42 protein-coding genes (1 of these 42 cut by a window edge) are annotated in these 46119 nt (G+C 72.8%); 36 read left to right on the top strand and 6 right to left on the bottom strand.

Annotation, left to right across the window (positions count from 1 at the left end; all coding sequences use genetic code 11):
- Positions 1 to 142: 142 nt before the first annotated feature.
- Positions 143 to 1372, bottom strand: coding sequence for an IS701 family transposase (locus ACIQZO_RS34525; RefSeq protein WP_403634152.1), 1230 nt, complete (start codon positions 1370 to 1372; stop codon positions 143 to 145).
- 336 nt (positions 1373 to 1708) lie between these two features.
- Here ACIQZO_RS34525 and ACIQZO_RS34520 point away from each other — a divergent pair, with 336 nt between their 5' ends.
- From ACIQZO_RS34520 to ACIQZO_RS34470, 11 genes are all read left to right on the top strand, one after another.
- A complete protein-coding gene (locus ACIQZO_RS34520) occupies positions 1709 to 2266 on the top strand; it encodes a TetR family transcriptional regulator (RefSeq protein ID WP_403634150.1) in 558 nt (185 codons plus the stop codon).
- 57 nt (positions 2267 to 2323) lie between these two features.
- The gene (gene galU / locus ACIQZO_RS34515) at positions 2324 to 3229 is read left to right on the top strand and encodes a UTP--glucose-1-phosphate uridylyltransferase GalU (protein WP_403634148.1); all 906 of its coding nucleotides are present in this window, start codon (positions 2324 to 2326) and stop codon (positions 3227 to 3229) included.
- A 193-nt stretch (positions 3230 to 3422) separates the two neighbouring features.
- Positions 3423 to 4403, top strand: coding sequence for a ParB N-terminal domain-containing protein (locus ACIQZO_RS34510; RefSeq protein ID WP_403634145.1), 981 nt, complete (start codon positions 3423 to 3425; stop codon positions 4401 to 4403).
- A 71-nt stretch (positions 4404 to 4474) separates the two neighbouring features.
- Complete coding sequence (locus ACIQZO_RS34505; protein WP_403634142.1) at positions 4475 to 5920, top strand: MFS transporter; 1446 nt, start codon at positions 4475 to 4477, stop codon at positions 5918 to 5920.
- A gap of 125 nt (positions 5921 to 6045) precedes the next feature.
- Entirely contained in the window at positions 6046 to 6240 is a 195-nt protein-coding gene (locus tag ACIQZO_RS34500; RefSeq protein WP_403634139.1) for a hypothetical protein, read from the top strand.
- 8 nt (positions 6241 to 6248) lie between these two features.
- Complete coding sequence (locus tag ACIQZO_RS34495; protein ID WP_403634137.1) at positions 6249 to 7517, top strand: MFS transporter; 1269 nt, start codon at positions 6249 to 6251, stop codon at positions 7515 to 7517.
- A gap of 6 nt (positions 7518 to 7523) precedes the next feature.
- Entirely contained in the window at positions 7524 to 9218 is a 1695-nt protein-coding gene (locus ACIQZO_RS34490) for an FAD-dependent oxidoreductase (protein ID WP_403634135.1), read from the top strand.
- A gap of 320 nt (positions 9219 to 9538) precedes the next feature.
- Positions 9539 to 10735, top strand: coding sequence for a non-hydrolyzing UDP-N-acetylglucosamine 2-epimerase (wecB, locus tag ACIQZO_RS34485; protein ID WP_403634133.1), 1197 nt, complete (start codon positions 9539 to 9541; stop codon positions 10733 to 10735).
- Between the two features lie 21 nt (positions 10736 to 10756).
- Positions 10757 to 11539, top strand: a complete 783-nt coding sequence (locus ACIQZO_RS34480) for a hypothetical protein (protein WP_403634132.1) — start codon at positions 10757 to 10759, stop codon at positions 11537 to 11539.
- Positions 11536 to 12789: an FG-GAP repeat domain-containing protein gene (locus ACIQZO_RS34475; RefSeq protein WP_403634129.1), complete on the top strand. Its 1254-nt coding sequence runs from the start codon at positions 11536 to 11538 to the stop codon at positions 12787 to 12789. The genes ACIQZO_RS34480 and ACIQZO_RS34475 overlap by 4 nt, the downstream gene beginning before the upstream one ends.
- A 125-nt stretch (positions 12790 to 12914) precedes the next feature.
- The gene (locus ACIQZO_RS34470; protein WP_403634127.1) at positions 12915 to 14147 is read left to right on the top strand and encodes an acyltransferase family protein; all 1233 of its coding nucleotides are present in this window, start codon (positions 12915 to 12917) and stop codon (positions 14145 to 14147) included.
- A 22-nt stretch (positions 14148 to 14169) separates the two neighbouring features.
- Here ACIQZO_RS34470 and ACIQZO_RS34465 read toward each other — a convergent pair whose 3' ends face one another.
- Positions 14170 to 15090, bottom strand: a complete 921-nt coding sequence (locus ACIQZO_RS34465; RefSeq protein ID WP_403634125.1) for a helix-turn-helix domain-containing protein — start codon at positions 15088 to 15090, stop codon at positions 14170 to 14172.
- A gap of 168 nt (positions 15091 to 15258) precedes the next feature.
- Here ACIQZO_RS34465 and ACIQZO_RS34460 point away from each other — a divergent pair, with 168 nt between their 5' ends.
- From ACIQZO_RS34460 to ACIQZO_RS34420, 9 genes are all read left to right on the top strand, one after another.
- Positions 15259 to 16668 (top strand): MFS transporter, encoded by a 1410-nt coding sequence (locus tag ACIQZO_RS34460; RefSeq protein ID WP_403634158.1) that lies wholly within the window; start codon positions 15259 to 15261, stop codon positions 16666 to 16668.
- A 112-nt stretch (positions 16669 to 16780) separates the two neighbouring features.
- Positions 16781 to 17626 (top strand): alpha/beta hydrolase, encoded by an 846-nt coding sequence (locus tag ACIQZO_RS34455; RefSeq protein ID WP_403634122.1) that lies wholly within the window; start codon positions 16781 to 16783, stop codon positions 17624 to 17626.
- Positions 17623 to 18144: a hypothetical protein gene (locus ACIQZO_RS34450; protein ID WP_403634119.1), complete on the top strand. Its 522-nt coding sequence runs from the start codon at positions 17623 to 17625 to the stop codon at positions 18142 to 18144. Before ACIQZO_RS34455 ends, ACIQZO_RS34450 begins: the two co-directional genes overlap by 4 nt.
- A 13-nt stretch (positions 18145 to 18157) precedes the next feature.
- Positions 18158 to 19123 (top strand): LLM class flavin-dependent oxidoreductase, encoded by a 966-nt coding sequence (locus tag ACIQZO_RS34445; RefSeq protein ID WP_403634116.1) that lies wholly within the window; start codon positions 18158 to 18160, stop codon positions 19121 to 19123.
- 71 nt (positions 19124 to 19194) lie between these two features.
- The gene (locus ACIQZO_RS34440) at positions 19195 to 19947 is read left to right on the top strand and encodes a tyrosine-protein phosphatase (protein WP_403634113.1); all 753 of its coding nucleotides are present in this window, start codon (positions 19195 to 19197) and stop codon (positions 19945 to 19947) included.
- Positions 19948 to 20016: 69 nt separating this feature from the next.
- Positions 20017 to 20406, top strand: a complete 390-nt coding sequence (locus ACIQZO_RS34435) for a hypothetical protein (RefSeq protein ID WP_403634111.1) — start codon at positions 20017 to 20019, stop codon at positions 20404 to 20406.
- Positions 20403 to 20960, top strand: a complete 558-nt coding sequence (locus ACIQZO_RS34430; protein WP_403634109.1) for a hypothetical protein — start codon at positions 20403 to 20405, stop codon at positions 20958 to 20960. The genes ACIQZO_RS34435 and ACIQZO_RS34430 overlap by 4 nt, the downstream gene beginning before the upstream one ends.
- Positions 20961 to 21310: 350 nt before the next feature.
- On the top strand, positions 21311 to 22789 hold the full coding sequence (locus ACIQZO_RS34425) for a pentapeptide repeat-containing protein (RefSeq protein WP_403634107.1): 1479 nt from the start codon (positions 21311 to 21313) through the stop codon (positions 22787 to 22789).
- Entirely contained in the window at positions 22750 to 23892 is a 1143-nt protein-coding gene (locus ACIQZO_RS34420; protein ID WP_403634104.1) for a GlxA family transcriptional regulator, read from the top strand. The genes ACIQZO_RS34425 and ACIQZO_RS34420 overlap by 40 nt, the downstream gene beginning before the upstream one ends.
- Here the strand turns inward: ACIQZO_RS34420 and ACIQZO_RS34415 are convergent.
- Positions 23781 to 24536, bottom strand: coding sequence for an anti-sigma factor domain-containing protein (locus ACIQZO_RS34415; protein WP_403634102.1), 756 nt, complete (start codon positions 24534 to 24536; stop codon positions 23781 to 23783). The genes ACIQZO_RS34420 and ACIQZO_RS34415 overlap by 112 nt on opposite strands.
- Positions 24533 to 25117, bottom strand: coding sequence for a sigma-70 family RNA polymerase sigma factor (locus tag ACIQZO_RS34410; protein ID WP_403634099.1), 585 nt, complete (start codon positions 25115 to 25117; stop codon positions 24533 to 24535). The genes ACIQZO_RS34415 and ACIQZO_RS34410 overlap by 4 nt, the downstream gene beginning before the upstream one ends.
- 222 nt (positions 25118 to 25339) lie before the next feature.
- Here ACIQZO_RS34410 and ACIQZO_RS34405 point away from each other — a divergent pair, with 222 nt between their 5' ends.
- The 4 genes from ACIQZO_RS34405 (at position 25340) to ACIQZO_RS34390 (ending at position 30081) form a co-directional block, all read left to right on the top strand.
- Positions 25340 to 25978 carry a fasciclin domain-containing protein gene (locus ACIQZO_RS34405; RefSeq protein ID WP_403634096.1) on the top strand — a complete coding sequence of 213 codons (639 nt, stop codon included), beginning with the start codon at positions 25340 to 25342 and terminating at the stop codon, positions 25976 to 25978.
- Between the two features lie 109 nt (positions 25979 to 26087).
- Entirely contained in the window at positions 26088 to 27644 is a 1557-nt protein-coding gene (locus tag ACIQZO_RS34400) for an SDR family oxidoreductase (RefSeq protein ID WP_403634094.1), read from the top strand.
- 73 nt (positions 27645 to 27717) lie between these two features.
- Positions 27718 to 29097 (top strand): cryptochrome/photolyase family protein, encoded by a 1380-nt coding sequence (locus tag ACIQZO_RS34395; protein ID WP_403634091.1) that lies wholly within the window; start codon positions 27718 to 27720, stop codon positions 29095 to 29097.
- A 45-nt stretch (positions 29098 to 29142) separates the two neighbouring features.
- Complete coding sequence (locus tag ACIQZO_RS34390) at positions 29143 to 30081, top strand: alpha/beta fold hydrolase (RefSeq protein ID WP_403634088.1); 939 nt, start codon at positions 29143 to 29145, stop codon at positions 30079 to 30081.
- Between the two features lie 11 nt (positions 30082 to 30092).
- On the opposite strand, the gene ACIQZO_RS34385 is transcribed toward ACIQZO_RS34390, so the two are convergent.
- Positions 30093 to 31148, bottom strand: a complete 1056-nt coding sequence (locus ACIQZO_RS34385; protein ID WP_403634085.1) for a MerR family transcriptional regulator — start codon at positions 31146 to 31148, stop codon at positions 30093 to 30095.
- A 98-nt stretch (positions 31149 to 31246) separates the two neighbouring features.
- Here ACIQZO_RS34385 and ACIQZO_RS34380 point away from each other — a divergent pair, with 98 nt between their 5' ends.
- The 9 genes from ACIQZO_RS34380 to ACIQZO_RS34340 all read left to right on the top strand — a co-directional run bounded on the left by ACIQZO_RS34380 (position 31247) and on the right by ACIQZO_RS34340 (position 41910).
- Entirely contained in the window at positions 31247 to 31996 is a 750-nt protein-coding gene (locus ACIQZO_RS34380) for a sigma-70 family RNA polymerase sigma factor (protein ID WP_403634082.1), read from the top strand.
- Positions 31997 to 32001: 5 nt separating this feature from the next.
- Complete coding sequence (locus ACIQZO_RS34375) at positions 32002 to 33261, top strand: NAD(P)/FAD-dependent oxidoreductase (protein ID WP_403634080.1); 1260 nt, start codon at positions 32002 to 32004, stop codon at positions 33259 to 33261.
- A complete protein-coding gene (locus ACIQZO_RS34370) occupies positions 33258 to 34019 on the top strand; it encodes a DUF1365 domain-containing protein (RefSeq protein ID WP_403634078.1) in 762 nt (253 codons plus the stop codon). The genes ACIQZO_RS34375 and ACIQZO_RS34370 overlap by 4 nt, the downstream gene beginning before the upstream one ends.
- Positions 34016 to 35317 carry a class I SAM-dependent methyltransferase gene (locus ACIQZO_RS34365; RefSeq protein WP_403634075.1) on the top strand — a complete coding sequence of 434 codons (1302 nt, stop codon included), beginning with the start codon at positions 34016 to 34018 and terminating at the stop codon, positions 35315 to 35317. The genes ACIQZO_RS34370 and ACIQZO_RS34365 overlap by 4 nt, the downstream gene beginning before the upstream one ends.
- Positions 35314 to 36129 carry a DUF1295 domain-containing protein gene (locus ACIQZO_RS34360; RefSeq protein ID WP_403634073.1) on the top strand — a complete coding sequence of 272 codons (816 nt, stop codon included), beginning with the start codon at positions 35314 to 35316 and terminating at the stop codon, positions 36127 to 36129. The genes ACIQZO_RS34365 and ACIQZO_RS34360 overlap by 4 nt, the downstream gene beginning before the upstream one ends.
- Positions 36126 to 36785: an alpha/beta fold hydrolase gene (locus ACIQZO_RS34355; RefSeq protein WP_403634071.1), complete on the top strand. Its 660-nt coding sequence runs from the start codon at positions 36126 to 36128 to the stop codon at positions 36783 to 36785. Before ACIQZO_RS34360 ends, ACIQZO_RS34355 begins: the two co-directional genes overlap by 4 nt.
- A 246-nt stretch (positions 36786 to 37031) precedes the next feature.
- Positions 37032 to 38186: a sensor histidine kinase gene (locus ACIQZO_RS34350; RefSeq protein WP_403634069.1), complete on the top strand. Its 1155-nt coding sequence runs from the start codon at positions 37032 to 37034 to the stop codon at positions 38184 to 38186.
- The gene (locus ACIQZO_RS34345) at positions 38174 to 38848 is read left to right on the top strand and encodes a response regulator (protein ID WP_403634066.1); all 675 of its coding nucleotides are present in this window, start codon (positions 38174 to 38176) and stop codon (positions 38846 to 38848) included. The genes ACIQZO_RS34350 and ACIQZO_RS34345 overlap by 13 nt, the downstream gene beginning before the upstream one ends.
- Positions 38849 to 38955: 107 nt before the next feature.
- Positions 38956 to 41910 carry an AAA family ATPase gene (locus ACIQZO_RS34340; protein ID WP_403634064.1) on the top strand — a complete coding sequence of 985 codons (2955 nt, stop codon included), beginning with the start codon at positions 38956 to 38958 and terminating at the stop codon, positions 41908 to 41910.
- A gap of 147 nt (positions 41911 to 42057) precedes the next feature.
- Here ACIQZO_RS34340 and ACIQZO_RS34335 read toward each other — a convergent pair whose 3' ends face one another.
- Positions 42058 to 42183 (bottom strand): hypothetical protein, encoded by a 126-nt coding sequence (locus ACIQZO_RS34335; RefSeq protein WP_403634061.1) that lies wholly within the window; start codon positions 42181 to 42183, stop codon positions 42058 to 42060.
- 256 nt (positions 42184 to 42439) lie between these two features.
- Between ACIQZO_RS34335 and ACIQZO_RS34330 the strand changes: the two genes are divergently transcribed.
- The 3 genes from ACIQZO_RS34330 to ACIQZO_RS34320 form a co-directional block, all read left to right on the top strand.
- Positions 42440 to 44629: a WD40 repeat domain-containing protein gene (locus ACIQZO_RS34330; protein WP_403634058.1), complete on the top strand. Its 2190-nt coding sequence runs from the start codon at positions 42440 to 42442 to the stop codon at positions 44627 to 44629.
- A 143-nt stretch (positions 44630 to 44772) separates the two neighbouring features.
- Positions 44773 to 45447, top strand: coding sequence for a hypothetical protein (locus tag ACIQZO_RS34325; RefSeq protein ID WP_403634056.1), 675 nt, complete (start codon positions 44773 to 44775; stop codon positions 45445 to 45447).
- Positions 45448 to 45814: 367 nt separating this feature from the next.
- Positions 45815 to 46119 carry the 5' portion of a hypothetical protein gene (locus ACIQZO_RS34320; protein WP_403634053.1) on the top strand. 70 nt of this gene lie beyond the right edge of the window, so the window shows 305 of its 375 coding nt (coding positions 1-305); it begins with the start codon at positions 45815 to 45817; its stop codon lies off the right edge, out of view.

The raw sequence follows: 46119 nt of genomic DNA, 5'->3' as shown, positions 1-46119 counted from the left end.
AGGTCCTGTCCCTGATCCGCGGCTGACCCGCTCCGGCTCCGCCTGTTCCCGCCTCGCCGGCGTTCGAGGCGTGGGTCCGGGCGGAGCCCGGTGCCCGGCGGAGCCGGGATCCCCCGCCCCCGCACCCCACCGAGGCACCCGCTCAGGCGGACCGCCGCCCATCCATCCGCCGCCCCCGCAACGCATACGCGTACGCGGCCGACATCAGCGTCATGTGATGGTGCCAGCCCGGAAAGGACCGCCCCTCGAAGTCGAGCAGCCCGAAGTCGTCCGCCAACGCCCCGAGCACCGCAGTGGACCGACCTGCCCCCCGTACCAGGACCAGCAGGTCGTCCATCCGGTGCCGGTTCATGTTGGTGAGCCAGACCGGCCCGCCCCGCCCGCCCGCCCCCGGCCGGCGTTCGCCGAACAGCCGGTAGATCTGCTGCACGCCCTGCACGCCCTGCACGCCCTGCACGCCCCGCACCCCCCGCGCCGTCGCCTCCCCCTCCGGCACCCGGACCAGCGCCGAGTGGATCCGCTGCCCCTGCGGACCTGCACCGGGGCCGGTGCGCGCCGTGGTGTACGGGTGGCTGGTGTTGCCCAGGCGGGCGAAGTCGCCCGCGGTGGTCCCCCGCCCGGGCGGCCGGGCGCCGTCGCCGCCCGGCGCCAGGCCGGCCGCGCGGACCGGGAGGGTGGGCGGTACGGACACCAGGAAGTCGTGGCCGCGGCGGCCCAGCATGCCGATCAGCGCGGCGGCCCCGCCGAGTCGGCTGAGATCGGAGACCACCGGGGGATGCGCCGAAGAGGTACGGGCCGCGATCGAGTCGGCGAGGTCCAGCACCAGGGCTTCCGGACTCTGGTGGACGGCCTCGGGTGCGATCCGCGCCCGGCGGCGCAGGACGGGATCCGTCACCCACGCCTCGGGGAGGGCCAGCCGCCAGTCCACCGGCACGCTCATGCCGTCCAGGGACAGGAACAGGCAGAAACCCAACTGGCAGTTGACGATGCGTCCGGCGACGGGGTCGAAGCGGCGGTGCACGCCGACCGAGTGCTCGCCGCGTTTGGGGAAGCACACCTGCCCGATCGACCAGGCCCGCACCGGGTGCTGTTCCTCCACCCAGCGGAGCAGCTCCGTACGGGCCGGATTCCAGTCCCAGGGGCTCGCGTTGATGAACTGCTGCAGGGACTGGGAGGCGGTCGGCGACCCGGTGACGGACGCCGCGAGCCTGCGTACGGACTTCTTCCCCGGGGTGGTGAGCAGTCCTTGCAGGTAGACCCGGGCCCAGCGTCGCTGGTCGGCTCTCGGTAAGTGCCCGAAGAGGCGCTCCGCGAACTCCTTCAGCTCGGTGTCACCGGCAGCCAGGGCTCTGGTCCTTGTCCGTGCCGTCATCTGTCTCCCCCTCCACTGCGGACGTCGGCAGGCGCCGTCACTCTCGTAGAATACAGAACGTTCGTTTTTTTTCTAGCGAACGTCTGGCATCCTCCCCGCGACTTCGGCACGTTGGAGGTGGAGGGTGTCGGCGCCGGTGACGGGGTCGGCGCGGAGCGGCGGGGCAGGGGCGCTTCTTCGTCAAGTCGGCGTTGTGGGCGGCCCGCCCCCGGGTGACGCTGGAGGTCGCCATCTCCGGGTGGGGCGGGGTGGCGAGTGAGGAACGACCTGGATGGCAGTGATAGCGCAGTGGTAAAGCAAGAGCGCGGCGTACGCACCCGTAATCATTTGATCTCGGTGGCCGCCGCTGAATTCGACCGCAATGGGTACGACGGGACCTCGCTCTCGCGGCTGAGCCGTTCCGCCGGGATTTCGATCGGGGCCCTCACCTTTCACTTCGCGGCGAAAGGGGAGTTGGCCTCCGCCGTCGAGGATTCGGGGCGGGCCGCCACCCGCAGGGTGGTCGAGGGAGTGACCGCCCGGGGCGGCCCGGCCCTGGACACCGTTTCCGCGCTCGTCCTGGCCCTGGGCCGGCTGATCGAGACGGATGCGGCCGTGCGCGCCGCGGCCCGGCTGACCCAGGAGCGCGTCGGCGCCGGACCCGACTGGTGCGGCTGCTGGCTCCCGGAGGTCAAGGAGCTGATGGTGCAGGCCGCCGAGGAGGGGCAGCTCGACCCCGAGGTCGACCCGTGCCCCGCCACCCTGCTGACGGCGCATCTGGTCGGGGGTGTCGTCACCAGGGCGCGCCGCGGCCGGGGCGAGCGCCCCGGCGCGGTCGCCGGGGAGCTGAGGGACCTGTGGCGGCTCATCCGGCGTGGCATCGCGGCGCCGGCGGAAACGGAATTGCCCAAGTAGCAAGAGAAACACGGCAATTCCCGTCGACAGGGCGAGGAGCGCTCTAGCGTCGGCGGCATGAATTCCACACCTCGCCGGATAACCAAGGCAGTGATCCCCGCCGCGGGACTCGGTACACGATTCCTCCCGCTGACCAAGGCCACCCCGAAGGAAATGCTCCCGGTGGTCGACAAGCCGGCCATTCAGTACGTGGTGGAGGAGGCCGTCGCGGCGGGGATGTCCGACATCCTCATGGTCACCGGACGCAACAAGCGGCCGCTGGAGGACCACTTCGACCGCAACTACGAGCTGGAGGAGGCCCTGAAGCGCCGGGGTGATCAGGACAAACTCAGGAGCGTCTGCGCCTCCACCGAACTCGCCGACATCCACTACGTGCGCCAGCGCGACCCCAAGGGCCTGGGGCACGCCGTCCTGTGCGCCGCGCCCCACGTCGGCCAGGAGCCCTTCGCGGTCCTCCTGGCCGACGACCTGATCGACCCCCGCGACCCCCTGCTCGCCCGCATGGCCGAGGTGCGGGAACGCTTCGGCGGCAGCGTCGTGGCCCTCATGGAGGTGGAGCCGCAGGCCATCCACCTGTACGGATGCGCCGCGGTGGACCGGTCGGCGGGCGGTGACGGCGTACGCATCACCGAGCTGGTGGAGAAGCCGGAGCCCGGCACCGCGCCCAGCAACCTGGCCGTCATCGGCAGGTACCTCCTCGACCCCGAGATCTTCGAGGTGCTGCGGAACACCGCACCCGGACGCGGTGGCGAGATCCAGCTCACGGACGCGCTGCGCGCCCTGGTCCGGGCCGGCCGCCCCGTGCACGGCGTCGTCTTCTCCGGCCGCCGCTACGACACCGGGGACCGCGCCGAGTACCTGCGCGCGACGGTCAGGCTCGCCTGCGAGCGCGAGGACCTGGGCCCCGAATTCCTGGCCTGGCTCAGGGAGTTCGTGCGGGCGGAAGAGCTCGTCGGGGTCTGAGCGGCCGCCGGTGGGCGACCGCGGAACCTCCGCGGTCGCCCACCCCACCTGCCCCTTCGCAGCCAACTTGCCGAAATCTCAACGGGGTTCGGTCTCCATGGTGGTTACCGAACGGTAGTTACGTAATTTCTTCTCCGGGGCCGCCGAACGGAGCGGCGCCCGAGATTCCGAGTGCTGAGAAGGAGGTGAACTCATGGACGGCCCGAACACACGACAGGTGGCGCGGACCAGGCAGAACCCCGACGTCGCGGTCGAGGTGGCGATCCGTACCCTGCTCGCGGCGGATTCCCCCCGCAGCGTGCAGGTGGACGAGAGCCACGCACAGGCCCTCGCCCACTCCGGCCGGACGCTGCCGCCACTGCTCGTGCACCGCCCCACCATGCGGATCATCGACGGAACGCACCGGCTGCGGGCCGCCGTACTGCGCGGGCAGGACACGGTCGCAGTGACGTACTTCGACGGCAGCGCCGAGGACGCGTTCGTGCTCTCGGTCGAGGCCAACATCAGTCACGGACTCCCGCTGACCCAGGCGGAGCGGACCACGGCGGCGTTACGGATCCTGCGGTCCCACCCGGACTGGTCCGACCGCGGTATCGCGCGGCGGACCGGGCTGGCGGCCAGGACCGTCGGGACGCTGCGACGCCGTGAGCCACCGGGGCCCGCGCCGCCGGCCCGCGTCGGCCAGGACGGCCGCGTCCGGCCGGCCGATCCGGTCCGGGGCCGGGAGGCCGCGGCCCGGCTGCTGGCCGGCCGGCCCACCGCGTCCCTGCGGCAGATCGCACGGGAGGCGGGCATCGCGCCCTCCACCGTGCGAGACGTGCGGCGCCGGATCGGAGAGGGCGCCGATCCCGTACCGGCCGCCCAGCGGCGCTCCGCCGAGACCTCGGCCCCCGCCCCGCCCCCGGTACCCCCGCGGGGCCGGGGGCAGCCACTGCCCGCACTGGTCACCGGCCTGTGCAAGGACCCCCTGCTCAGGCTGAGCGAGGCGGGCAGGCTCCTGCTGCGCATGCTCGACCTCCAGGTGAGCGGACTGCGGCAGTGGGAGCGGATCGTCGCAGCAATACCCCCGTACCGCGTAGAGACGGCCGCTGCCGCGGCCGCCCAGTGCGCACGGGACTGGCAGGAGCTGTCCGACGAACTCCGGCGCCGCGCCTCGGCGCACACCCCTGCCTGAGCCGGTTTGCCCGGCGAGTACCGGCCTTCGACGTGGAAGGCCCCCAGTTGTGATCGAAAGGACGTATGGCGATGTCGGTTGTCGAGGGAGCGCGTGTTGACGCGGGTTCAGGGGAGGGGGGAGGAGTCGGGGGGCCTGTTCGTCTGGATGGGCGTCTGAGGTTGGTTCTGGTGGTGCTGCTGGTGGCGCAGTTCATGCTGGCGGTTGATTTCTCGATTTTGAATGTGGCGTTGCCGGTGATCGGTGACGGGCTTGGTTTCTCGTTGTCGAATCTGCAGTGGATCGCGACGTCGTTCGCGTTGTGTGCTGCGGGTTTCACGTTGTTGTTCGGGCGGGTTGCTGATCTGTTCGGCCGGCGTCGGTTGTTCCTGGTGGGTCTGGGGGTGCTGGGTCTGTCGTCGTTGGCGGGTGGTCTGGCGACGAGTCCGGAGATGTTGTTGGTCGCTCGTGTCTTTCAGGGGCTTGCGACGGCTGCGGTGACTCCGGCGGGTCTGTCTCTGTTGACGACGTCGTTTCCGGAGGGTCCGCTGCGTCAGAAGGCGCTGGGTCTGAATGGTGCGTTGATGTCGGCGGGTTTCACGACGGGCGCCATTTTGGGTGGTGTTCTGACGGATCTGCTGTCGTGGCGGTGGGCGTTCTTCATCAATGTGCCGGTGGCGCTTGCGGTGTTGTTCGTTGCTCCTGCGGTGATCAAGGAGTCGCGTCCGTCGGTGCGTCCGAAGTTGGATCTGCCGGGTGCGACGGCGGTGACGTTGGGTCTTCTCGCTCTGATGTACGGGTGGCCGCAGGCGTGTGAGCTCGGTTGGGGTTCGCGTGGTGCGTTGGGTTGGCTGGCGGCGGGTGTGGTGCTGCTGGTGGCGTTCTATGTGATCGAGTCGAAGAGTGCGTCGCCGTTGGTTCCGGTGTCGGTGTTGAAGAAGAAGACCGTGGCGTGGGGCAATATCGCGGGTCTGGTCGCGTTTTTGACGGAGACGAGTCTGGTCTTCCTGATGACGCTTTATCTTCAGGAGGTTCTGGATTTTTCGCCGCTGACGGCGGGTCTGTCGTTCGGTGTGCTGGGTGTCGGCACGGTGATCGGTGGTTCGATTGCTCCGAGGGTGATCGCGGCGACGAGTACGCGCACGACTTTGATCGTGGGTGGTGTCCTTCAGGCGGTCGCGACGTTGGGTCTGATCGGGCTGGGTGAGACCTCGTCGAGTATGTGGCTGCTGCTGGTCGCGACGTTCGCGGGTGGTGTGGGGAACATGTTGGTGATCGTCGGTTTCATGGTGACGGCGACGACGGGTCTGCCGGATCACGAGCAGGGTATGGCGACGGGTCTGGCGACGATGACGCAGCAGATCGGTATCACGATGGGCACGCCGATCATGTCGGCGATCGCGGCGGCCAACACCGATATCCATGCCGGGATCACGACCGCGGTCATCGTGAACACCGCGATCGTCGTCATCGGCACCCTCACCACCGCCCTCTTCCTTCGGAACAGGGCCGCGAAGGACCTCACCCCCACCGGCTGAGTCCCCCGCCCCCCTGCCCCACCTCCCCCCTGAGGCTGCCCGGCACGGTCCGCATCCGCCCCACCGGACCCGCGGACCGTGCCGGGTCGCCCCTTTCCCAAGGTCTCCTCTCCTCAAGGAACGTGATGGACCTCCGAATCGAAGACCGCGTGTACCTCGTCACCGGCGCGTCGTCCGGAATCGGCGAGGCGACCGTCCGCCTCCTGTCCACGGAAGGCGCCACCGTCGTCGGCGTCATCGCGCACCTGCTCCCGCCCCTCGCGGGGCAGGTCACCGGCGCCGAGTGGAGCGTCGACGGCGGCGCCCTGCGACAGGTCTGACCGGGCCGATGCGCGCTTCCCTCCTCGCCCTCGCCATAGGTGCCTTCGGCATCGGGACGACCGAGTTCGTCATCGTCGGTCTCCTCCCGGAAGTGGCCGACGACCTGTCCGTCTCCATCCCCTCCGCCGGCATGCTGGTCACCGGCTACGCCCTCGGCGTGGTCGTCGGCGCACCGCTGATGACCGCGGCCGGCGCCCGGCTGCCGCGCAAGACCATGCTCGTCGTCCTCATGGCCGTCTTCATCGCGGGCAACCTGCTCTGTGCCCTGGCCGACGACTACACCGCCCTGATGGGCGGCCGCCTGATCGCCGCGCTCACGCACGGCGCGTTCTTCGGGATCGGGTCCGTCGTGGCCGCCGACCTGGTGGCCCCCGACCGGCGGGCCAGCGCCATCGCCCTGATGTTCACCGGCCTCACCCTGGCCAATGTGCTCGGGGTACCCCTGGGCACGTTCCTGGGCCAGGAGTTCGGCTGGCGCTCGACCTTCTGGGCGGTCACCGGCATCGGGGTCGTCGGGCTGCTCGGCCTGATCGCCCTGGTCCCGGCGCAGCCGGCACCCGAACGCGGAGCTCTGCGCGGCGAACTCGCCGTCTTCCGCAAGCCCCAGGTGTGGCTGGCGCTGACCACGACGGTCCTCGGCTTCGGCGGCGTCTTCGCCTCCTTCACCTACCTCGCCCCGATGATGACGGAACGCGCCGGCTTCTCCGACGGCGCGGTCGCCTGGCTCCTCGTCCTCTTCGGTGTCGGGCTGTGCGTGGGCAACGTACTCGGCGGCCGGGCCGCCGACCGAGCCCTGATGCCCAGCCTGTACCTCATCCTGGGCGGCCTCAGCCTGGTGCTGGTGATCTTCACCTTCACCTCGCGGGCCGCCGTGCCCGCCGCGATCACCCTGGCCGCCTTCGGGGCGATCGGCTTCGCCACGGTGCCCCCGCTGCAGGCACGCGTCATGCAGCAGGCCGCCGGCGCGCCGGCCCTCGCCTCCGCGGCGAACATCGCGGCCTTCAACCTCGGCAACGCCCTCGGGGCCTGGCTCGGTGGACTCGCCGTCGCCCACGGCCTGGGGTGGACCTCGCCGACCTGGATCGGTGCCGGGCTGGCCGCCGCCGGTCTGGGCACCGCGGTGCTCTCCGGTCGGCTCGACCGGGCGGGCCGCGCGAGTGGCACAGGCCGTCGGCCGGACCCGCGGCCGGACGCAGCGCCCTCCAGCACACCCCTCACGACCGCACCGGGTGCCGGGTACGGCACCCACTCCATCGTCGAACAGAAGTCGAGGTAGACGCACATGAACGGTGTCGATCGCCGGACCATGCTCACCCGCAGCGCGGCCGTCGTCGCAGGCGCGGCGGTGGCCGGCGCCCTGTCCGGCCCCACGGCGGCCGCCGCCCCCGGCCCCGCGGGCGACGCGGCCGCGGCCAGGGCCTCGGCCGCCGGGACCGGGTCCGTCGTCAGGCCGGGTGATCCGCGCTACGACATGCTGACCACCGGCAACAACCAGCGTTTCGTCGCCCGCCCGGAGTACATCAGGATGGTCCGCTCGACCGCGGACGCCGAACGGGCCCTGAGAGACGCGGTACGGGCGGGCAAGCGGGTCTCCGTCCGCAGCGGCGGCCACTGCTTCGCCGACTTCGCCGCCCACTCCGGAACCCAGGTCATCATCGACTTCTCCGAGATGACGTACGTCGGCTACGACCCGAAGTTCCGCGCGTTCGTCGTCGAGGCGGGCGCCCGCCTGATCAACGTGTACGAGGCCCTGTACAAGGGCTGGGGCGTCACCATCCCCGGCGGTATCTGCTACAGCGTCGGAGCCGGCGGGCACATAGCCGGCGGCGGCTACGGCCTGCTCTCCCGGGCCCACGGCCTGGTCGTCGATCACCTCTACGCGGTGGAGGTGGTGGTGACCGACGGGAAGGGCGGTGTACGGACGGTCGTGGCCACCCGGGAGAAGAACGACCCGAACCGGGAGCTGTGGTGGGCGCACACCGGCGGGGGCGGCGGCAACTTCGGCCTGGTGACCCGCTATTGGTTCCGCTCACCGGGTGCGAAGGGATCCGAGCCCTCCGAACAGCTGATATCCCCGCCGTCGAAGGTGCTGGTGAGTGCCGTCGACTTCCCCTGGGAGCAGCTGACGGAGGCGAAGTTCACCCGGCTGCTGAAGAATTTCGGCGCCTGGCACGCCGCCAACAGCGCTCCGGACTCCCCGTACCGCAACCTCTCCAGCCTGTTCAACGTCAGTTCCAAGGCGCACGGCAGCCTCGGCATGTTCACCCAGGTCGACGCCACCGTGCCGAACGCGAGAAAGCTGCTCGACGACTATCTGGCGGCCATCACGGCGGGTACGGGAGTCACCCCCGAGGCGCTCACCCGCCCGACCGGCGAACTGCCGGCGATGCCGCAGCTGGCGCAGCCCAGGACACTGCCCTGGCTCCAGGCGACCAGACTGGTCGGCACCAACAACCCGGTCATCACCGACCCGACCTCACGCGGCGCGCACAAGTCCGCCTACATGCGGAGGAATTTCACCGACCACCAGATCTCCGCGCTCTACCGGTACATGAGCCGGCCGGACTTCAAGAATCCGGACACCATGCTCGTGCTCTTCTCCTTCGGCGGTCAGGTCAACGCCGCCGCCCCCGACGCGACGGCCAATGCGCAGCGCTCGTCCATCTTCAAGATGTGCTTCCAGACCTTCTGGCAGGACGAGGGCGAGGACGCGTACTACCTGGGCTGGCTGCGCGACCTGTACGAGGACTTCTTCTCGGCGACCGGCGGCGTGCCACTGGTCGACGACAGCACCGACGGCTGCTACATCAACTACCCCGACCGCGACATCACCGACCCCCGGCGCAACCGGTCCGGTGTGCCGTGGCAGACCCTCTACTACAAGGACAACTACCCCCGCCTGCAGCAGGCGAAGAGGAAGTACGACCCGTCGGACTTCTTCCGGCACTCCATGTCGATCAAGCCTGCCCGAGGCTGACCCCGGCCCACCCGTAAGCCCAGGTCACACGCCCCGCACTCCGGTCTCCGGAGTGCGGGGCTTCTGTCGTTCCAGCTCAATTGTTCGAGTGGCCGCGGGTGTTCGTTGACTCCCCGGCCGGCTCCGGGAAAGCTGTGTCTTGGCCGGAAGAGGGCAGCTGAAAAGCCCCTCGCAGCGAGATCCGATCCCCTGGCCACCCCCTTCGAAAGGCCCGCGGCACACCGCCGTGCCGCGCACCCGCACGCCCCGCCACGGCTCGATTCCCAGTACGTCACCACACGCCACGACGCTTCACGACACGTCAGAAAGCAGAGGAAGCCATGCGTTCCGTCGCCGTAGTCCTCGGCACCCGGCCGGAGGCCATCAAGTTCGCCCCGGTCATCCGCGCCCTCCAGGAAGACCCGCGCTTCGAGCCCGTCGTGATCTCCACCGGGCAGCACCGCCAGATGCTCGACGAGACCCTCGACGCCTTCGGCCTCACCGCCGACGTGGACCTGAAGGTCATGGCCCCCAAGCAGACCCTCTCCCAGGTCACCTACCGCTCCCTGCGCGGCCTGGAGGACTACTTCGCCTCCGCCCCCGCCGACGCCGTCCTGGTCCATGGCGACACCGCCACCACCCTGACCGGGGCGCTGGCCGGATTCCACCAGCGGATCCCCGTCGTCCACGTCGAGGCCGGACTGCGCAGCGGCCGGCTCGGTTCACCCTTCCCCGAGGAGGGCAACAGACGGCTCGTCGCCCAGGTCGCCGCCCTCCACCTGGCCCCCACCCCCGGCAATCTGGCCAACCTGCTGCGCGAGGGCATCGCCGCCGACACGATCACCGTCACGGGCAACACCGTCATCGACGCCCTGCGCTGGGCCAGCGGCCGCGCCGAGAGCTACGGCGACCCGGCCCTGGCCGACCTCGACCGCGACCCGCGGCGGGTCGTGCTGGCCTCCGCGCACCGCCGTGAGGCCTGGCCGCACCTGCCGCAGATCGGCCAGGCCCTGGCCCGCATCGCCGACGAGCCCGGCGTTCGCGTCGTCGTCCCGCTGCACCGCAACCCCGTGGTCCGCGAGGCGCTGCTCCCGTACATCGGCGGCCACCCGAGCATCACCGTCGTCGACCCGCTGCCGTACCTCAGCTTCTGCAAGCTCATGGGCCGTGCCGACGTCATCGTCTCGGACAGCAGCGGCAGCCAGGAGGAAGGACCCGCGCTCGGCAAGCCCACCCTGGTCCTCGGCGAAGTCACCGAACGGTCCGAAGCCATCGTCGCCGGCACCGCCTGCCTCGTCGGCACGGCCACCGAGGGCATCGTCACCCGCACCCTGGCCCTGCTGCGCGACCGGGTCGAGTACGAGCGGATGGCGACCGCCGCCAACCCGTACGGCGACGGACGGGCCACCGACCGCACGGTCGCCGCCCTCGCCCACTTCTTCGGTCTGGGACCCGCGCCCGAGCCCTTCGTCCCCGACAGCGCCGTCGACGAGCTCAGCGTCGAGCTCGCCCGCACGGCCGACTTCGCCCGCACCTGAGCCCGGAGAGGAAACCGCCGTATGAGCGCCACCCCGTCCGCCGTCGAACGCCCGCTGAACTTCAGCACCCCGTACCTGAGGGCCGCGCTCGTCCGCGACGCCGTGGACTACACCGTGGAAGGCCGCACCATCGTCGTCAACCCCGGTGTGACACCCGTGACCATCGCGGAGGAACCGCGCAAGACCATCCCCCCGCTCTCCTCGACCGTCCTCGCCGACACCCGCATCGAGAAGGCCGACGCGCTCCTCCTCCTGCGCACCGCCCCCGACGGCACCGACATCACCGGCATCTCCGCGGAACCCGGCTGGTCCCACCTCGCCGACCTCCTCGCCCCCGGCGAGTTCCCCCGCGATACCGCCCTTCACCGCAGCCCCCAGGACGACATCAACACCGTCCTGTTCGACCCGGTCCACGTACTCGGCGAGCGCGGGAGCGCCATGGACCTGCGCGAGTTCAACGTCCGCGCCAACCTCTGGTTCTCACCCGCCGGAACCGACTGCGCCGTCCACAACCAGCACGACTTCATCGAGGTCCACACCCAGGTCCACGGCCTGGGCCGGATGCAGCGCTTCCGGGACAGCGACCACGCCTCGCTCTACCAGGACGTCCTGATGAGCCCCGGTTACACCACCCCGGACCCGTTCTGCGCCACCGGCCCCCAGTGCACCTACCACTACCCCTGGCACCAGTACCGGGCCGACACCGACTGCATCTGGCTCGCCATCGAGTACCACCCCGTACCCCGCGCGCTGCGCACCCTCCACCCCGCGACCGCCCTCACCTCCCCGGAGAACCACTCATGACCGCCACCGGCAAGAACCAGAACCCCGAGACCGTGCTGCGCGCCCCGAAGTTCACCGCGGAGGTCGTCGCCGACCAGCTCCGCGACGGCTACTGGCTGGAGGCGCCGGACATCGACGGCGACGGCAAGCCTGACCTGTTCGGCTACGGTCTGCGGCTCGGCGAGATCTACTGGTACGCCAACGACGGCGACTGGACCCGCCGGCTGATAGCCGACCGGATCACGATGCCGGTCGGCGCCGACTTCGCCGACGTCAGCGGCAACGGCCACCCCGACGTCATCGTCTGCTACGACCTGTACGGCCCGATCGGCACGATCCACGACGCCAACACCGAAGGCGGCAAGATCGACTGGCTGGAGAACCCGGGCACCCCCGACAAGGACGAGTCGCGCTGGAAGCGGCACTACGTCGGCCGCGCCACCGGCATGCACCGCCTGCGCGCCGGGCACTTCACCCGCACCGACCGGCTCCAGATCATCGGCCTGCCGATCGTCGCCAAGGAGGACGTCCACGCTGTACTGCCCGTCGTCCTGTTCACCCAGCCCGACGACGTGCACACGGCGCAGGAGTGGCCGATGACCGTCATCGACGACAGCCACTTCCGGATGATCCACGGCGCCGAGAAGAAGCAGGGCCTCGTGCCCGGCTCCGACCTCGAATCCCTGCTGCTGGCCTCCGACGAGGGCGTCACCTGGCTCTGGTTCGACGAGGCCCGCCAGGAATGGGTACGCGAGCTGATCGGCACGGGCGAACTCACCCAGTTCGAGCAGACCGGTTTCCGCGGCAGCGGCGACCTCAACGCCGGCCGGCTCGGCGACGATCCGATGGCGTACGTCGCCGCCATCGAGCCCTTCCACGGCAACACCGTGGCCGTCTACACGAAGGCCGAGGGCGGCCAGGGCTGGAACCGAGTCCTGCTCGACGTGTACGGCGACCCCAACGAGAACGGCGAGGGCCCCGGCCACCAGATCGTCTGCGCCGACTTCGACGGCGACGGCGAGGAGGAGTTCCTCGTGGCCCTGCGCGGACCGTGGCCGTGGCAGGGCGTCATGTACTACAAGGCCATCGACGCGGCCAACGGCGTCTGGGCCAAGTGGCGGGTCTCCGAGGAGTCCGTCGCCCGCATCGCCACGGCCGACTTCAACGGGGACGGCCGCCTCGACTTCGCCACCATCGCGTACTCCGTCCAGAACTACTACGTGGCCAAGGACGCCAAGCTCATGGTCTACCGCAACGAGATCGACCAGTAGGCCCCTTCCGCCCCACCGGGCAGTCCCGTACGCCCCTTCGCGCCACCGGGACCGCGCACCGCACGGCGGAGCACGGTCCCGGCGGCTGTCCCCGACGAACCCCACTTCCGAAAGAGCGATTCCCTGTGGCCTCCACGACGCCCTCCGAAGCCGCGAAGCGGGCCAAGCTGCCCTCCCTCACCGGCCTGCGGTTCTTCGCCGCACTCCTCGTCTTCTTCTTCCACTCGTCCCTGACCGACTCCCCGATACCGCCGAACGCCCCGATCAACCCCTTCGCCGACGCCTCGATCGCCGACGGCTTCTCGACGGCCTTCAGCAAGGCCGGCTACCTCGGCGTCTCCTTCTTCTTCGTGCTCTCCGGCTTCGTCCTCGCCTGGGCCTCACGGCCCGGTGAACGCGTCACCGCCTTCCTCCGCCGAAGACTCCTGAAGATCTTCCCGAACCACATCGTCGTTTTCGCCGCCGCGATGCTCCTCTTCGCGGGCGCCGCCGTCACCAGCGCGGCCGACTGGCTGCCGAACCTGCTCCTCGTCCACACCTGGTTCCCGCAGGCGAGCGTCAACCTCAGCGTGAACCCGCCGAGCTGGTCCCTCGGCAGCGAGCTGCTCTTCTACGTGCTCTTCCCGCTGCTCATCGTCCCGATCCGCAAGATCCGGGGCGCGGCCCTGTGGGTGTGGAGCGCCCTGATGGTCGTCGGCATGGTCGCCGTCCAGCTGATCTCGACCTACGTCGTTCCCGACACCCCGAAGTCGGCCATCACGCCCGTCTCCGACCTGCAGTTCTGGTTCGGCTACCTGCTGCCGCTGGGCCGCGTCCTCGAGTTCGCCCTCGGCATCCTGCTCGCCCGCGTCGTCCTGGCCGGACTCTGGCCGCGGCGCGTCGGCTTCGGCGCCGCCCTGGTCCTGACCGTCCTCGGCTACGCCGCCGCACTGGTCGCGCCCTTCCAGTACGGCTTCGTCGTCGCCACGATCATTCCGGTCGCCGCGCTCATCGGCGCCACCGCCCAGGCCGACGTGGACGACCGCGCGACCTTCCTGCGCAGCCGGCCCATGGTCTGGCTCGGCGAGGTGTCCTTCGGGTTCTACCTCGTCCAGGGCGTCACGATCTTCTACCTCCGCTCGCTGCTGGGCGAGAACACCTACAGCGTCCCGGTGGCCCTGCTGGTGATCGCAGGCTTCTTCGCGGCGTCGCTGCTGGGCGGCTGGCTCCTGTTCCGCTTCGTCGAGATGCCCGCCATGCGCCGCTTCGGCCGCGCCAGGCCCCGTCAGCAGCCCGCCCCGGCCCCGGCCCCGTCCCCCGCCCCGGCCCATGGGCCGTCCGGCGACCGGACCCCGGTCACCGCGGCCGCCCGCGACTGACCCGCGACCCCACCCTCCGCCCCTACTGCTCCCCGCCCGCGTCGGCATCCGCCGACGCGGGCTTCGGGCTGTCGTGCCCTGGTGCCGCCGCCGGACCGGCGGTCAGGCTCGAGAGCATGCGCAGCGCCGCGTCGGAGGGCGAGGACGCGGGGGCGCTGTAGAGCAGCATCCGGTGGTTGGTGCCGTCGGTGAGGTGCAGGTTCTCGAAATCGAGGGTGAGCGGGCCCACCACCGGGTGGTGCAGGTTCTTGGTGCCGACGGTGCAGTCCCGTACGGGGTGCTTGGACCACAGCGAGGCGAAGTCCGGGCTCTGCAGCATCAGCGAGCCGATCAGCTCGGCGAGTGCCCGGTCCTGCGGATTGCGTCCGGCGACCAGGCGCAGGGCCGCGAGGGCGACCCGGGCCTCGCTCTTCCAGTCCGTGTAGAGCTCTCGGGTGTGCGGGTCGAGGAACAGCATCCGCGTGAGGTTCGGGCGTACGGCCGGATCGTCCGGGCTCTCGAGGTCCACATGCCCGGCGAGCAGGGCGTGGCCCAGCGGGTTCCAGGCCAGTACGTTGTTGCGGCCGTCCAGGACGACGGCCGGGACCTGCGGCATCGCGGCGATCAGCCGGCGCGTGGTGGCGCGGGCGTACTCGGGACGCGGCGACGCGGCCCGCTTGGCGCGCGGCGGCCGGGCGAGGTTCAGCAGGTGCGCGTGCTCGTCCGGGGTCAGGCGCAGGGCGCGGGCCAGGGCGTCCAGGACGCTGTCCGAGGCGTTCGTGCTCTGCCCCTGCTCCAGGTGCGTGTAGTACGTGATGCTCACGCCCGCCAGCAGGGCGAGCTCCTCACGCCGCAGCCCGGGCACGCGCCGGCGGGTGCCGTGGGTGGGGAGCCCGACGTCCTCGGGCTGGAGCTGGGCGCGACGAGTGCGAAGGAACTCGCCCAGGGCAGTCGGTGTGTCCATGCGTTCCAGTGTGCCGGGGGAGGGAGCCGAACGGTGCCCGTGAAGGTGGCCCTGGGAGTGCTAGCTTGCCCGGCGCCAGCACAACCAGGGGGCTGGGTAACCCCCGCCGACCGGTCCAGAGTCGATGACGCAACAGCTCGTTGCGTGATCGAGAGGATGTGGGTCGCGATGTCGGTTGTCGAGGATGCGCGGGTCGATACGGGGACCGGGGGGCCTGTTCGTCTGGATGGGCGTCTGAGGTTGGTTCTGGTGGTGCTGCTGGTGGCGCAGTTCATGCTGGCGGTTGATTTCTCGATTTTGAATGTGGCGTTGCCGGTGATCGGTGACGGGCTTGGTTTCTCGTTGTCGAATCTGCAGTGGATCGCGACGTCGTTCGCGTTGTGTGCTGCGGGTTTCACGTTGTTGTTCGGGCGGGTTGCTGATCTGTTCGGCCGGCGTCGGTTGTTCCTGGTGGGTCTGGGGGTGCTGGGTCTGTCGTCGTTGGCGGGTGGTCTGGCGACGAGTCCGGAGATGTTGTTGGTCGCTCGTGTCTTTCAGGGGCTTGCGACGGCTGCGGTGACTCCGGCGGGTCTGTCTCTGTTGACGACGTCGTTTCCGGAGGGTCCGCTGCGTCAGAAGGCGCTGGGTCTGAATGGTGCGTTGATGTCGGCGGGTTTCACGACGGGCGCCATTTTGGGTGGTGTTCTGACGGATCTGCTGTCGTGGCGGTGGGCGTTCTTCATCAATGTGCCGGTGGCGCTTGCGGTGTTGTTCGTTGCTCCTGCGGTGATCAAGGAGTCGCGTCCGTCGGTGCGTCCGAAGTTGGATCTGCCGGGTGCGACGGCGGTGACGTTGGGTCTGCTCGCTCTGATTTACGGTTTGACGCAGGCGGGTGAGCACGGTTGGGGTTCGGGTGGTGCGTTGGGTTGGCTGGCGGCGGGTGTGGTGCTGCTGGTGGCGTTCTATGTGATCGAGTCGAAGAGTGCGTCGCCGTTGGTTCCGGTGTCGGTGTTGAAGAAGAAGACCGTGGCGTGGGGCAATATCGCGGGTCTGGTCGCGTTTTTGACGGAGACGAGTCTGGTCTTCCTGATGACGCTTTATCTTCAGGAGGTTCTGGATTTTTCGCCGCTGACGGCGGGTCTGTCGTTCGGTGTGCTGGGTGTCGGCACGGTGATCGGTGGTTCGATTGCTCCGAGGGTGATCGCGGCGACGAGTACGCGCACGACTTTGATCGTGGGTGGTGTCCTTCAGGCGGTCGCGACGTTGGGTCTGATCGGGCTGGGTGAGACCTCGTCGAGTATGTGGCTGCTGCTGGTCGCGACGTTCGCGGGTGGTGTGGGGAACATGTTGGTGATCGTCGGTTTCATGGTGACGGCGACGACGGGTCTGCCGGATCACGAGCAGGGTATGGCGACGGGTCTGGCGACGATGACGCAGCAGATCGGTATCACGATGGGCACGCCGATCATGTCGGCGATCGCGGCGGCCAACACCGATATCCATGCCGGGATCACGACCGCGGTCATCGTGAACACCGCGATCGTCGTCATCGGCACCCTCACCACCGCCCTCTTCCTGCGCACCAAGCGGTCCCGCTGACGAAGTGCGCGCCTCCACTAAGGCAACTCCGCCTTGTGACAGTCCTGTCCCGGCCGCGAACGTTGGCCCCGGGCCCGGCGCGAGCGCCGGCTACCGATGGAAAGGAACCCCGATGGCCACACCCACCGTCGTCAGCTGGGAGCAGGTGTCCGTACCCACCGCGGCCGGGCCACTCGCCGCCCGGGCGTACCGGCCGGGCACCGGGTCACCGCAGGGCTGGCTGGTGTGGGCCCACGGGGGCAGCTGGCGCGCCGGATCCGCCCAGGACTGGCACGGCGCCACCGCCGAACTCGCCCAGTACTCCGGCTTCGGTGTGCTGAGCGTGGACTACCGGCTCGCCCCCGACGTACGGCACCCGGCCATGGTCGAGGACGTCCTGTCCGCCCTGACCTGGGCCGCGGAGCAGGACCGGCCCGCCGCAGCCCCGCCCGTCCTGGCCGTCGGCGGGGACAGCGCCGGCGGCACCCTCGCCGCCTGCGCCGCCCTGGTCTGCCGCGACCGCGGGGTGCCGCTGGCCGCGCAGGTCCTGGCGTACCCGCCGCTGGACCCCGAGTGCGCGGCAGCCTCGTACCGCCGCTTCCCCGACCTGTTCCCCACCGCCTCCTACCTGCGGGCGGCCTGGCAGGACTACCGGCTTGCGGGCCGGCCGGTCGCCTCGGACGGTACGCGGCTCCACAGCACCCCCTTCGAAGCCGCCGACCTGCGTGGACTCGCACCGGCCGTCCTGGCCACCGGCGACCTCGATCCCGTCGGCGACGACGTGCACCGCTACGGGCACCTGCTGCGGGAGGCCGGAGTGGAGGTCACCCTGCGCGAGTTCCGGCAGACCGGTCACGGGGCCTTCCTGCAGGCCGGCCGCGGCCCGGGCGGCGGGCAGCCGGCCGCGTCGATGCGCGGCTGGCTGGGCCGGGCCCTGCACTCCCTACTCCCTCGTTCACCCTTCAAGGAGCTGACATGACCACCGCCGACGTCCCCAACCTCGACGCCCTGCTACGTCACTTCGCCGATCTGCGCGACGGCATCCACGGCGGCGCCGCCTCCCGGCCCGACAAGGAGGAGCACTTCCGTACGGCCGCCCGCCTGCTGGACCCGTACGCCCGCCAGGCCCTCGGCGAGCTCAACGACGAACTCCTCCTCGGACAGGGCGTGATCGACGCCAGCGAGGTGCAACGCGCCGACGACGGCAGTCTCTTCCACGCATGGACCCTGTGGTGGGACGAGCAGTCGGCAGCCGACATCCCGCCCGTGACGCTGTACGCGCACTACGGAGCCTCCTTCCACCACCCCCACCTGCGCGGGGCGACCGTCTCCGAATGGCCGCTGAACGTCTTCGACGAGGCGCAGGCCGCCGCCGAACTGCCCACACTGCGCGCGATCGCCGCCGCCGACCTCCACAACCTGGTCTTCGAACGCGACTTCAGGATCGTGCCCGCGACGATGGCGGGCGCCACCGGCCTCCCCGCCCACCAGCACTGAAAGGCACCCCGCCATGACGAAGCTGCGACTGTCCGTACTGGACCAGACCCCGGTCGGCGAGGACCACACCCCGGACCAGGCGCTGCGCGCTTCCGTGGACCTCGCCCGAGCCGCGGAGGACCTCGGCTACACCCGCTACTGGGTCGCCGAACACCACGACTCGCCGGGCTTCGCGAGCAGCGCGCCGGAGATCCTCGCGGGCGCGCTGCTCGCCCGCACCTCGCGCATGCGGATCGGGACCGGCGGTGTGCTGCTGCCGCGCTACGAACCGGCCAAGGTGGCCGAGGTGTTCGGCGTACTGGCCTCCCTCCACCCGGGGCGCGTCGACCTCGGGATCGGCCGGGCCGGCGGCCCCGCCCGCGACTTCCCGCAGCGGCTCGCGGAACTGCGCGAGCTCCTGGGCGAGGGCGGGGTCGTGCCGCGGGCACCGGTCCCGCCGCGGATGTGGCTCCTGGGAGCGGGCCGCGAGTCGGCGCGGCTGGCCGGGCTGCTGGGAACGGAGTTCGCGTTCGGGCACTTCTTCTCCCCGGTCGGCGGTCAGCAGGCGTTCGAGGACTACCGCGCCCGGTTCCGCGCCTCCACCGGCGACCGGCCGGGCGGCGCCCTCGCGGTCCGCGTGGTGACGGCGGACAGCGCCGGCCGGGCGGAGGAACTGGCCCAGAGCATGCTGCTGTGGCGCGCCCGCAAGGACCTCGGCCAGGACGGCCCGCTGCCGTCGTACGAGACCACGCGCCGCCACCGCTGGACGGGAGCGGAGCTGGAACGGGCCAAGGTGCACCGCACGGCCCTCGTGTCCGGGGCGCCGGAGCAAGTCGGCCCGGTGCTGAGCGCCCTCGCCGCGAGCCACGGCGTGGACGAGCTGATCATCAACACGCTGACCTGCGATCCGGCCGACCGCCGGCGCTCGTACGAGATCCTGGCCGAGGCCTTCGCCCTCCCGGCGGCCCACCCGGAGCCCGCGGCGGTGGGGAGCGCATAGCCGTCCCTCTGGAGTTCCGCGGCCGGTTTGAGGCAGGGTCAGTGGCGTACCGATCATGAGGGGGAGAGCCGATGAAGCGGCATGTCGAGTTCGAGCGCCTGCACAACTTCCGGGATCTGGGCGGCTACCGGTCCGCCGACGGGCGGACCGTCCGGTGGGGGACCCTGTACCGGGCCGACTCGCTCGGCAAGTTGCGGGACGCCGACTGGGAGCGGTTCCTCGGGCTGGGAATCGGGACCGTGATCGACCTGCGGTATCCCTGGGAGATCGAGGCCAAGGGCCGGGTGCCCGAGGCGGAGCGGTTCCGCTACGTCAACCTGAGCATCGAGCACCGGCCCTACGACCAGGCCGAGATCGACCCGGACCTCGACCCCTGGCGCTACCTCGCGGACCGGTTCGCCGAGGTGACCGAGGACGGGGTCGAGGAGATCCGGCAGGCCCTGGAGGTGATCGCGCAGGCGCCCGGCCCCACCGTCTTCCACTGCACCTCGGGCAAGGACCGCACCGGGCTGATCGGGGCGTTCGTGCTGACCCTGCTCGGGGTGCAACGGGCCGACATCCTCGCCGACTTCGCGCTCACCGAGCTGGCCACCGAGCGGCTCGCCGCGGACTGGCGGGCCGCCCACCCGGACCGGGTCATGAGGTGGCCGAGCTACGGCCGCGCCCCGGCCGTGATCATGGAGCTGGTGCTCGCGGACCTGGAGGCCCGGTACGGATCCGTGCCGGGCTACCTCGCCGACCGGGTCAAGCTGTCGGAGCGGACCACGGAGCAGCTGCGGGCCCGCCTGCAGACCGGCGACGGCGAGGGCGCCCGTAGGACGTGAAGGCGCTCCGGTGGGGCCACCGGCACATCTCCTACCATCGGAACACGGGTGGGGGAGGGGGGTGCGTTCATGGCAGCGTACGTAGGGCGCCTGGAACGCTTCGTCGCCTGGGTGCTGCGGAACGCCGACGTCGTCGTGGCCCTGGGCATCGCGATGGCGGTCGGGCTCCTGGACATCTTCGGTGACGTCATCAGTGACGACGTCTCCTCCGGTGCCACCCTCGTCGTCCTCGGCCTGCTGGCGACCGGGTCCCTCGTGGAGCGGGTGCGCCGCCCCGCGAGCATCCAGGAGGCGATGAGCGGGACCCGGCAGGCCCTGGAAGACCTCGCGATGGTGCGTTCGCTGTCGGGCAACGAGGTCGGCGAGGCCCTGCGCAAAGCCCGCCAGCACACCAACCTCTGGTTTTCAAGGGCGGTACGGGCACCTACCTGCGGGCGGTCACGCTGCCCCTGTGCGTGAGCGCCGCAAAGGAGCAGCGCTCACAGCTCAACGTGAAGATCGACATCGTCAATCCGGCCGACGAGCGGGCCTGCGCCGCGTACGCCCGCTTCCGGCAGATGTTCGGCGGGCAGGGCCGGGGCGAGGACCTGTGGACCACCGACCGGGTCCGCCGGGAGTCCTACGCGACCGTCCTCGCCGCCTGCTGGTACCAGCGGCAGCTGACGACGCTGGAGATCAGCGTGCACCTGTCCGCCGCCGTCCCGACCCTGCGCTTCGACCTGTCCGAGACCTGCCTGATCATCACCCAGGACGACCGGTCCCGGGTGAACCTGCTGGTCGAGCGCGGACAACCGCTCTACGACTACTACGTGACCGAGCTGCACCAGAGCCGCGAGCAGGCCACCGTGCTCGACCTGCGCGTCGCCTCGCCGCTCGGCCAGGAGCCCACCGTCGACGAGGTGCGGACCCTCTTCGACGACCTGCGGCTGCCCCTGCCGCGCGTCTTCACCGACAGCGACATCGGCAAGGTCATCGAGAAGGCCCTGCACGCGGAGGACCCCTACAGGAGGTGATGCGCTCCGGCGCATGCCATGGACCCCGAGCTCGAAAGGACCCTGGTCATCCTGGAGGAAATCGCCTCCGGGACCCGGGAGTTGCGTGCCGTCCGTCACCCGCTCGGATTCCTCTGCCTGCCGCTGCTGAGAGAGGGCCCGCGCGGCGTATGCGTCCACCTCTTCGAGAGCGGCAACCGGGCCGAGCCCGACGCGTCACCGATGCATGCCCACAGCTGGGAACTGCGCAGCCGCGTGCTCTACGGCCGGGTCGCCAACCTGCCGGTCCGCACGAGCGCCGTGCGGGACGGCGAGGAGGGCGCGACCCACCGGGTCTTCGAGTCATCCACGGCTCCGTCATCGAATGGCTGGTGGCGCGGGAGGCCGCCCGCCAGCTCGCCCGGGGACAGCACGCCCTGCTCCTCGCGCGCCCGCTCAGCCAGCTCGCCGTCGAGTTCTTCTGCGATCTCGCCGACCACGAGCGGTGCGCCCGGTGGGTGCGAGAGGTCCTCGACGCACCGGGGCGCGCGGTCGGCGAGGCCGCCCGCGCCAACGCCGTCCGGATCTCCGACCGGCTCCGGGTGCCGGCCAACGCCGACCTGCGCGGCGCCCGGCTGGCCGGTGAGGACCTCTCGCACCGCGACTTCTCCGGGGTCGACCTCACCGACGCCGATCTGACGGACGCCCGGCTGATCGACGCCAACCTCTCCGGCGCACTGCTGCGGGGCACCCGGCTGACCGGCGCCCGCCTGGACCGGGCCGACCTGAGCCGGGCCGACCTCACCGACGCGAACCTCAGCCGGGCCCGGCTGACCCGGGCCGACCTGCGGGGCGCCCTGCTGACCGGCAGCCGCTGGCACCGGGCCGCGCTCATCGACGTGACGATGGACGACGAGGTGCGGTCGGCGCCCGAGCTGGGGACCGCCGCGATCGCCCCGGGGATGCCGGTGGACGCCGGTTTCCGGCCCTCCGCCGTCGGAGTCCCCTACGGATTCGGCATGCGCACCGGCCGGCTGCCCGAACCCATCGCGTACAGCGCCGACGGCGAACTCCTCGCGGTCGGCAGCGAGGACGGCTCGATCCTGGTCTGCGGCGCCGACGACGGCCGGGCGGTGCGCACCCTCCAGGGGCACGAAGGGCGGGTGTACGCCGTGAAGTTCCGGGCGGGAGTCATCGCCACCGGCGGCTCCGACGGCGCGGTGCGGCTCTGGGACCCGGTGACCGGCGCGTGCCGCCACCACCTGCGGGTCCACCCCGACGGGGTGTGGCCGGTCTCCTTCGATGCGGCCGGCACGCTGCTCGCCACGGGCGACCGCGAGGGCCTGGTCACGGTCTGGGACGTGGCCACCGGCGAACCCGTGCACCGGATGCCGGGCCACACCGCGCCCGTCTACACCGCGGTCCACGGCCCGAACGGCCTGCTGCTCACCGGGGACGCGAGCGCGAAGGTGCGGATCTGGGACATGGCCACCGGGTACTGCGTCCGGGAGATCGACGGCCACCAAGGGGCGGTGTACCGCGTCCGGTTCAGCCCCGACGGGACCCTCTTCGCCACCGCCGACCGGGGCGGGCCCGGGCAGGGCGGCACGGTGCGGATCTGGCGGACGGCCGACGCGCGGCTGCTGCACGAGTTCACCGGGCACACCGGCCGGATCTACGTCCTCGACTTCCACCCCGACGGGAACCTCCCTCCTGGGGTGTCTCGTGGAGAGGGCCTGCCGTGGAGCGGCGGCTGTGTTCACCACGCTAGGACCCACCCCGGATGTCGGCAATGTCATCCAACCCGCAGAAACCGACATACGGTGGGTCCATGGCAGAGCCGGACCCGGACCCGTACGCAGACACCGTGAACACCGTCGAACGGTTCATCGTCGTCGTCCTCTTCGACGGCGTGGACCTGCTGGACGTCACCGGACCGCCCGAGGTGTTCGCGCTGCTGAGCCGCGAGGTGGGCGACGCGACGGGCTACCGAGTGGCCCTGGCCGCCGAGACCATGGACCCCGTCACCACGTCCGCCGGGGTCCGGATCCTGCCCGACCTCACCTTCCGGGAGGTGGCGGGCCGGAGCATCGACACCCTGCTGGTGCCCGGCTCGGTCGAGATCGACGCCCGGGGCCGCGTCCGCGCCCTCGCCGACCCCGTCGTGGTCGACCGGGTGCGGACCCTCGCCGAGACGGCCCGGCGCGTCGCGTCCGTCTGCGTGGGCGCGCACATCCTCGCGGACGCCGGGCTGCTGGACGGCAGGCGCGCCACCACCCACTGGTCCACCGCCCGGCAACTCGCCGAGGAGCACCCCTCGATCGAGGTCGACGCGGACCCGATCTTCATCCGGGACCAGGAGGTGTGGACCGGCGCCGGAATCAGCGCCTGCCTCGACCTCTCGCTCGCACTCGTCGCCGACGACTTCGGCGAGGCCGTCGCGCTGCGCGTCGCCCGCCAGCTGGTGATGTACCTGAAACGGCCCAGTGGACAGAGCCAGTTCAGCGTCCCGCTCGAACCCGTCTCGACCACGCGGCGCATCGAGGACCTGCGCCACTACATCACGCGGAACCTCGCCGGGGAGCTGACCGTCGCCGACCTCGCCGAGCAGGCGCATGTCGGCGAGCGGCAGCTCACCCGGATCTTCAAGACGGAACTGGGCATGACCCCGGCCGCCTACATCGAATCGGCCCGCGTCGAAGTGGCGCGCAACCGGCTGGAGTCCACGGACGACACCCTCGAACGGGTGGCGACCGTCTGCGGCTTCCACACGACCGACACCCTCGTCCGCGCCTTCCGCCGCAGGCTCGACACGACACCGACGGAGTACCGCAGCCGCTTCCGGACGTCCCCCCGCCCGGCTCAGACGGTGGGGAAGGTCAGCAGCGCCACCGGAGTCGAGGTCGGCAGGGGCGAGCCGCCCGCCGGTTCGACGGTGATGCCCATACCCGACGCCGTGTCCACCGGGCCGTGAAGCAGGGTGGCCGCCGCCGGGGTGCCGGTGTCCATCAGGCCGGCCGAACGCATCCTGCCGCCGCCGTCGTTGTACCAGAGCTGGTACACCTTCCCGCTGGGCGGCGCCGGCATGCCGGAGGCCGCGAAGACGGCCTGGTTGCGGGAGGCCGAGACGACCACCGTGCCCACGGCGCCGCCCCGCAGGGGAGCGGTGGACACCCGGGCGTCGGCCGACGCGAGGACCGCGCCGACGGCATCGTTCGCGATACGGGCCCGCACCGCCTGCTCCCGGGCCTCCTGGGCCTGCTCGTACTGCGACACCGCCACGCCGCCGAGCGCGACGGCCGCCGCGAAACAGGCGGCCAGAGCCCAGTTCGGCGCCCGCCAGCGGGGCCGTACGTGCCCGCCGCGGGAGGCCTTCACCGTAGTGGGCGGTTCCTGGCGCACCGTGGCGATCCGGCGCATCACCTCGTCCCGCAGCGCGGGGCTCGGCGGCGCCGCGACGGCGAGCCCGAGGCGGGTGACGGTCTCGGAGAGCTCCCGGACCTCCTGCGCGCAGGACATGCAGTCGGCGAGATGACGCTCCACGGCGTCCCGCTCGGCCGGCTCCAGCGCGTCGAGCACGTACGCGCCCGTCAACGTGTGCAGATCCACGGAGTTCACACGCCCACCCCCAGGCAGTCACGGAGCCGGATGAGGCCGTCGCGCAGCCGTGTCTTGACGGTACCCAACGGCAGGGACAGCAATTCCGCGACCTCCCGGTAGGTCAGGCCGCGGTAGTACGCCAGAGTGACCGACTGGCGCTGGAGCTCGGTGAGGCCGCCCATGCAGCGCCGCACCTGCTCGCGCTCCAGCCGGCTCTCCACCTGCTCCACCACCTCGTCGTAGGCGGTGGTGTGCTCCAGCAGCGCCGCCCGCTTCTCGCGGTTGGACGCGGCCTGCGCGGAACGCACCCGGTCCACGGCCCGGCGGTGGGCGAGCGTCAGGACCCAGTTCATCACCGAACCCCGCGCGGGCTGGTAGCGGGCAGCGGTCCGCCAGAGCTCGACCAGGACTTCCTGGGCGACCTCCTCCGACTGGGCCGGGTCGCGCAGCACACTGCGTACGAGGCCGAGGACGGGGCCGGACACGGCCTCGAAGACGGCCGTGAAGGCCTGCTGATCACCGCGGGCCACCCGGCCCATCAGCTCCGGCAGGTCGGGAGCGGCCGACGGGTGTCGGCCGATGCGCACGTTCTCTCTCACCGGGGAGGTCCTCCAGGAGTTCTCGGTTGCACAGCTCATTCGGAGCCGCGGGCCTGCCGGACGGGTCTCGGCGGGCACGGATTTTCGACAGTCGGCGGCAGCGCTTCGGTGGCCTGTTCGAGGCTGCACCCGTTCGGGTGAGCGGGCCATCCGGATGACCGCGGGCGCCGAAGAGACGACGTGCTTCACCGATGGGTGAGCCCCGCAGACTCTGGAGAGATCATGAGCATTCACACCTTTCGTCGCGCCGCCCTCGCCGTGACCGCCGCGGTACTGCTTCCGCTGGCGCTGTCCGCCTGTTCGCAGGAGAGTACGAGCACGGAGGGTGCCGGCGCGCCCGATGCCGTGTCTTCCCCCACGCCGGTCGGCGACACCGGGGCGGCCGCGGGCGACCCGTTCGGCCCGGCGTGCGCCTCGGTCCCGAAGACCGGAGCGGGCTCCTTCACCGGGATGGCGCAGGACCCGGTGGCCACCGCCGCCTCGAACAACCCGGCGCTGTCCACCCTGGTCGCGGCCGTGAAGAAGGCCGGCCTGGTCGACACGCTGAACAACGCCCAGGACATCACGGTGTTCGCGCCGACCAACGACGCGTTCGCGAAGATCCCGAAGGCGGACCTGGACAAGGTCCTGGCCGACAAGGAGACCCTGACCAAGATCCTCACCTACCACGTGGTGGGCGAGCGGCTCACCCCGGAGCAGCTGGGTAGCGGCTCCTTCCAGACCCTCCAGAAGGGCATGGTCACCACCATGGGGTCGGGCGCGAACTATATGGTGAACAACTCCTCCAAGGTCGTCTGCGGCAACGTTCCCACCGCCAACGCCACCGTCTACATCGTCGACACGGTCCTCATGCCGAAGTAGCCGCGGTCCCGCACGATCAGCTGGTGGGCGACGGTCCGTGCATCCGGCCGGACCGCGTCCCCGGAAGAGTTCCGGGGGAACACCCGCGACGGCGGATCGGAGCGACTCGATGACGCAAGCACAAGGACCCTCGGCCCCGGGCATGGCCCCGGGCATGCGCTGCCTGGTCACCGGAGCCACCGGCTACATCGGCGGCCGGCTGGTACCCGAGCTCATCACCGCGGGCCACCGGGTGCGCTGCCTGGCACGCACCCCCGGGAAACTGCGCGACCACCCCTGGGCCGGGCAGGCGGAGATCGTCCGCGGCGATGTCACCGACGCCGAGTCCCTGGCCCCCGCCCTGCACGGCATCGACGTCGCCTACTACCTCGTGCACGCCCTCGGCACCGGTCGCGACTTCGAGCGCACCGACCGGCAGGCCGCGCGGAACTTCGCCGAGCAGGCCCGCGCCGCCGGCGTCCGCCGCATCGTCTACCTGGGCGGACTCACCCCGCGCGAGGTCCCGGAGGAGGACCTCTCGCCCCATCTGCGCTCCCGCGCCGAGGTCGGCCGCATCCTCCTGGACTCCGGAGTCCCCACCACGGTGCTCCGCGCCGCCGTGATCATCGGCTCCGGCTCGGCCTCCTTCGAGATGCTCCGCTACCTCACCGAGCGGCTGCCGGTGATGGTCACCCCCAGCTGGGTGCGCACCCGCATCCAGCCCATCGCCGTCCGCGACGTGCTGCGCTACCTGGTCGGCAGCGCCCGCATGCCCGCCACCGTCAGCCGCGCCTTCGACATCGGCGGCCCGGACGTCCTCACCTACCTCGACATGATGCGCCGCTACGCCCGCGTCGACGGGCTGCCCCAGCGGCTGATCTTCCCCGTGCCGGTCCTCACCCCGAGGCTCTCCAGCCACTGGGTCGGCCTGGTCACCCCGGTGCCCCGCTCCATCGCGCGCCCCCTCGCGGAGTCGCTCAAGTACGAGGTCGTCTGCGACGAGCACGACATCGCCACCTGGGTGCCCGACCCGCCCGGCACCCCCCTCGACTTCGACACGGCCCTCACCTACGCCCTCCAGAAGGTCCGCGACGCCCAGGTCCTCACCCGCTGGTCCTCGGCCTCCCTGCCCGGCGCACCGAGCGACCCCCTGCCCACCGACCCGGGCTGGGCCGGCGGCAGCCTCTACTCCGACGTGCGCGAACGCACCGTCGAGGCATCGCCGCAGGCCCTGTGGCAGGTCGTGGAGGGGATCGGCGGGGAGAACGGCTGGTACTCCTTCCCGCTCGCCTGGGCCGTCCGCGGCTGGCTCGACCGGCTCGTCGGCGGCGTCGGACTGCGCCGGGGCCGCCGGGACGCCGCACACCTGCGCGTCGGGGACTCCCTGGACTTCTGGCGGGTCGAGGAGATCGAACGCGGCCGGCTGCTCAGGCTCCGCGCCGAGATGCGGCTGCCCGGCCTCGCCTGGCTGGAGATGTCCGCCGAGCGGGACGAGAAGGGACGGACCCGTTACCGGCAGCGGGCGCTCTTCCACCCGCGGGGCCTGGCCGGCCACCTCTACTGGTGGAGCGTCTCCCCGTTCCACGCCGCGGTCTTCGGTGGAATGGCCCGCAACATCGCGCGCACGGCGGAGGCCGGCGATGATCGCCTCCCGGCTGCATCCGCCGCGGCCGCACGCGCCGAATGACAGGGCACGGCCAGCCCAGCGACCACCGCGCGGCACGTCGAGAGCCCGGTGGCCCGATGCCAGGAGCAGCACCATGAACGTCTCGGTCGTCCTGTACACCTCGGACCTCCGCGTCCACGACCACCCACCGCTGCGCGCCGCGCTGGGCACGGGCAACGAGACCGTTCCGCTCTTCGTCCGGGATCCCGCGGTGGACCGCGCGGGCTTCGCCGCGCCCAACCGGCTCGCCTTCCTCGCGGACTGCCTGGCCGGTCTCGACTCCGGGCTGCGCGAGCGCGGCGGCCGCCTCGTGGTGCGCTCGGGCGACCCCGTCGCCGAGGTGTGCGCCGTCGTACGGGAGGCCGATGCCGACGAGGTGCACATGGCGGCCGGCTGCAGCGCCTTCGCCCTGCGCCGCGAGCAGCGGCTGCGCAGCGCCCTGGAGGCCGACGGACGGCGCCTGTACGTCCATGACGGCGTCGTGACCGCCCTGCCCGCCGGCGCCGTGACACCGAGCGGATCCGACCACTTCGCCGTCTTCACCCCGTACTTCAGGCGCTGGTCGGGGGAGCGGCTGCGCGAGCCGCTCGCGCCGCCGCGGGAGGTCAGGGTGCCCGGGTCGATCCGCTCCGAGGCCCTGCCCTCCCGGGGAGCCGTGGCGTCGGTCTCCGAGGGCCTGGTCACCGGGGGCGAGCCGGAGGGCCGGCGGCGGCTCGCGAACTGGCTGGAGAAGTCCGCCGACGGCTACGAGGAGGGGCACGACGACCTCCCCGGCGACGCCACCTCACGGCTCTCCCCGTACATCCACTTCGGCGCGGTCTCGGCGGCCGAGGCCGTGCACCGGGCGCGGGCCCGGGGCGGGCCGGGCGCCGAGGCCTTCGTGCGGCAGCTGTGCTGGCGCGATTTCCAGTACCAGCTTCTCGCCGCCCGCCCGGGCGCCGCGGTCGAGGACTACCGGACCCGCTCCGACCGCTGGCGCCGCGGCAAGGCGGCCGACGCCGACCTGCTGGCCTGGAAGGAGGGCCGCACCGGCTATCCCGTCGTGGACGCGGCCATGCGGCAACTCGCCCACGAGGGCTGGATGCCGGGCCGGGGCCGGCTGCTCGTCGCGTCCCTCCTGACCAAGACGCTCTACATCGACTGGCGCGCCGGAGCCCGCCACTTCCTCGACCTGCTGGTCGACGGCGATGTCGCCAACAATCAGCTCAACTGGCAGTGGGTCGCCGGGACCGGTACCGACAGCCGCCCCAACCGGGTGCTCAACCCGGTGATCCAGGGCAAGCGCTACGACCCCGACGGCGCGTACGTGCGGCGCTGGGTGCCCGAACTCGCCGATGTGCAGGGCCCCTCGGTCCACGAGCCGTGGCGGCTGCCCGGTCTGGAACGGGCCCGGTACGACTACCCGGACCCCCTGGTCGGTCTCCCCGAGGGCCTGGCCCGCTTCCGGCAGGCCCGCGGCAAGGACGCCCCGTGACACGACCGGCTGTCGGTGCGTGGCGCCCGGTGCCAGACTGGACGGGTGTTCGCAGGAGGTACGGTCCGGGCCCGTCGTGTGTCCGCCGCCGTCGCCGCCCTCGCCGCGTCGTGCGCGCTGCTCGCCGGGGCGGGACCCGTGGCGGCCTCGGACGACGGGACGGACTCCCCGCGCCTGGTGGACGTCGGCGACGGTCGCCGCGTGCTGCTGGACTGCCGTGGATCCGGGTCCCCCACGGTCGTGCTCGTGTCCGGTACCGGGGGCGCGTCGGACGAGTGGACGCATGTCGCGGACTCCGCACGTCCGGCGGCCGACCTGAGGCCCGACCCGTCGGCGGTGCTCCCGACGCTCGCCCGGTCCACCCGGGTGTGCGCCTACGACCGCCCCGGCACGACCCGCCTCGACGGCACCCCGAACCGCTCGACGCCGGTCGATGGGCCCACCTCGGCGGCCGCGGGCGTACGGGACCTGCGGGCGGCGCTCGCCGCGGCCGGTGAGCGGCCGCCGTACGTGCTGGTCGGCGCCTCCTGGGGGGCGATGATCGCCTCGCTGTTCGCCCGGACCGAACCGGCGCGGACGGCCGGGATCGTGACCGTGGACGGCGCCTCCCCGTTCCTGAAGGACACCCTGACACCGGCCCAGTGGTCGGCGTGGATGGACAAGATCCGGGCCACGGACCCCCGCACGGGCCTCGAAGTACCCGACTACCCCGCCGCCGTACGGGAGATCCGCGCCGCCCCGGCCCCACCGGACGGCCTGCCCGCCGCCGTGCTCACCTCCGACCACCCGTGGGACCTCGCGGTCGGCGGCGGATCGACCTGGCCCGCCTGGCTGGCCGCCCAGCGGCGCCTGGCCGGGGACCTGCACGCCCGGCACATCACCGACACCGACAGCGGCCACGGCATCGCCGTCGAACAGCCGCAGCGCGTCGCCCGGGCGATACGCGACGTGGTCGAGCGGGCCCGCGCCGGTCAGCAGGGCTGAGGGGCCTCGGGTCAGGAGGGCTGAGGGGCCTCGGCCGCCGCCGCTCCCGCTCCTGCCGCCGCTCCCGCCCCCGCCGTCGTCGCGGTCTCGGACAGTCCGCGTAGCAGGGCCAGGGCCTCCCGGAGGCCGCCGGGACGCAGCATGCCCGGGGCCGGCGCGGGGCCCGCCCAGCCGGGGCCCGCCAGGAGGACCGTGGTCCGGGCCCGGGCCCCCTTGACCCCCCACGCGGTGTCCCCGATGTGCCGGGCCAGGGCGTGGTGCGCGGTGGAGCGGGCCTGGGCCCACAGCACGACCGCCGACGGGCCGATCCGGCGGACGGCCTGGACGAGCGCCTCGGGCGGCACGGCCGCCCCGAACATCCGGGCAGGCAGGCCCAGTTCGGCCAGACCTGCGGCCAGTGCCTCCAGCGGGAGCGTGTGCTGCTCGCCCGGAACGCACGCCAGCAGGACCGGGGGAGCGGCCGCCCGGGACCCGGACAGCGCGCCGATGCTCACGCGGCGCAGCGCCGTCGAGACGTGCCAGGACAGCAGGTGCTCGACCTCCACGTACTGGTCGCCGGAGGTCTCCCACTTGCGCCCCACGGCGTGCAGGGTCGGCACCATCACCTCCTCCCAGGTGGTGACCAGGCCGTACTCGCTGATCAGGGAGCCCAGTATCTCGTCCATGGTCGGTGAATCGAGGCGCACGGCCGCCCGGCCCAGCCCCCGGCACTCCTGGCGCACGTCCCCGAGCGGCAGGCCGTTCCCCGACCCCGGCTGACGGGCCGGCGCCGCGGGCAGGTCCGATGCGGGCACGGCCGACGCGGTGGCTCCCGACCCGGTCCGGGCGGCGCGCGCCGCCTCGGCTGGGGGCACCCCCGACGCGGTCAGCCGGCACATCTCCTGCAGCACGGCGATGTCCCCGGGGGTCCACCGCCGGTGCCTGCCGTCCTCGCGGGCGGCGGGCCCGATCCCGTACCGCCGGTCCCAGGAACGCAGTGTCGTGGGGGCGACCCCCAGCCTGCGTGCCACGGCCCCGGTGGTGACACCGTGCACGGCCTCGGCGGGCCGCTCTGCGGACTCGTTCATGCATCCATCATGCGACGCACAACCGATGCGAGTGGAATCGATGCACCTGCGGGTCGGAATCTGGACGGGCACCGGTCCCCGCCCGAGGAGCAGCCGCCATGACCGCACAGAGCGTCACCGTCCGGCCGTCGCCCGCAGCCGCGGAGCAGCTGCCGGACCGCGAGGTCGCCGAGGGTTTCGTACGCGGCGACGAGCGGTGCCTGAGCGCCGCGTACCGCCGCTGGGGCCGGCTCGTCCACACCCTGGCGGCCCGCACTCTCGGCGACTCCAGGGAGGCGGAGGACATCAGCCAGCAGGTCTTCCTGGCCGCCTGGCAGGGCCGTGCCGGGTACCGGCCGGAGCGCGGACCGTTCCCCGGCTGGCTGGTCGGGATCACCCGGCGGAAGATCGCCGACGCGCTCACGGCCCGTACCCGGCGCCACGACCTGGTCGCCGCGGCCGGCGCCGCCCTGCCTCCCGCGGGCGAGCCGGTGCCCGGCCCCGAAACCGCCCTGGACCGGCTGCTCATCACCGGCGAGCTGGCGAAACTGCCTCCTGCACAGCGGGAGGTGCTGGCCATGGCCTTCTACGCGGACCTGACCCAGACCCAGATCGCCGAGCGCACCGGACTGCCGCTCGGCACCGTCAAGAGCCACGCCCGCCGGGGGCTGCACCGGATGCGCCACTGTCTCGGCGGCGAGGCACCCGGCGGCGGCGGATCCGGCGGAGCGGGCGATGTCGCGGTGGCGGAAGCGACCGGCACCGCGAGGCCGCCGGAACAAGATTCCCATCCGCGGGCCGTCCGGCACCGAAGTACCCGTGAAACGCCCGGCACCGGCCGTGCGGAGCAGGCGAGCGCGAGGGGTTGAGTGACGTGGACCGGCGGAGAATCGCTGTGGTGGGTGGGGGCGTGGCGGGCTTGACGGCCGCCCATGTGCTGCAACGCGCGTACGACGTGGTGCTGTACGAGGCGGACGACCGCCTGGGCGGCCATGCCCACACCCATGAACTACCCACCCGGGACGCCGGCACCGTCCACGTGGACAGCGGATTCATCGTGCACAACGAGCACACCTACCCGCATCTGCTGCGGCTCTTCGGCGAACTGGGCGTCACCACCCAGGAATCCGAGATGAGCATGTCCGTACGCTGCGACGGCTGCGGACTGGAGTACGCGGGCGCCCGGGGCGCGGCCGGCCTGCTCGGCGGCGGCAACCTGCTGCGCGGCCGCCACCTGCGGATGCTCGCCGACGTGCCGCGCTTCCACCGCGCCGCCCGGCGGCTGCTCGACTCGCAGGAGGACAGCGGGCAGACCCTGGGGGAGTTCCTGGACCTGCACCGCTTCTCCCCGTACTTCATCGGCCACTTCGCCATCCCGCTCGTCGCGGCCGTCTGGTCGTGCGCCCCGGACACGGCTCTCGAGTACCCCGCCCGCTACCTCTTCCGCTTCCTGGCCCACCACGGACTGCTGTCCGTCAAGGGATCCCCGAAGTGGCGTACCGTCACCGGCGGTTCGGCGAGCTACGTGGCCAGGGCGGCCAAGAACCTCACCGCCGTCCGCACCTCGACCCCGGTCCGGGCCGTCGTGCGCGCCGCCGACCACGCCCGCGTGCTCACCCCCGACGGCGACTCGACCCCGTACGCGGCGGTGGTCATCGCCGTCCACCCCGACCAGGCGCTGCGCCTGCTCGCCGACCCGACCGAGGACGAGGTCCGGATCCTCGGGGCGTTCACCTACTCCCGCAACCCCACCGTGCTGCACCGTGACACCTCACTGCTGCCCCGCTCCCCGCACGCGCGCGCCTCGTGGAACTACTGGCTCCCGTCCTGCACCGCCCGGCCCGAGAGCGTCCAGGTCAGCTACGACATGAACCGGCTCCAGCAGCTGCCGACCGCCGACCCGCACATCGTCACCCTCAACCCCCGCGGCCGGGTCGACCCCTTCGACGTGATCGCCCGCATGGTCTACGAACACCCCGTCTACACACCGCAGTCCGTCGCCGCACAGCAGGAACTGCCCCGGCTGAACACCTCCGTGACCGCCTACGCCGGCGCCTACCACGGCTGGGGCTTCCACGAGGACGGCTGCCGCTCCGGCGTCGCCGCGGCCGAGGCCCTGGGGGTGACGTGGTGAACGGCACCTCGGTGCGGCAGCCGCCGCCCCGCGTACCGGCCCTCTACGAGTGCACGGTGTCCCACGCCCGCACCACCCCGGTCCGCCACGCCTTCCGCCGGAGCACCTACCTGTGGCTCATCGACATCGACGACCCGCCCCGCATACCCCGGGTGCTGCGCCCGCTGGCCCGCTTCGACGCCCGCGACCACTTCGGCGGCCGGGCCCCCACACTGCGCGCCGGCCTGCAGGCCCAGCTGTCCGCGCACGGGGTGGAGAACGCGGACGGGCGCGTCCTGATGCTCGCCCACGCCCGGGTCCTCGGCCATGTCTTCAACCCGCTCACCCTCTACTGGTGCCACGACCGCGCCGGGACCCCGGTCTGCGTCGTCGCCGAGGTCCACAACACCTACGGCGAGCGCCACTGCTACCTGCTGCGCCCCGGCTCCGACGGACTGGCCGAGGTCCCCAAGGACTTCTACGTCTCGCCGTTCTTCGCGGTCGAGGGCTTCTACCGGATGCGGCTGCCCGTCCCCGGCGACCGCCTCGACCTGACCGTGCAACTGCGCCACGAGGACGGGACCTGCCCCTTCACCGCGACCGTACGGGGCCGCCACCGCCCGGCCGGCGCGCGCGCCCTGCTGGGCGCGGCCCTGCGCCATCCGTGGTCCACGGCCCGGGTATCCGCCGGCATCCGGTTCCACGGCATCCTCCTCTTCCTCCGCGGACTCCCGGTCCGCCCCCGTCCCGTTCACCCCCCGCAGGAAGGCACCCTGTGACCGTCTCGTTCTCCCCGGCCCCCACGGACGCGCTCGCACCCGTCGACCCGGCCCGCTGGCCCGACGTGGCCCGGCTGCCGCGCGCCTCGGCCCTGCGTACCGCGGTCGCCGAGCGGATCATCGGCCGCGCCCTCGCCCGGCTCCCGATCCGGGTGCGGCGCGGGGACGGGGACGGGGAGCGGCCCGTGCCCAGGGTTCCCCGGCAGGCCGAAGCGCTGCCCACCCTCGTCCTCCACGACCCCGAGGCCTTCTACCGCCGCATCGGCGCGGACGGCCTGATCGGCTTCGGCGAGTCGTACATGGCCGGGGAATGGGACAGCGACGACCTGGTCGGCGCCCTGACCGTACTCGCCGTCCACGTGGACGACCTGGTGCCGGCGCCGCTGCGCGCGCTGCGCGAGGCATGGGTGCGCAGGCGACCCGAGCAGCAGCGCAACACCCCCGAGGGCGCGCGGGAGAACATCCACCGCCACTACGACCTGTCCAACGAGCTGTTCGCGCTGTTCCTGGACCGGAGCATGAGCTACTCCGCGGCGGTCTTCGCCGCCTTTCCCGCCTCGCCCGCGACCTTCCCCGCCGCCCAGCACCGCAAGATCGACCGGCTCCTCGACCTCGCGGACGTCGGACCGGGCACCCGGGTGCTGGAGATCGGCACAGGCTGGGGCGAGCTGGCGATCCGGGCCGCCTCCCGGGGCGCCCAGGTGCTGACCGTGACGCTGTCCGCCGAGCAGCGAGACCTGGCCCGGGAGCGCATCGCCGAGGCCGGCCTCGGCGACCGGGTCACCGTCGAACTGCGCGACTACCGGCAGGTCGAGGGCTCCTTCGACGCCGTCGTCAGCGTGGAGATGGTCGAAGCGGTCGGCGCCGAGTACTGGCCCGCCTACTTCGCCGCCCTGCGCCGGCTGCTCGCCCCCGGCGGCCGCGTCGCCCTCCAGGCCATCACGATGCCGCACGAGCGGATGCTCCGTACCGCCCGCACACACACCTGGATCAGCAAGTACGTCTTTCCCGGCGGGCTCATCCCCTCCCGCGAGGCGATCGCCCGCGAGAGCGCCGCGGCAGGGCTGAGCACCGTGTCGGACACCGGCTTCGGCGATCACTACGCGGAGACGCTGAGGCTGTGGCGCGAGGAGTTCGAGCGCCGGGCCGAGGCCGTCGAGGGCCTCGGCTTCGACCGCACCTTCCGCCGCATGTGGGAGCTCTACCTCGGCTACTCCGAGGCCGGATTCCGCTCGCGCTACCTGGACGTGCGCCAACTGCTGCTCACCGCGGACCCCGGGCCGCGGGAGCCCCGATGACCCTCGACTGGGGCGCGCTGTCCCTCAACCTGGCCGTCGCCGCCGGCGCCGCGCTCACCGTCATGCTGGTGACCTTCGCCGTCGCCGCCGTCCGGGGCCTGCACCGGATCGTCGACATCGCCTGGGGAGTCGCCTTCGCGGCGGTGGCGCTCACGAGCTGGCTGCTGTCGGCGGGGTACGGCGACGACGGCCGACGGCTCGCGGTCGCCGCCGCGACCGCCGTGTGGGGGCTGCGCCTCGCCCTCCACATCGCCGCCCGCGGCCGGGGCCACGGCGAGGACCCGCGCTACGCCCGGATGCTCGCCCGGGCGCCCGGCAGCCCCCGCCTCTACGCCCTGCGCAAGGTCTACCTCCTCCAGGGCGCGCTGGTCTGGCTCGTCTCGCTGCCCGTGCAGGCGGCCTCGTACGTGCCCGTGCCCCTCGGGCCGCTCGCCGCCGCGGGCCTGCTGCTGTGGGCCGCCGGACTGCTCTTCGAAGCGGTCGGCGACTTCCAGCTCGCCCGCTTCAAGGAACGCCCCGGGCACCGCGGGACGATCATGGACCGCGGTCTGTGGAGCTGGACGCGCCACCCCAACTACTTCGGCGACTTCCTCGTCTGGTGGGGTCTGTACCTGCTGGCCTGCGCCACCTGGCAGACTGCGGCACTCACGCTGGTCTCACCGCTGGTGATGAGCGCGCTGCTGATCTGGGGCAGCGGCAAGAGACTGCTGGAGGCGCACATGGCGGACCGGCCCGGGTACGCCGCCTACGCGGCCCGCACCAGCGGGTTCTTCCCGCGCCCGCCGCGCCGCACGCCCAGGGAGGCCCGGTGACGGCCGAAACGGAGCGCGGCGCGGCGAGAGCGGGCGAGGGTCCGGCGCTCGTGGTCCGCACGGCCCCCGGGACACCCACCGCCGCGGTCCTGCTCCTGCACGGTGGGCGCGAGGACGGTCCGGAGCCCCCGCCCCGGCTGAACCTGCCCGCGCTGCGGATGCGCCCCTTCGCCGCCGCCGTCGTCCGAGCCACCCGAGGACGCGGCGTCCTGGTGGCGGAGGTGCGCTACCGCCACCGCGGCTGGAACGGGCCCCGCTGCGACGCCGCGCGGGACGCCGAGACGGCGCTCGACCGGCTGCGCGGGATCGCCGGGGACGTGCCGGTGGTCCTCGTCGGCCATTCGATGGGCGGCCGGGCGGCGCTGCGGGCGGCCGGCGCACCCCTGGTCCACGGCGTGGTGGCCCTGGCCCCCTGGTGCCCGCCGGACGAGCCGGTGGACCACCTCGCGGGCCGCAGGCTCTACCTGCTGCACGACGAGGCGGACCGGGTCACCTCGGCCGCCGGCTCCTGGGAGTTCGTCCGCCGCTCCCGGCTCGCGGGCGCCGACGCCACCGGCATCCCGATGCCCACGGGCGGCCACGCGATGCTCCGCGGCGCGAGCGCCTGGCACCGGCGTACCGCGGCGATCGTCACCGGCCTGGTCACGCGGGACTGACCCCCCGACCGACCGCCCCCCGACCGACCGACCGCCCCCCCCGACCGACCGACCGGCCGGCCGGCCGCCGTGCCGTCGCCGGGAGCACCTTTCAAGCCGACCTGTGGTGCTACGTCGGCCAAGCCCGTGAGCAGGCCGGTACGCGCCTATTTGACGTGCACCTGCTAGGGCAAAATGGCGGATGTCACGGGCGAAGCGGTACGGGAAGGTGTGGTCTTGGCGTTGCTGTCCTTACCAGTACGGCGCATGCGGGCACTACGGGGGACGAACGGGGTCGGATCGGGCCTGCAACGGGCCCAGTCCTTCATGATCGTGGCCACCCTGCTCTACCGGGCGAGCCACCTGACGGTCGGCGCCCTCGCCGTCGCCCGACGCGGCTCGGAACTGCCCCTGCAGTACGCGGGATTCGCCGCGGCCCTCGCGCTGAGCGCACTCACCTACGGGGCCGCCCTGCGGCGCGGCTGGTTCGACCCGCGGCACATCTGGGCGGACGTCCTGGTCACCGGCTGCGTACTGCCCCTGGCCCTCTGCGCCTGGGGCGGCCTGCGCGAGCCGCCCGCGATCGCCTGGGCCATGCTGCTCGGCGGGTCGGCGAGCGCCGTCGCCGCCATCTCCCTCGAACGGCTGCACGCCCTCACCGTGATCGCCCTCCTCGTGGTCACCCACTTCATCGGCTACCAGGCGGTCGGCGCGAGCCCCGCCGTGATTCTCGGCCATCTCAACTCGATCGTCTCCTCCGCCGTGATGACCTGGCTCTTCCGCTGGTACCTGCTCCGCCAGGGGCGCCTCCTCGACGAGGCCACCTCCCGCGCCGTGACCGCGGAGGCCCACAAGGCGCGCTACGCCGAGCGCCTGGAACACCACCGGGCCCTGCACGACACCGTCCTCGCCACCCTGACCACCCTGGCGTCCGGCTCCGTCGACGCCAACGCCCCCGAGGTGCGCCGGCGCTGCGCGCGCGAGGCCGCGTACCTGCGCAGGCTGATCCAGCAGACCGCCGAAGAGGTCCACCACCGGGAGATCGGCGCGGCCCTGGAGGAGGCGGTCTGCTCCGTCGAGAGCCTCCAGCTGCGGGTCACCGCCCAGTACCACGACCTGCCGAAGGTGCCGCCCGCGGTCGCCGCCGCCCTGGGCGACGCCGTGCGCGAGGCCCTGAACAACGTACGGCGCCACGCGGGCACCGGACACGCCTACCTCACCGCCACCAGGGACCCGGACGCCGGCGGCGGAGCCCTCGTCACCGTGGTCGACCGGGGTCCCGGATTCGACCCCGAGCGGTGCGAGCCCGGCCTCGGCCTGCGCGGCTCGGTCCACGGCCGGATGGCGGAGGTCGGGGGCCGGGCGACCGTGGACACCGCCCCCGGCGAGGGCGTACGGGTGGAGCTGAGATGGCCCGGGTGATCACCGTCTCGGTGGTCGACGACGACCGCATGCTCCTCGACGGACTGCGCGCCTGGCTGGCCGGCGTACCGGAGCTGCGGCTCGTGGCGACCGCCGCCACGGTCGGGGAGCTCCTCGGCGCGCCCGACGCCCAACTCCCGTACGGATTCGGCCGGTCCGGCTACGCCCCGCCCGACATCGTCCTCCTCGACCTCCTCCTGCGCGACGGCTCCGCCCCCACGGACAACATCCGCCGGCTGCTGCGCACCGGGAGCCGCGTCCTGATGATCAGCACGGTCCCGGACCGCAGCCGGATCCTCGAGGCCATCCGGGCGGGCGCCGACGGCTACCTGACCAAGGACCACGACCTGCCGACCCTGGTCGCCGCCATCAAGGACCTGGCATCGGGCCAGGGAGCCCTCTCCGCGGAGCTCGCCTTCGCCTGCGCCTACGACGACAGCCCCGCACGCCCCCGCCTCTCGCCCCGGGAACGCCAGATCCTGCTCGACTACGCCTCCGGGCTCACCCTGAAGTCCGCCGCCCGGCGCGCCGGCATCACGGTGCACACCGCCAAGGACTACCTGGACCGGGTCAAGGCCAAGTACCAGCAGGCGGGCCGCCCCACCTACACCAAGCTCGACCTGGCCAGGCGGGTACGGGAGGACAGTCTCGACGCGGGCTGACCCCCCGCACAAGCCCCCCAAACGGACGGCTACAGGGGGCAGGGGCAGTCTCCCTATCGTCATCCCCGGCGGCGCCTCGGAGGGCCCGCCGGAAAGGGGACGAGCCGGTGTCCATTTTCTGGCCGGCACTGCCGGAGGACTGTACCGTCGCGGGCCCGAACGGCAGCCGGCACCCGAAACGGGGCGAACTCATCGGCCGCGGCACCGAGATGGGGCAGATCATGCTCGCCCTGGCAGCCGCCCGGTCCGGGAACGGCGCGGCCCTCTTCGTCACCGGCGAGCCCGGAGTCGGCAAGAGCCGGCTCGCCACCGAGGCCCTCACCATGGCCGCCGAAACGAACATGGTCACCGTACGGGGCCGGGCCAGCGCGGTCGGCCCGCCCGTCCCCTACCGCCCACTGGTCGAGGCGCTGCTCCTGCTGGCCCGCGCCGGCCTGCTGCCCGAGCCGGACGAACTCGGCCGCTACGGACCGGTCCTGGCCCGACTGCTCGGCGGCGCCCGGGACGCCGACGCCGACGCGGCCTCGCACCTCGTGGTCGCCGAAACCATGCTGCGCCTGCTCGACATCGTCGGAGAGCGCCGCGGCTGCCTGCTCGTCCTCGACGACCTGCACGACGCCGACCCCGGCACCCTGGCGGTCGTCGAGTACCTCCTCGACAACATCGGGCAGCAGCCGGCCGTCCTGCTCCTCGTCACCGGGTGCGCCCCCTGCGAGGCGGCCGAGCTGACCACCCGGGCCCGCCGCCGGGGCGCCGCCGCCGTGCTCGAACTCGGCCCCCTCAGCCGCCCCGACGTCCACCTGCTCATCGCGGCCGAGCTGCGCATCCCCCCGGCCGAGGTCTGCCCCGACCTCCTCCACCGCGCGCTGGACGGCAGCGCCGGAATCCCCTTCGTCGTCAAGGAACTCGTCCACGACCTCGGCGGCCGCCCCGCCCCCCACGGCCCGCGGACCCCCTCCGTACCGCCCACCGTCGCGGACACAGTCCGACGCCAGGCCGAGCGGCTCGGCCCGCTCGGCGCGGAACTCCTCGGGACGGCCGCCCTGTTCGGCCGCCGCTTCGCACTGCCCGTGCTGGAGCGCGCGATCGGCCGCGACCACGCCGAGCTGTCCGCGGTGCTGCGGGCCGCGGTCGCCTCGTACCTGATCACCCCGGAGGGGCCGGGCACGCAGTGGTACACCTTCCGCTACCGGCTGGCGGCCGAAGCCCTGCTGGACGACCTCGGCCCGGGGGAGCGGGCCGCCCACCTGCGGCGTGCGGCGCGCGCGCTCGCCGACCTCCACCCCGGACTGCCCGGAGCCTGGTGCGAGCACGCCGCCCAGCTGCACGAGCGCGCCGGCGACTCCCCGGAGGCCATCCGCCTGTACTGCGAGGCGGCCGGCCGGGCGACGGGCGAGGGCACCGCGGACCGGGCGGTGGAGCTGCTCACCCGGGCCCACCGGCTCGTCGAGCCCGGCATCGCACCCGAACTGCACGCCACGGTGCTGGAGCGGCTGCTCGACGCCGTCGCCTGCTCGGCGCGCTTCGACCGGCTGCCCGTGCCCGCCGCCCTCCTGGACACGCTCGGCGGCGACGGCGGCGAGCACGACATACCCGCCCAGCGGCGGGCCGGGCTGCACGCCCGGCTGAGCGACCTCGCCACCCTGACGGGCCGCCCCGCGGAGGCCCTGTGGCACCTCGACATCGCCCGCGCACTGCTCGGCAGCCACCCCGCCGACCAGTACGCCGCCCTCGTGGACCTCTGCGCCGTGCACGTGGAACTGAGCCGGCTCGCCCCCGACCGGCTGCGCACCGCCACCCGCTACGCCCACCGCGCCCTGGAGGCCGCCCAGCGCGCCGACCTGCCGGACGTGGCGTGCCGGGCCCTGCTGCTGCTCGGCCAACTGGCCCGGGAACAGGACGAGCCGACGGCCGCGGCCCAGTTCCGGCGCGCCCGCGCCATCGCCCTCGCACGCGGGTTACCCGTCCCGCGCATGGCCGCCGACGTCCACCTGGCCACCGTCGCCGCGAGCCATGACGGCCGGCCCACCCGGATCGAGGAGGCCCGGCAGGAGGCCCTGCGCATGGGACTGCTGCCACTGGCCCACGAAACCGGCTTCGCCCTCGCGATGGACCGCATCCGGCGCGGCCGCTTCGACGAGGCCCGCGACCGGATCCGCGTGGCCGCGGCCGACGCCTCACGGCTGGGACTGGGCCGCCCGCTGGCCATGCTGCGGCTCGCCGAGGCCGTACGGTACGCGCACCAGGGCCGCCGCGCCGAGATGCGCGGGGCGCTGGAGCGGCTGGCCCCGCTGCTGGACGCGGCGCCCGGCGTGCGCGCGATGTCGTACGGGCTGGCTCGGGCGTTCTGCTCGCTGCTGGAGGAGCGGCCCGAGGCGGCCGGGCAGGAGTTCGCGCAGGCCCTCGCCTACGACGCCGAGAACCCCGCGATCGGCGGGTTCGGCAAGCACGGCATCGTCCTGCTGCTCGGCGTGCTCGACCGACGCATGGGCCGGCGCCACCACACCGAGGTCACGCGGGCGAGCGTCAGCGGCACCCGCTGGAACCACCAGTTCGCGGGCCTGGCGCACGCGGTGCTGCTCGGACGCGAGGGCCGCCCCGACGAGGCGACGGCCACGGCGGGCAAGGCACTGGAGGCGGCCGAACTCTTCCCCATGGCCCGCCGGCTGTCCCTGCGCCTGGTGGCGCAGTCGGCGTACGAAGACGGCTGGGGCACGCCCGTCGAGTGGCTGCGCGAGTCGGAGGAGTACTTCCACGACGCCGGCCTCCAGGCGGTCGCCGGAGCCTCCCGGGCCCTGCTGCGCGGGATGGGCGCGTCCGTCCGGCAGCGGCGCACGGGCACCGAGCTGGTCCCGCCGGACCTGCGCCGGTGCGGGATCACCGTCCGCGAGTTCGAGGTGGCCCGGCTGGTCGCCGAACGGATCAGCAACAAGGACATCGCCGGCCGGCTGCACATCTCGCTGCGCACCGTCGAGAAGCATGTGGCGAGCCTCCTGCAGAAGACCGGCCACCCGAACCGGACAGCCTTCGCCACCGCCGCCCGCGACCTGGTCCGCCCATAGGCATGCGCCTGGGAGAGGCGGGCCGACGGGTGTCGGGCCGCCCGGGTCACCCCCCGGTGGACGGCGCCGAGGACCGCCGAGGGCTGCGGCCGTCGGGAACCGCCGGCCCGTGCGGGGGCGCGCCGAGCCCTCGCACGGACCGGCGGGTCAGTCCGGGTTCTGCGGCTCGTGCGGAGAACCCTGGCAGTTGCTGTTGCCGCTCGTCGGACTGACGGTGGCGGCAGCGCTCTGCGTGGTGCGGGCCTCCATGTGCTGAAGCCCCAGGTCGCTCATCCGGATCACCTCCTCGAAGGTCGAGCGCGCGGTCGCGCGGCTGATGTCGATGACGTGCCGGCCGATCGGCAGCTCCGACTCAACGCCATCCGCTCCACCCGCACATGGGCGGTGGCCCCGCATAATCTCCGCCCGCGCCCCCCACCGCAGTGCCGTCCCGCGGGCGTCGAAATGGTGGTGGTGCGCACGCTCCGGCCGGCGGCGTGCGGTGTGGTAGTGATCGGCGATGTCAGACCCGGTGGCTAGCCTCGGCGGTATGTCTGAGACCTTCGCGGGTGCGCCCGACGACGTGAACGCTCCGCTGCCCGACCAGCGGTGGACCGTGCAGTGGGCCGACGGGCCCGTGCCGGACCACCGGCGGCTGCGCTGCCTGACCGGCCACACCGGCCCGGTCCGGTCGGTGGCCACGGCGATCGTCGACGGCAGACCGGTGGTGGTCTCGGGCAGCCGGGACAACACCGTGCGTCTGTGGGACCTGGCGACGGGCGGGCAGCTCCATGCTCCGGTCACCGGTCGCACCGACCCGGTGTCCTCGATGACGGCCGAGGTCCTGTCCGTGGCGACCGCCGTGGCCGACGGCAGGCCGGTGGCCCTCACGCTGCACGGCGACGACTCGGTCCTTGTATGGGACCTGGCCACGGGCCGCGCGGCCGGTGAGTTCGTCAGGCTGGTGGAGAGCACGGCCCTGGACGGGCGCCCGGTCCTGCTCACCCTCGGGGCGGACGGCACCCTGGGCGTGTGGGACCTGGCCACGGGCGGCCGGGTCGGCGCCTTCCCGTCGGCGGCCGGCCTCGCGGTGCTGGAGGGCCGCCGGGTCGTCCTCACCGTCGACGACATCGACGTGGACCGGACGGTACGCGTGTGGGACCTGGGCACCGGCGAGCCGGTCACGACTCCCTCGGCCGTGGCCGTGGCCGACGGCGCGGACCTGACCGGCGTCCGGACCGCGACGGTCGTGCACGGACGCCTCGTCGCCGTCGGCTCGGACGGCGAGGACCCCCGCTTCATCGGCCCGCTGGCCCTCGCCCGCCAGAGCTGCGCCCTGGTACGCAGCCGGGCCCGGGAGACCGCGCTGCTGGACGGACGTACCGTCGCCCTCACCATCGGAGCGGAGGCGGACGGGGCCCTGCGCATCTGGGACCTGACGGACGACCGGCAGCGCGTGAACGGCATGCGCGTGATGCGGAGCATCGGTGCGGGTGCGGCGGCCCCGGTCCTCCCGCCCGGCCCGGAGCAGGCCGCGGACCTGTGGCACAGCGTCAGCGGCCGCGGCACCGGCACCGGCCCCGTCGGTGGCGACAGCGGAGATCCGGTCACCCTCACCGTCGAGCGGGACGGCACGGTGGTCGCACGCGACCGCGCCACCGGGAAGCCCGTGGGCCCGCCCCTGACCGGTCACACCGGCACGGTCCAGGACGTGGCCACCACGGTGCTGGACGGGCGCCCGGTTGCCGTCACCGCGGGCGCCGACCACACCCTCCGGACCTGGGACCTCACCCATGTCCACGGGGACGGCCCGCCCCGCACGGGGCACACCGCAACGGTCCGCGCGATCGCCACGGCCGTCCTCGCCGGGAGCCCGGTCGCCGTCACGGCAGGAGCCGACCAGGCCCTGCGCGTCTGGGATCTGGCCACCGGGCAGCAGGTCACGGCCCCCGTGACGGGCCTGGAGGGCCAGGTGACGGCCATGGCCACGGCGGTGGTCGACGGCCGGCCGCTGGTCGTCACCGCCGGGCCGGGCGACACGCTGCACCTGCTGGATCCCACGGGCGGGGGGCACCCCGGCGAGCCCCTGGCCAGCCATCACGGCCGGGTGCTGGCCCTGGCCACCGCGACCCTGGCCGGCCGGCCGGTCCTCGTCACGGCCGGCTCCGACCGCACCGCCGCAGTCTGGGACCTCGCGACCGGCCGACCGGTCGGCGAGCCGCTCACCGGCCACGCCGGCCGGGTGACCGCCGTGGCGACCGGGGAGTCGGCGGGGCGGCCCGTCGCGGTCACCGGCAGCTGGGACAAGACGGTACGGGTGTGGGACCTCGGCACCGGCCGGCAGATCGGCGAACCCCTCACCGGCCACACGGACTGGGTGACCTCGGTGGCCATCGTGCTGGTGGACGGTCGGCCCGCCGCGGTCAGCCGGAGCCGGGACAAAACGGTGTGCCTGTGGGACCTGGAGACCATGCGGCAGATCGGCGCCGCCGTGGAGACCGGTCACACGGATCCGAACGGCCCGATGGCCGTCACCGGCGGGGGCGCCGCGGGAGGCCCGCCGGTCGTGGCCATCGGCCAGGGACAGGCCGTGCGGTGCTGGAACCTCGTCACGGGGCGCGAAGCCGGGAACGAGTACGTCCTGCCGCTCGCGGTGGGCGCTCTGGCGGCCGCACCGGGCGGGCGGCTCGTGGTCGGCTTCGGCCCGGAGGTCGCGGTGCTGCGCCCGACGGCGGGGTGACTCAATCGGACCGTACCCCTCCGGTCGGTCGGGAGAATCTCAGGAGCAACAGGCGGTGATCGAACGTACGGCGGGCGGCGAGTGAATCCGCGCCCGTGGTACGGCCGTTCACCGATCCCCCCAGCACCGTGAGAGGTTCCACGATGACCACACACCGCGTCAGGCGCCACACCGCCCGCGCGTTGACCATGGCGGCGGCCGCCTGCGCCGTCGCGGCGGCGACCGTCCTTCCGGCAGCCGCCTCCGACCAGCCGACACGGCAGGCGCTCCTGGCGGACTGCGCCTCGGGCGAAGGCAAGTGCACGTTCAACTCGCCGCAGCTCGGGGAGGCGTACCTGGGTGAGTTCCGCCAGGTGTCGAACTCGCTCTTCAACTGCAGCACGTCCGACTCCACCCAGTCGATGACCTGGGACGACACGGTGGGCTCCACCGACTCGCTGGGCGTCTCCGTCACGGCGGGAGGCAAGATAGCCGGGATCGTCGACCTGAGCGTAACGGCGAGTTACAGCCACAGTTGGTCGAGCAGCCGTTCGGAGAGCAGCTCGCTCAATATGACGGTGAAGCCGGGCGAGGTGGGCTGGATCTCGCGCGCCCAGGTGATGCAGAAGGTGTCCGGCACCTGGCAGACCCACTACGACAGCCCCAAGTGGGACCACTACTACTGGTTCTTCCAGGACACGATCACCAGCCCGGCCAAGAACGGCACGGACGGCAGGAGCAACGCGGTGGTGGTGAAGACCCGCAAGATGACCGCCGCGGAGAAGGGCTCCTGTACCGCCGGGGCCCGTCAGGGCCGCACGTTCGTCCAGCCCCGCTGACCCACCCCCGCCGCCCGGCCCGCTCCCGGGCCGGGCGGCGGGCGCAATCCGACCCGGCAGGCGCGTTCGCCCACCGGCGGTCGGGTGTCGTGGACCGGCTCCTGCACGCGCAGGCGCTGCTGCCCGACGGACTGCGCCCGCTGATCGTCGAGGGCTTCCGGCCGCCGGCCCTCCATCGGCGCACACACCCCGTGAGCGTGCGGGCCCGCCGCAGCGAGCCGTGCCCGGTTCGGGGGAGGGGCGCGCGGGCAGGCTGACGGGGTCGTTCGGCGCGGGGGGCCAGGCCGGCGGCGCGGCGGCTTCCGTCTCCGTACGGCGGACCGGCCATCCCCCCCCCGGCCGTCCGCGCGACCGAGGAGCGCCGGCCATGCCCGACGAGACACCGACATACGACGCGGTACCCGACCCGGCCCAGGAGGCCTTCGACCTGTGCGGCCGGCTCGTGGGCTCCGGCCGGTACGAGGAGGCCCTGGCAGCGGCCGACGAAGCCGCGCTGCTCTTACGTGGGCGCCCCGGCGGACCCGGTGGCCCGGGCGCGGCCGCCCTGCTCGCCTACGTCCTGGTGCTCCGCTGCGAGGCGCTGTCGAAGCCGGCCCGGTGGGAGGAGTGCCTGCGCACCGCCTCCGAGGCCGCGATCGACCTCGCCGGGGCGCTGGCCGCCGCCACGGAGTC

It is taken from the genome of Streptomyces sp. NPDC097617, assembly GCF_044761485.1.
Lineage (GTDB): Bacteria > Actinomycetota > Actinomycetes > Streptomycetales > Streptomycetaceae > Streptomyces.
Note: the sequence above shows the minus strand (reverse complement) of the source record. Positions and strands in the feature narration are given on the sequence as shown.

What these genes read in the sequence shown, in the direction of transcription:
- ACIQZO_RS34385 (WP_403634085.1), bottom strand. Translation starts at nt 31,148, where the DNA reads ATGAACGAGTCCGCAGAGCGGCCCGCCGAGGCCGTGCACGGTGTCACC.
- ACIQZO_RS34330 (WP_403634058.1), top strand. Translation starts at nt 42,440, where the DNA reads ATGTCTGAGACCTTCGCGGGTGCGCCCGACGACGTGAACGCTCCGCTG.
- ACIQZO_RS34440 (WP_403634113.1), top strand. Translation starts at nt 19,195, where the DNA reads ATGAAGCGGCATGTCGAGTTCGAGCGCCTGCACAACTTCCGGGATCTG.
- galU (WP_403634148.1), top strand. Translation starts at nt 2,324, where the DNA reads ATGAATTCCACACCTCGCCGGATAACCAAGGCAGTGATCCCCGCCGCG.
- ACIQZO_RS34500 (WP_403634139.1), top strand. Translation starts at nt 6,046, where the DNA reads ATGGACCTCCGAATCGAAGACCGCGTGTACCTCGTCACCGGCGCGTCG.
- ACIQZO_RS34350 (WP_403634069.1), top strand. Translation starts at nt 37,032, where the DNA reads ATGCGGGCACTACGGGGGACGAACGGGGTCGGATCGGGCCTGCAACGG.
- ACIQZO_RS34400 (WP_403634094.1), top strand. Translation starts at nt 26,088, where the DNA reads ATGACGCAAGCACAAGGACCCTCGGCCCCGGGCATGGCCCCGGGCATG.
- ACIQZO_RS34505 (WP_403634142.1), top strand. Translation starts at nt 4,475, where the DNA reads ATGTCGGTTGTCGAGGGAGCGCGTGTTGACGCGGGTTCAGGGGAGGGG.
- ACIQZO_RS34345 (WP_403634066.1), top strand. Translation starts at nt 38,174, where the DNA reads ATGGCCCGGGTGATCACCGTCTCGGTGGTCGACGACGACCGCATGCTC.
- ACIQZO_RS34455 (WP_403634122.1), top strand. Translation starts at nt 16,781, where the DNA reads ATGGCCACACCCACCGTCGTCAGCTGGGAGCAGGTGTCCGTACCCACC.
- ACIQZO_RS34450 (WP_403634119.1), top strand. Translation starts at nt 17,623, where the DNA reads ATGACCACCGCCGACGTCCCCAACCTCGACGCCCTGCTACGTCACTTC.
- ACIQZO_RS34445 (WP_403634116.1), top strand. Translation starts at nt 18,158, where the DNA reads ATGACGAAGCTGCGACTGTCCGTACTGGACCAGACCCCGGTCGGCGAG.
- ACIQZO_RS34490 (WP_403634135.1), top strand. Translation starts at nt 7,524, where the DNA reads ATGAACGGTGTCGATCGCCGGACCATGCTCACCCGCAGCGCGGCCGTC.
- ACIQZO_RS34420 (WP_403634104.1), top strand. Translation starts at nt 22,750, where the DNA reads ATGGCAGAGCCGGACCCGGACCCGTACGCAGACACCGTGAACACCGTC.
- ACIQZO_RS34380 (WP_403634082.1), top strand. Translation starts at nt 31,247, where the DNA reads ATGACCGCACAGAGCGTCACCGTCCGGCCGTCGCCCGCAGCCGCGGAG.
- ACIQZO_RS34495 (WP_403634137.1), top strand. Translation starts at nt 6,249, where the DNA reads ATGCGCGCTTCCCTCCTCGCCCTCGCCATAGGTGCCTTCGGCATCGGG.
- ACIQZO_RS34465 (WP_403634125.1), bottom strand. Translation starts at nt 15,090, where the DNA reads ATGGACACACCGACTGCCCTGGGCGAGTTCCTTCGCACTCGTCGCGCC.
- ACIQZO_RS34395 (WP_403634091.1), top strand. Translation starts at nt 27,718, where the DNA reads ATGAACGTCTCGGTCGTCCTGTACACCTCGGACCTCCGCGTCCACGAC.
- ACIQZO_RS34435 (WP_403634111.1), top strand. Translation starts at nt 20,017, where the DNA reads ATGGCAGCGTACGTAGGGCGCCTGGAACGCTTCGTCGCCTGGGTGCTG.
- ACIQZO_RS34335 (WP_403634061.1), bottom strand. Translation starts at nt 42,183, where the DNA reads ATGAGCGACCTGGGGCTTCAGCACATGGAGGCCCGCACCACGCAGAGC.
- ACIQZO_RS34325 (WP_403634056.1), top strand. Translation starts at nt 44,773, where the DNA reads ATGACCACACACCGCGTCAGGCGCCACACCGCCCGCGCGTTGACCATG.
- wecB (WP_403634133.1), top strand. Translation starts at nt 9,539, where the DNA reads ATGCGTTCCGTCGCCGTAGTCCTCGGCACCCGGCCGGAGGCCATCAAG.
- ACIQZO_RS34405 (WP_403634096.1), top strand. Translation starts at nt 25,340, where the DNA reads ATGAGCATTCACACCTTTCGTCGCGCCGCCCTCGCCGTGACCGCCGCG.
- ACIQZO_RS34460 (WP_403634158.1), top strand. Translation starts at nt 15,259, where the DNA reads ATGTCGGTTGTCGAGGATGCGCGGGTCGATACGGGGACCGGGGGGCCT.
- ACIQZO_RS34510 (WP_403634145.1), top strand. Translation starts at nt 3,423, where the DNA reads ATGGACGGCCCGAACACACGACAGGTGGCGCGGACCAGGCAGAACCCC.
- ACIQZO_RS34360 (WP_403634073.1), top strand. Translation starts at nt 35,314, where the DNA reads ATGACCCTCGACTGGGGCGCGCTGTCCCTCAACCTGGCCGTCGCCGCC.
- ACIQZO_RS34480 (WP_403634132.1), top strand. Translation starts at nt 10,757, where the DNA reads ATGAGCGCCACCCCGTCCGCCGTCGAACGCCCGCTGAACTTCAGCACC.
- ACIQZO_RS34475 (WP_403634129.1), top strand. Translation starts at nt 11,536, where the DNA reads ATGACCGCCACCGGCAAGAACCAGAACCCCGAGACCGTGCTGCGCGCC.
- ACIQZO_RS34525 (WP_403634152.1), bottom strand. Translation starts at nt 1,372, where the DNA reads ATGACGGCACGGACAAGGACCAGAGCCCTGGCTGCCGGTGACACCGAG.